The sequence below is a fragment of the Streptomyces sp. NPDC059224 genome, assembly GCF_042754285.1.
Taxonomy (GTDB): Bacteria; Actinomycetota; Actinomycetes; order Streptomycetales; family Streptomycetaceae; genus Streptomyces.
This window is the reverse complement of sequence record NZ_JBHZAN010000004.1, coordinates 115,344-170,254: the sequence shown is the minus strand read 5'-3', so window position 1 is coordinate 170,254 and position 54,911 is coordinate 115,344. Positions and strand designations below refer to the sequence as shown.

The following is a 54,911-nucleotide window of genomic DNA, read 5'->3' as shown; positions in this document are numbered from 1 at the left end:
TACCGCGCACAGGCCCGTGACGTCCAGGCGTCGGCCACGTCTCCCCGCTCGCGACGAAGGGATGCTTCATGACCAACCAGCCGGCCGCGCGGGAACTGCGCGTCGGTGTCGTCGGCACGGGCCAGCGAGCCGGGCTGGCCGTCCTGGCCCAGCGGCCCGGCTCGGCCCGCGTGGTCTCCTGCGCGGATCCGGCCGAACGCGGACGCACGGACGCACGGACGCTTTTCGGGGTCGAAGCCCACGTCCACGAGCGCTACGAGGACATGCTCACGGACGACCTGGACGCCGTCTTCGTCCTCACCCCGGACGACCTCCACACCGCGCCGGCCCTGTACTTCCTCGAAGCGGGCGTCGCCGTGTTCGTCGAGAAGCCGCTGGCCGTCGACCTCGACGACTGCGACAGGGTCCTGGCCGCCGCGGCCCGCACCGGTACCCGGCTCTACGTCGGACACAACCTCCGTCATCTGCCGGTCCTGCGCACCATGCGCGAACTCGTCGACGAAGGGGCGATCGGAACCGTGCGGGCGGTGTGGTGCCGGCACTTCGTCGGCCACGGCGGCGACTACTACTTCAAGGACTGGCATGCCGAACGCGCCCGGACCACCGGCCTGTTGCTGCAGAAGGGCGCGCACGACCTGGACGCGATCCACTGGCTGGCGGGCGGCTACGCCCGTACGGTGACCGCGCTGGGCGACCTGTCCGTCTACGGAGCCGGCCCGCACCGCCGGACCCGGCCCCAGGGCTCGGAGCGGGTGCAGGACTGGTTCGACGAGGGCATCTGGCCGCCGTCGGCGCTCCGTGATCTCAACCCCGTCATCGACGTGGAGGACATCAGCATGGTGCTGGCCCGCCTCGACAACGGAGTGCTCACCAGCTACCAGCAATGCCACTTCACTCCCGACTACTGGCGCAACTACACCGTCATCGGCGACGAGGGCCGTATCGAGAACCTCGGGGACGGCGTCCAGGGCGATGCCCCGTTGATCAAGGTGTGGAACCGGCGCCGTTCCGGCTACCGGCCGGAGGCCGATCTGACCGTGCCCCCCACCGAGGCGGCCGGTGGCGCGCACGGAGGCGCGGACCAGGCCCTCGTCGACGAGTTCCTGCGTTTCGTCGCTGACGGCGGCGCGACCGAGACGTCGCCCGTCGCCGCCCGCGAGGCCGTCGCGACCGGCATCGCGGCCACCGCGTCCCTGCGTTCGGGTGGCACCCCGGTCGAGGTCCCCGCCCTCGCTCCGCACCTGGCCGACTACTTCGCACGCCACCAGCCCGGTTCCCGCGACCCGGTCTCCCGGACCACCTGAACCCTCCTGCGCGTGTGACATCCGGGACATGGTGCGGTGAAGGCGAGTCACCGAGACGGCCTCGACCGCCGGTCGGGGATGCTCTCGACGTGCACGTCGTAGCGGTCCTGTTCGGGGATCAGCGACTCCGCCTCACCACGGCTGATGGCCGCCAACTGCGCGAAGCAGCCGAACCGTTCGATGCCGGGGCTGAGTACGACGACCATGTCGGCCACGGTGTCCTCGGCCGCGCCGAACACGTGGGGGAGGTGGGGCGGTATCACGACGAGACCGCCCTTCCCCACCGTGGTCAGCGTGTCGCCCAGGCGGAAGAGGGCCGGCCCGTCGAGTACGTGGAAGAGCTCGTGGGAGAGCTTGTGGTGGTGCGGTGGTGCTCCGTCCGCGCCGGTCGCCGGTGTCAGCCGGCTGACGCTGACCGCGCCTCCGTCGGCGAGCAGTTCGAACCCGCCGTTCTTGAGCAGCGCCCCGGCCGTGTCGCCGGGTTGCACCGCCGGGGCAGGGCTCGTGGAGTTATCGGTGGCTCCTTCGAACCGGAATCGGGGAGGGGCACGACAGGGCGTTCGTGTTCGGCGGGTCAGCGCGCGGCGGGAAAGCCCAGGTCCGGGCCGGCAGCGGCTTCCGCGGGCTCGGGCCAGCGGCTCGTGATGACCTTGCCGCGGGTGTAGAAGTGCACCGCTTCGCTGCCGTACATGCGGTGGTCGCCGAAGGCCGAGTCCTTCCAGCCACCGAAGGAGTGGTAGCCCACCGGCACCGGCATCGGCACGTTCACGCCGACCATGCCGGTCTCGACCTCCAGCTGGAACCGTCGGGCGGCGCCTCCGTCCCGGGTGAAGACCGAGCTGGCGTTGCCGAACGGTGAGCCGTTGACGATGCGCATGGCCTCCTCGTAGGTCGCGGCGCGGACCACGCACAGCACGGGGCCGAAGATCTCGTTGCGGTAGGCGTCCGAGTCGGTGGCGACCCTGTCGAGCAGCGAGACGCCCATCCAGAACCCGTTCTCGAAGCCCTCGACGGTGAAGTCCCTTCCGTCGAGCACCACATCGGCTCCCTGCGCGGACGCGCTCGCGACGTAGTCCGCGACCTCGTCGCGGTGCGCCCTGGTGACCAGGGGACCCATCTCGGACGCCGGGTCACTGCCCGGGCCGATCGTGACCTTCCTGGCCCGGTCGGCGATCCGCGACACCAGTTCGTCGCCCGCCGACCCGACCGCGACCACCACGGAGACGGCCATGCAGCGCTGCCCCGCGGAGCCGTAGGCCGCCGTGACGGCCGCTTCCGCGGCGGCGTCGAGGTCGGCGTCGGGCAGTACCAGCATGTGGTTCTTGGCCCCGCCCAGCGCCTGAACCCGCTTGCCGGCCGCGGACGCCCTGGTGTAGACGTGACGGGCGACCGGCGTGGAACCCACGAACGACACTGCGGCCACGTCCGGGTGGTCGAGCAGTGCGTTCACCGCGGTCTCGTCGCCGTGCACGATGTTGAGCACGCCGTCGGGCAGACCGGCCTCGGCCGCGAGCTCGGCGAGCAGCATGGACGCGGACGGGGCCTTGCTGCTCGGCTTGTGGACGAACGTGTTCCCACAGGCGATCGCCATCGGGAACATCCACATGCTGATCATCGCGGGAAAGTTGAACGGAGAGACGCCGACGATCACCCCGAGCGGCTGGCGGATGGAGGCCACGTCGACACGGCTCGACGCCTCGGTCGACATGTCGCCCTTGAGGGCCGTGCCGAGTCCACAGGCCAGTTCGACGATCTCCAGCCCACGGGCCACCTCGCCCAGCGCGTCCGCGTGAACCTTGCCCTGCTCGGCGGTGATCAGCGCCGCGAGGTCGTCGCGGCGTGCGTGCAGCAACTCGCGGTAGCGGAAGAGGACGGCGGTCCGCTGAGCGAGCGAGGAGCGGCTCCAGGCCGTGTAGGCCTCCTTCGCCGCGGCGACCGCGGCGTCGACCTCGTCGGCACCGGCAAGCGCGACCTGGGCGGTCACCTCGCCGGTCGCGGGGTCGGTCACCGAGCCCCAGGTGCCGGAGACACGGGCGGCGGCGTCGAAGGGCCTGCCCCCGATCCAATGGGTGACGGTCTTCATCGGCGGAACTCCTCCAAGCTGACGGCGGCTGTTGGTGAGGCCCATGTGCTTCACCTCACGTGCCTCGACCTCGGCCGGGCTGTCCGCGGTCCGGTCACGGACCCACTTCCCACGCCCGGCGGAGCGGGGCTGCTGACGTCGAAGCTACGTCGCGGACCGGCCCGATCCCGCGCTTCGGGGTCCCACGGCCCGAAGTGCCTGTGTCGGGTCCCGAACTGTCGTGGGGCAGGTCACTCGGAGGTCGTTCCAGGGGCGGCTGTGAAGGCCGCGGAGCGCCGGCACCGGTCGGTGGCCGGGACGGCGCCGGTGGCCGTCAGTGCGCCAGCATCGTGAGCGTGGTGTGTACGGTCGCCGCCACGGCGTCCCGGGCCGGACCCAGGTACTTGCGCGGGTCGGTCAGCGCCGGCATCGCGTCCAGCGTGTCACGCACGACCCGGGTCAGGGATATGTTGAGCGCCGTCCCTATGTTGATCTTCACGATGCCGGCGCGGACCGCGGAACGGAGTTCGCCGTCGGGAACCCCGGAGGAGCCGTGCAGCACCAGGGGGACCGGAACCGCTTCCCGGAGTCGTTCGATGAGCGCGTGATCCAGCGTCGCCGACCGCTCGGTCATGGCATGGCTGCTGCCCACCGCGACCGCCAGGGCGTCCACGCCCGTACGTGCCACGTACTCGGCGGCCTCCGACGGGTCCGTGCGTACGCCGGCGGTGTGCGCGCTCGCGGGGGAGTCCGGCTTGCCGCCCACATATCCCAGTTCGGCTTCCAGCCAGAGCCCCGCGTCGTGAGCCCATCGTGCCGCCGAAGCGGTGGCGGAGACGTTCTCGTCGTAGGGCAGGGCCCCGGCGTCGAACATCACGGAGGAGAAACCGCAGTCGGCCGCCTGGTGCAACAGGTCCACGTCGGTCACGTGGTCGAGGTGCAGAGCGATCTCCACCGTGCTCGACCGGGCCATCGAGGCCGCCGCCAGGGCGAGCGGAGGGAGCTGGCCCCTGTGATACCGCACGGCGTTCTCGCTGATCTGCAGGATCACGGGCCGCTCCGCCGCCTCGGCGCCGGTGATGATTCCCTCGGCGTGCTCCAGGGTGATGACGTTGAAAGCGGTGACGCTACGGCGCTCGGTCGCGGCGTGTGCGACCAACTCGCCGGTGGGGGCCAAAGGCATGGGTGTGCTCCTCGCGCGGGGCTGTCTGAGCCTGCGGTGTCCGTGTACGGCGGCAGAGCCGGCTGCCTACGGGCCTGCCAGCGGTGCCGAGGGAACCCGGGGCTCGGGCACCTCTTCGCGCTTCTCGTCGGCGTACACCATCAGAGTGGATCCGCCGAGGGCGAGGACGATGCCGATGGTCCCCCAGATCGTCGGCAGGGTCTGGTAGATGACCAGTGACAGCACGATGGTGAGGACGGGCGCCAGGGCGTTGGTGACCGGTGCGACGACGCTGGCCTTGCCGCGGCTGAGCGCCATGACGAGGAACAACGCGCCCACGGCGTTGAGGACCTGGGTGCCGGCGGTGAGTGCCGGAGCCTGCCACGGTGCGTCGGGCAGCCCACCCATCATGAGGACGGCCACGGGGACGAGCAGCAGACCGCTGATGGTCATCCACCCGAACGTGGTCGCGTCGTTGACGTCCGCGAGGGCGGCCTTGCGCATGAAGAACGCCTGCGCGCCCCAGGCCACGCAGATGAGGATGGACAGCAGCAGCCAGGACCCGGTGTCGGCCGAGCCGTGGTCGCCCGCGGGGATGCTGATGAGCACGATCGCTATCAGCGCGGCGACCACCCCGATGACGGCGAGCTTTCCGATCCGTTCCCTGAGCAGAGCCACGGCCATCAGGACGGTGATCACGGGGGAGAGCGAGACCACCGGGAAGATCAGATAGGCGGGGCCGTCGGACAGCGCCTGGAACAGCAGGAGTTGACCGCCCGCACCGGTGAGTCCCGCCGCGAGCCCGTAGACCGCGGCGATCGGCCGCCGGTCGAACCGCTCCCGGCGCAGCGCGACCACCGCCGGCAGGAGCATGGTGAACGCCCAGATGACGTAGATCATCTCGTTCGGATAGCCGTAACGCTCGGTGGGCTGGCTCGAGAACGCTCCCCAGACGCCCCAGAACAGGACGAGCAGACCGGCGTACAGGATCCAGTTTCGTTGGTCACGCATGGTGGTTCTCCGTAGTGGTCATCCGCGAGGTGGAGCGCAGGGCGGCGAGCGCCGGAGCGTCGAGGGGGGTTCCGGCGAGTTTCGCCGCGTAGATGGCCGCGCCGACCATCGGCTCGAACAGCGGCCGGCGCAGTTCGTAGTGGGCCGTGCCGCTGCGGAGTTCGGTGGTGAACGCGTCGAGTACGGCGGCCGACTGGAAGACGCCGCCCGAATAGGACACGGGGACGGGTTCGGTCTCGGCGAAGCCCAGCCGGCGGCGCGCACTGTCCACCAGCAGGGCCAGTTCCTGTCCGGCCTGGGTGAGGACGGCGGCGGCCTGCGCGTCGCCCAGCCCGGCCGCCTCGACCACGAGGGGACTCAGCGAGGCGATCTCGCTGCGGTGTCCCTGCCACCGGTTGAGTACGACGTCGATCACTTCGAGGTCGGTGGTCAGATCGAGGTGGCGGCGCAGGAGTTCGGCGAGCGGGCCCTCGGGCAGCCGGCCGTCGCTCATCCGGGAGAACACGTTCAGTGCGCGGGCGGCGATCCAGTACGCCGATCCCTCGTCGCTGAACAGTTCGCTCCAGCCTCCGGTGCGTACGCCGCGGCCCTGCCGCTCGCCGTAGGTCATCGAGCCGGTGCCGCTGATGACGTTGATGCCGTCCACCGCGCCCAGCGATCCGGCCCAGCCGCAGATCATGTCGTTGTCGCACGCGTAGCGCCGGTGTCCCAGCACCTGGCCGGGGACGGCGTCCAGCGCGGCGATGTCGCCGGGGACCTCCCCGTACCCGGGCAGGCCCAGGAACGCGTAGGCGATGTCCGCGGGCGTGATGCCCGCGCCCTCCGTCACGGCCCGGATGCCCTCGCGCAGAACCTGCGCGACGTGCTCGACGCCCCCGGTGCCGTTGTCCGCGAAGTAGTAGGCACCATCCGCGACGGCTCGGGCCCTGATGACGCCCGCACCGTCGATGAGGCAGAAGGCCGTCTTGGTGCCTCCGCCGTCCACACCCAGAAACATCGTTGTTCCTCCGCTCGGCTTTGTCTGAACGCTGTCAGGCGACGTCGTCGCGTCGCTGGGGGAGCGGATGCACGGTCACGCCCTGCACCACGCGGTTCACCTCTCCGGAGGGGAACGGGTTGTCGGGCCGGATGCCTTGGTGCAGGGACGCGCGCAGCGCTACCAACTGCGCGCACAGCACCGCGGGAAGGGCGAGTACGGCGTCGTCGGCATCGGCGAGCCCGGGGAGCAGCCAGGTGCCGTCGCCGGACAGTCCGTCGCGTGACGCGGAGACGGCGACGACGCTGCCCTGCGGCAGCCCCGCGCGCAGTTCGGCGAGGATGTCGAGGTCGTAGCGGCGCGTGTAGGGGTCGTTCGACACGTAGACGACGACGGCCGTGCGGTCGTTCAGCACGGACTTGGGGCCGTGGCGGAAGCCGAGTGAGGACTCCGAGGAGGCCACGAGCGCGCCTCCGGTCAGCTCCAGCAGCTTCAGGGCGGACTCCTGGGCCAGCCCCTTGAGCGCGCTGCTGCTGCCCAGGTACACCAGCCGTTCGGGTTCGCGGGCCAGCAGCTCCTCGATCTGCGGGCCGAGGCCGCCCGCGGTGATGTGCTCGGCCGCGGCGGCGGGCGCCTCGATGGCGTCCGGGGTGAGCGCCCCCAGGGCGAGCAGGGACGCCAGGAGCATGCCGGTGAAGCTCGACGTCATGGCGAAGCCCTGGTCGTTCGACGCGGCGGGCATGAGCAGGACGTGGGAGGAGGCGCTCTCGCCGTGGAGGCGTGCCAGCTGCCCGGCGCTGTTGCAGGTGATGACGAGGTGGTGCACGTGTGTCAGGACCTGGTCCGCCAGCCGGGTCGCCGCGACACTCTCGGGGCTGTCCCCGGACCGGGCGAACGAGACGAGCAGTGTGAGGACGTCGTCGGGGAACGACGCGTGGGGGTCGGCGACGATGTCGGTGGTGGAAACGGCATCGGTGCGTCGGCCGGTGGCGCGGGCGACCGCGGCCCGGACGACTTCTCCGGCGAAGGCCGAGGTACCGGCTCCGGTGAGGACGATCCGCAGGCCCTCGTCGGCGAGCAGGGGTGCGAGGAAGGCGTCCAGGGACTCGCGTTCACCGGCGACGATCGCCCCGACCTCGCGCCACACGTCGGGCTGTTGGACGATCTCGGCGGTGGTGTGGTCGGCCCCGCGGTCCTGAGGCGCCAGGTCCTGGGTGGAGGTCTTCACGCGTACTCCTTCTCATGGGTTCGGCATGCACGGTCGTAGTCGCGCAGGACGTCACGGACGCGGTCGACCACGAGGTCCCGCGGTGTCGCGGACAGATCCCCGGTCCGGACGCGCTGGTACTGGTTGGGCAGGTGGGCGCTCAGCAGGGGAAGGGGGATGCCGGGGGCTGAGAGGTTGGTGAACAGCCGCTCCTGGGCGGCGGCGATCTCAGGGTCGGGCCAGTAGTAACGCATGCGGTCGCTGTAGCTGTAGCGCCTGGCCAGCCGCTGATCGTCGGCGTCGCCCCCGTAGTAGCCCTGCCACCAGGAGGGTTCGTCGCGCATGCGCCGGTCGACCACCTCGCTCAGCCGGGACCGGGATGCGGCCGGGATGAGTTCGTCCTCGATCTCGGCCAGCGCGAACAGGGCCTCACGCAGGGCGAACGTCAGTCCGGGGCCCACCTTGAGCACTGCCCAGTGGTCCGCCACCAGGCCGGCCAGTCCGTCCGCCGTCTGGTAGTCCGTCGAGTGGGCCTCGAAGACCATGCCGGGTTCGTCGGCGAGGACCGTGCGCAGCTCGGACGTCCGCTCACGCCGGTAGTCGAACACCTGAAGGTGATCGAACTCCACGCCGGGCTGTACGACCAGGGCCATGACGCGAGGCCATGCCCCGGCCACACCATGCCTGTCGAACGCGCGCCGGTTGTGCTCCAGCGTCAGGCGTGCCGCCTCCGGACTGGTGGCGGCCATGCCTTCCAGCGTCTCGTGCGCACCTCCAGGCACCGGAACCTCGGTTCCGATGACATAGCGGAGGGCGTCCGCGGAGTCGCCCGCGGCGGCCTCGGCCACCCGTACCAGGCGTGCGGTGCGCTCGGCGACCAGCTCGTCGGTCAGCGGAGCGGCGTCGTCGGCGCAGGAGAAACTGCAGTCCAGGTGGATCTTCGTGAAGCCGGCCCGGACGTACGCCGCGACGAGCAGGTCCGCTTCGGCCATCGCTTCCCGCGAGGGCAGCGAACGCCACCGGTTGGGTCCCAGGTGGTCTCCGCCCAGAACGACCCGGTCCAGCGGCAGCCCGTGCTCGGCGGCGATGCCGTGCACCAGTTCGCGGAAGTCGTCGGGCCGCATGCCGGTGTAGCCGCCGTACTGGTCCACCTGGTTGGAGGTCGCCTCGACGAGGACGGTGCCTCCCGACGCGAGGGATTGGCGGACCGCTGCCTCGATGACCAGCGGATGGGCCGAGCAGACGGAGGTGATGCCGTGCGGTTCGCCGGCCTTCTGGCGGCGGACCACTTCATCCAAGGGGTTCCACATGATCGCTCCAGGGTTCACCGAAGGGCGTCAGCCGCATCTGTCGGTGCGCCTTCGGAAACGTGACTGGAACGGTACTGGTCTCGCGGGTGGTCGTCAACGGTCTGCTTTTGGTATTGAACTGGCCTACCTGAAACTGGTATACATCTGGTATGTCTTCTACGGATCGTGGTCTCCCTCAAGGGCTGCTGAGCGGAGACGCTCTGCCGCTGTACACCCAGGTCGCCGGACGCCTCCTGGACGACATCGCCGAGAAAGGTGCCCGACCGGGAGACCGGCTGCCGTCGGAGCGGGCGCTGGCCACCCGGTACGGCGTCTCGCGGGTCACCCTTCGCTCCGCCCTGAACGAGCTCGCGGAGCGCGCGGTCATCGAGTCCTCGCCGGCCCGCGGATGGTTCCTGGCCGAAGGCTACGAACGAGTTGCCCCCGCACCTCTTTCGCCGTCACCGGGTCCGGCGGCGGCCCAGTCGGTGCAGGGCTTCGCCGACTACGCCGAACAGCAGGGACTGCGGCTCCGCGACTCGGTCCTGGAGACCAGGGTCCGGCCCGCCACGGTCCAGGAGTCCGAACAGCTGAGGGTCGGCCCGGGGGCCTCGCTCTTCGAGATGCGCCGACTGCGCTACCTGGACGACATCGTCGTGGTGCTGGAGCACAACCGGCTGCCCCTCGCCCTGTGCCCGAAGCTGGCCGAGACGGACTTCACCAAGGACACGCTCTTCGCCACACTCCGCCGCGCCGATCCGCCTCAACTGCCCAAGGTCGCCGACTACTCCGTGGAGGCCCGGCATCCGACGACGGAGGAACGGCGACTGCTGGAAATCACGGACGCGACTCCGGTGCTCGTCGCCACCCAGCTCGCCTTCAACCAGAACGGGCAGCCCCTTGAACTCACGGCGGCCGCGTACCGCGGTGACCGGTACCACTTCCGGGCCTCCATCACGGGGTGAGCGTGTCGGGAGGGGCGGCCGGTTCGCCGGTCGGAAGTCCGACGACCGGCGGTACGTCCACAGCGGCCACCCGCTCCCTGAAGTTCACGGACGACGGAGGAATCTCGCCGAGTCTCTCGGCCGCTCAGAGCCCGCGCAGCAGGTCGGCCGCCCGCTCGGCGATCGCGTACACGGTGGCGTTGGTGTTGCTGGAGGGAATGGACGGGATCACGGACGCGTCGGCGACGCGCAGCCCGTCCAGCCCGTGCTGGACCCACAGGATCACGAAGTGGCGCCCCGATCCAAGGACTTGGCGAACGACGTGGCCGCCGCCCGTGCCGCCTGCTCCACGAGACCGATGCCGTGCCGCTCCGTGCCGGCGCCGTTCATCAGCACGGCCACGTAGAAGGTCCGGCCGTTCTTCTCTATCCGGCCGATGCTGTTGACGTCCCACAACGAGGTCTGGCTCCTTTGCAGCCAGCCGTTCTTGAGGGCGGCGGACGTGCCGGTGTCCGCCGCCGCCGACACGCCCCAGTCCTGGTCCGTCGCGATGTGGGACATCAGGTGCCGCACGGTGGACCGGGACGCGGCGTCGAGCGGCGAGGCACGCCCGAACACGCTCTGCAGCAGGCGGACCTGGTCAGCGGCGGTGGTCCGGGTCAGGCCCCATACGGTGCCTTCGCCGCCCCGGGTCTGCTTCAGACCGAGACGTTCATTCGCCTTGTCCAGCCCTCCGGCCCGCCCGATGGCGGCCCACAGGGTGGTGGCGGCGTCGTTGTCGCTGTTCTCCACCATGGCGGTGGCCAGCTCGCGTTCGCGTGTGGTCAGTTCCCGCCTGGCGTCCTGCGCCTGGAGCAGGAGTGCGGAGAGTATGTCCACCTTCACGATGCTGGCCGTGTCGAAGAAGTCGTCGCCGTAGGCGGCCCACTTCCGGGTCCGCTCGTCCAGGAGCGCGACCGACATGCTGCCGCCCCCGAGGTGTGACGTGACAGGAGCGAGGGGCCTCGCGAGGTCCAGGGCGCCGACGGGCGGGGGAGCGGAGGGTTCGACCGGCGGGGTGGAGGCTCCCGTGTCGACGAGGTGCAGCCGATGCGCCGCGAACGAGGTGGCGGCGCCGAGCAGGACGGCGCCGACGGCCACCGCCCAGGCCGTACGGCGCCGACCGCGGTGCCGCCGCCGGTCGGCGCGATTCTGACTGCGGCTCACCGGTGGGACGGTCGTGGGTTCCGTGCTGCGCCACGGGTCGGACATGCCTGGGTCTCCTTGCGCGCCGAGCGGCGGCGCCTGTGCTGGTGAAGGGGGTGTGTCACGGCGGCTCGGCACCACGGCAGGCCGGAGCCCGGACGCGGTACGAAGTCGGCGTGGGGGGAAGCGCCTTGTGCGGAAACTGAGAGTGAGTGACAAGGAGGCCGGAGAGCAGCGGGGTGCTCCTTGCCGTGCGGTGCCGCTCCGGCGGCGGAGAAGCCGTCGCACATGACCGGCACGAGTGGTGCCACGGCGGGCCGGGACGCCTCGCCGAAAGGCTCCGCCGGGCGCGGAGTTCGGTACATGAGGTCGGTCCGCCGTGGACAGGCATGGACCCGGTTCGGTCCGGCCTTCCCCCGCGCTGCCCGGCCAGGGAATTACAGCACAGGATGATTGACCGTGCAATGAAAGTGGGATGGATATGCGGATGTTCCCGGGTGACCGTCCGCCGCTCGCACACATCTGCCCGGACCCGCCGGACGGCCGACCGTGCAGGGCGCATAGGATCCGTCCATGCCCGAGCACCCCTCGTTCCCGCTGCCGCCGCAGGTCCGCGTCCTACGTCTGAAGACCCGGCGGGGTGAGTTCGCCGCACTGCGGACCGAACCGGCCGACGGGCCGTACCGCGGCACCGTCCTGCTGCTGCCGGGATACACCGGCAGCAAGGAGGAGTTCGCGCCGCTCCTCGCGCACCTCACGGCGGCGGGCTACCGTGCGGTCGCAGTCGACGCCCGGGGACAGTACGAGACCGACGGCCCGGACGACGAGGAGGCCTACGGGCAGGACGCGTTGAGCAGGGACGTACTGGCCCAGGCGGAGACGCTCGAGGGACCGGTGCACCTGGTGGGGCACTCCATGGGCGGTCACCTCGCCAGGGCGGCGGCGCTGGCGGACGCCCGGCCCTTCGCGTCCCTCACGCTGCTGTCCTCCGGACCGGCACAGGTGGGTGAGGGGCGGCAGGCGCAGCTGAAGCTGCTGCTCGGCGCACTCGAGACGATGACGATGGCCCAGGTGTGGGAGGCGATGCAGAAGCTCCGGCCGGTCGCGGCTCCGCCCGCGGAGGCCGAGCGGCTTCGGGCGCGTTGGCTGCGCACACATGTCTCACACCTGCGAGTGGTGGGACGGCAGCTCCTGGTCGAAGCGGACCGGACGGCGGAACTGGCGGCCCTCACGTCGCTGCCCAAACATGTCATCTACGGCGACGCGGACGACACCTGGACCGCGTGGCAGTTGGAGGACATGGCCAGCCGGCTGCGAGCCCACCGTACGGTGATGGCCGGCACCGGACATTCGCCGAACCTCCAGCGTCCCGCCGAGACGGCCGATGCACTGATCGGGTTCTGGTCGGGCGTGAGCCGGGACGGCGGGGGCGCAGGCACAGCTCCGCACCAGGACGAGCGCGCCGCCGGAGCGTGACCGGACGGCCGGCCGGGACCCGGAACGAGTGCGGCGCGGTGGAACAACCGTCCGAGCAGCCCGGGTGCGGAAGGGCCGTGCCGCCGTCACGGAGGATGCGGTTTGCCGACGCCCGGCCGGGGCGGCCTGCGGGCATGGCGTGATTCACAGCCCCGTGAACGAACCTTTCACCCCCCGGACATCCGTGTCGCTGGCAGAGGCACCACTTCACGACACGGAGCTTTCATGCGAACCCCAGTGGCCCCACCGGATCTTCCGTCAGCCGTCATCGGTCCGCTCGCCCCGGGCGCGCACTCCTTCCGGCTGGGCGGCATCACGCAGCGCTATCACGTGCACGGGACCGGACCGGTGTGCGTCGCCCATCCCGGCGGGCCCGGCCTGTTCTGGGACTACCTGCGGGTCCCGGCGCTGGAAGAGCACCTGACCATGGTCTACGTCGAGCCCATCGGCACCGGCGGATCGGGGTGCCTCCCCTCGCATCCGCACGGCTACACCCGCGACCGCTACAGCCGGTTCCTGCAAGTCCTCATCAACCGTCTGTCCGCGGGGAAGGTCCATCTTCTCGGGCACGCCGAGGGAGCACTGGTGGCCGCCCACCACGCGCTGCACCGGCCGGAACGCCTGGCGGGCGTCATCCTCTACGAAGGAGCGCCGCAGCCCGGTCCCGCACAGGGCCTCCCGGACGGTGGGCGGCGGGCCGCGTACGTCTCGGGGCTGGACGAGGACCTGCGCCCGATGCACACCGGTGTGCCACCGGGGCTGGCGGCGGTGAGGCTGCCGACGCTGGTCGTCACAGGACGGGACACGTCCGGCTCCGCGTGCCGCCGGGCACGGGAGCTGCACGAGGCCGTCCCCGGATCGCGGCTGCGGACCGCCGGGTCCGAAACGGCACACATCGAGGAACCGGGCGCCTTCAGCCGTATGGTGCACGACTTCGTCGTCGAGACGACCGCCCACGTCGTCAGGGCCGACCGCTTCCGGCCGGGAGCCGGAAGGATGTGAACCTTTCGGGTTCCTCGGCGCGTGTGGTGAGTGCGGGCATGCGCAGGCTCACGAGCCTGCGCATCCCTGGCGCGGTGCATGCTCGTCGTTCACCGCGTCGCAGGCACGGCTGTGGTCGGCGCGAGGTCTCTCCGCGCGGGTTCCATCGCGAAGTGCGGGTCCGCCGGGAAGACGGTCCGCACGGTATGGGGCCGAGGCCGTGCGAAGGATCCGCTTGCCGGTCGTGGGGGCCGACAGGCGGGACCCGGGGGCCCGGGCAGGGAGTGCCGGGCCCCCGGTGTGTTCGCGCCCCGGTAGCCGTGCCCACGGGCTCCCCGCTCAATGGCACCGGCTTTCGGACCAAGGGATTCATTTCCTCTATAGTTGTAGGTGCAATTAAATTGGGTCAGCCTGATACTGATGCTGTCTTCCGGGTCGTCGTCGGCAGCAGCTGGCCAGGTTCCGCAGATCGGCCGTTGGCCGGAGCGGCTTGTCGTGACGCCGAGTCTGGAGGCTTTCCGCCGTGCGCGTTCTCTTCTTCAGCAATCCTGTCCGCCGACGGCTCATGCCCCTGTTGCCCCTGGCGCGGGCCCTGCGCCGCCAGGGGCACAAGGTCGCCTTCGCGACCGCGGCGGAGGCTCTGCCCTGGCTGCGGCCGGAGGGTTTCGAGGTGCTGCCCTGCGGCCCGGACACCGACCAGCTCGCCGCCGAAGCCGCTCGCCGCGCCGGGCTGGACATCCTGTTCACCTCGGACCGGGACCTGACCGCAGAGCTGTTCGCCGGCGTGCGTGTGGACCTCATGGCGGACGCGGCACTGGAGGCAGCGGAGTCGTGGGCGCCGAGTCTGATCGTCTGTGAGCACTACGATCTGGTCGGCCCGTTGGTCGCGGGCGCTGTGGACGTGCCGTGTGCGGTGGCGGTGACCACACCCGCTCCGGAGGAGGACGAGCTCGCCGCTCTCGCGGCGACCGTGCGCTCCCGTTATGCCGACCGTGGTCTTCGGCCCCCCTCCCGCGTGCCGTCCGGCCGCTGGCTGCTGGACCTGTGCCCTCCGAGTATGCAGCGCCAAGGGTGGCGGCCGGCTGCCGACCGGGTCGAACTGAGGGCGGGAGCGGCCCCGCGTCGGGGTGAGGGTTCACGGACGCACCGGCCTGCCGGCACCGGCAGACCACGGGTACTGGTCGACCTCGGGACGGAAGCCGAGACGTCGGTCGAACTCGGGCCTGTGCTACGGTCGTTGACCGCGCTGGACGTCGACCTGGTGGTGGCCGCGGGGGATCGGCAGGTCGAGCACGTCGAGTGGGCGCAGGACCGGGTGCGGGTGCATGTCGGGCCTCCGGCCGCCGACGACTGGGAGGCCGTGCGCGCGGTCCTTCATCACGGTGCCCCGGAGATCACCTTCGCCGCCGTGGTTCGTGGCCTTCCTGCCGTGGTCGTCGCCCAGTCGCCCGCACACCGGGAGCAGGCGGAGTGCATCGCCGCCGCCGGGGCGGGTATCGCCCTGCCGGCTTCCGCCGGCGACCCCGCACTGATCAGTGAATCCGTCGGCCGGCTGCTGTCCGAGCCCGGGTTCGCCGCTGCCGCTGCCCAGATCCGCGACGACATCGTTGTCATGCCGACGGCGCCGGAAGTGGCCGGACGGCTCGTCGCATGGGTGTCCGCGGAGAGCGGCGCGGACAACGCGTCAGACGGCGAGATCGCCCCTGAGGGGCACGCTCGGGAGCACCGTGGGCGTGTCGGCGGGCACGCGGGGTCTCGGCGGCGGATCGGTTAGGAGCTGGGAGCTATGCGTTCCAGCACCTTGGCGGCGGCGGCGACGTCGCACCCCTCCAGACGAGAGAACACGTGGCGGCGGACGCTCGCGAGATTGGTGGGCCATGCCTGCTTCAGCTGCGCCCAGCCCGCGCTGGTGAGGACGGTGAGCCACGCCCTTCCGTCGTCCGGTGCCTTCTGCCGGACCACCAGCGACTGCGATTCGAGGCGGGTCACGACCCTGGTCATGCCGCTCAGGGAGAGTCCGCACAGATTGGCGAGCTCGCTCATGCGCATCTGGTTGTGCGGCACCTCGGAGAGGTGCATCAGAACGGTGTACTCGGTGCTGGTGATCGAGTGTTCCTCCAGCATGTCCGCGTCGACGACCCGGGGCAGGAAGGTCATCACCCTGCCGAGAGCCCGCAGGAAGGCTTCCTCGTCGGGGTCGAGGGGATTGATCGTCGCCGCGTCTGCCATGGCCACAGTGTAAATGCCTGGCCGCTGTCGTCCGTCCGGTCTCTGGCTATTTCTCCGCGTCCCACAGCGAAAGAATGAGCGACCGGTCTACTTTTAGTTGCGCGGAAAATTAAAGATGATTGTCCGTGCGGAACACGGCGGAGGCTATGTACCGGAGGGGCCGCTCTCTTCGGGCTCGATGAGGGTGTACATCACCGAGCGCCGCTGCCGGTGTCGCCGGACCCGGCCCTTGGCCACCAGCGACTCGAGCGTGTTCCGTACGACCTGGGGTGTCGGCGTCCGGTCGGGGTGCTTGTGCAGGAGCTCTTCTCGCAGCTCCCGGGCCAGGCAGGGCTCGTCGTGGCTGCCGAGCAGCTCGATCAGGAGATCTCCGAGCAGGGGCTGGTGCGACTTCCCCTTCGGACCGGACGCTGCGCCCGTGACCCGGCTCCTGACGGGGGCTGCGCCGGACGAACGCCGCTGCTTGCGTGGCGCGGACCGGTTCTGCGCCTGCTCGGGCAGGCGCGACGCGTCCGACAGGTTCTCGTAGCGTTCGGCCAGCGTCAGAATGTCCACCAGCAAAGCCTCTTCCTGCTGAAGCCTCGCGATCTCCTCGGTCAGTTCCCGCTGCCGTTGGCGATTTTCCTCAAGATCCGACGCGGCCTGTTCCACATACCGCGATCGGAGCGTGCCGGCTGACTGGGTGGTCACTACCGTTCACTCCCTCTCATCAATGACGCTGCGCATGCTATCCAGATCGGTGCGGATGTGCGCGGCCTCCGCCCTGACAGCCGGCTGATACGGCAGCACATGTGCAGGGGAGAGGTGTGAGCAGCGGGACACGCGACGACGGTCACCCGGTCCCGCACCGGACCGGAGTCGTCCCCCGTGGGTACCTCTCTGCGCCGTCCGCGCCGGACGGTATGCTCCATGCCCTCCGCCGGTGTTGCTCGTCAGACCGGCGGGGCCGTGTCGGTCCGCTGCGCGGATCATGACTCACATGTGTTTCCGCCCGGCGTCCGTCGTGACGCGCGCGCCTGGCCCCGGAGCGCGCCCGCGCACGTATCCGACCGGACCCGCCGCCGCGCGCCCCGTACAGCGCGCGGCGGTTTCCACAGCGCAGACAGGGGAGAGATCCAGTGTTCAGCATCACCGTCCGTGATCACATGATGATCGCGCACAGCTTCCAGGGCGAGGTCTTCGGGCCCGCTCAGCGACTGCACGGGGCGACGTTCCTCGTGGACGCGACGTTCCGCCGCAGTGAGCTGGACGACGACAACATCGTCGTCGACATGGGTCTGGCCGGCACCGAACTCCGGTCGGTGATCGATGACCTCAACTACCGCAATCTCGACGACAAGGAAGAGTTCAAGGGGGTCAACACCTCCACGGAGTACCTCGCGGCACTGATCGCCGACCGTCTGGTGGACCGGATCCACCAGGGTGCGCTCGGGAAGAACGCGCTCGGCATCTCGCAGGTCGCGGTCACCCTGCACGAGTCACACGTCGCCTGGGCCAGCTTCGAACGCTCGGTGTGACGTGCGCCCGGTGTGACGTGGTGCCGTCCCCGACGGGGCTTCCGCGTCACGTCGGCGTCACAGGAGCGGCAGTTTTCGGGAACCCCTGTCTGTCTACAGTGCGCGGGCCGAGGTTGCATCTCGCCTCGTACCACCGTGGATGACAGAGAACCAGGACGGCTCGGAGAACGATGGCTACGCCCCCCACGACAACAACCTGTTCGGACCTTCTCGGCGTCATCATGAGGGAGCATCGGGACGGGTTGGTCTCGTATGCGGAGAGGATGCTGGGGGACCACGGGCTCGCCGAGGACATCGTGCAGGAGACGATCATCCGGGCATGGCGGAACATGGACCGCCTGCTCGGGATGGAGGGTTCGGTGAAGGGCTGGCTCTTCACCGTCACCCGTCACCTGGTGGTCGACTGGGTACGCAAACCGCACCGGCGCAAGGAGGTTGTGGGAGGCACGTACCACGATCCGCCTTCGGGGACCGAGCACACGGAGGCGGTGCACCACATCATGGTGGCCAAGCCCGCGCTGAACAGGCTGTCGCCGGAGCACCGGGCGGTTCTCGTCCATCTCTACCTCTGTGACCGCACGATCAAGGAGACGGCCGACATCCTCGGCGTACCGGCGGGCACGGTGAAGTCGCGTCAGCACAACGCACTTCGCAAGCTCCGTGGCACGTTCCCCGCCGAGGCGCTCGCCTAGAGAGTGATGCACAGGGCTCTGAGCCGGGCATCTTCCTTACATGGCTGGGGTGTCAAGGGCTGAGTGGCTGAGGTGGAGACGTTCACCGGGCTGCGGGTGGCACCGTTCGCGGGTTTGTTGAAGGTGGTGCGGGAGCGGGGTGGCAACGGCACGCTGCGGACCCGGCAATGATCGCTGCCGTCGGCCGAGCGGGTGCTGATGGTCGCGGTGTACCACCGCACGAATCTCACGATGCGGCGGCTGGGCTTTCTGCCCGCACTCGAACCCATGGGCCGCCCGTCGGATGCCGGGGACCGGTTGTGGATCGTGGACGGCACGCCGGTCCCGGTGCGGGACCGCAGTGTGGCGGCCTGCGGCCGCAACTGCCGGTTCTCGGCGAACGTGCAGGTCATCGTGGACCCCGATATCCGGCTGGTGATCGCGGCCCCCCGTCCGGTGCCGGGCACGAGCGCGGACACCCGTGCCTGGCGGGCGTCCGGGCCGAGCCGGCACCGCGAGAGCGTGACCGTGCGGGCGACGGTGCCCACCTCAACTGCGGAATGGCGGTGCGACACGCAAACGCCCCGGGCCGCCTCTGCCCAGGCGCGGGAGGACGACGACGCCGAGCACCGCAGAGTCCGTCCCCGGGTGGAACACGTCATCGGCCGCCTGAGGAACAACACGGTCCTCCGTGACTGCCGCCGGCGGGGCGACGGTCTCCATCACGCGGTCCAGGCTCTCGCCGGCATGCACAACCTCGCCCTCGCCTCATGACCCGGGGAGCCCACCACCCGCTCTGACCTGCCCGCACTCAGCCTTGTGCAACACCCTTCAGTCGCCGTACGGCTGCGGGGACATCTCCAGTGCCGACGTCAGCTGCTGCCGGAGCGTCTCGCCGTACAAGTCGTGCCGCCGGTCCTGGGCCAGGACCGGCAGCAGGTTCCGCTCGGCGGTGATCCACGCGAGGGCGTCGGCGCGTCCGCTGAACTGAGACGGGCCCTGGTGAGCGCAGCAGCAGGAGGGCGAGCAGAGCCAGCCGTTTCGGCGGACCCAGGTCGAGTTCGGTGTCACCCCGCAGTGCGCGCACGGTGCCGAGGATGGAGTAGTGCACTGTCGCGTCCATGGTGCCGCTCCCGTTCCTCACGTGTCACCGCGCTGTCTTCCGGGGGAGTGCCGCCCGGACGAGGGCTCCCGACGTCTTCGGCGGCGGCGGTTCGACGGGGCGTGGGACGCCGGCCGATGCGGGCCTTCGTCGACGCTGACGGACGCGTCGAGGTGGGACCGGGAGGCTGCCGAGAGGTGCGGGGTCTGGTCGATCATCCACTGGCTTCTCGCGTGCGATGATGGCGACGAGTCCGATCGTGCCGCCTGGTGACGGAGAGCAGCATAATTGCCGCGTCAAGTAAGCTGTCGAGCCGGTTCGCCTGTCGAGACGCCGCCCGGCGGCACGCCGCTCGGGACGCGGCCGGGGGCGCGGTCCGATTCACGGGCGCAGAGAGACCCAGGAGCCGTGCGGCGCGACCCGCAGGATCGACGACAGTCCTGCTTCGTCGAAGGCCAGCCGGACTTCGTCGAGTCCCTCGGAGAAGTGCGTCCAACCGTCGTAGTGCGCGGGCACGACGATCCCGGCGCCCAGGACGGCGGCGGCCGCAGCCGCCCGCCGGCTGTCCATGGACAACGGCCGCCCGCCGAACTTCGCCGGGACCCGGGCCGCTCCGGCGTGCAGCAGCGCGACGCCGATGTCCGGCACCCGGCGGGACACCTCCGCCACCGTGCGGACGGACGCGTTGTCCCCGCTGACGTACACGGTGGGCAGCCCCTCTCCGGACAGCACGAACCCCGTGACCTCGCAGTTGACGTTGCCGTCGGCGTCGCGCTCCCCGTCCTCGGGACCGTGGACCGCGGGGACCGCGAGAACGGTCAGTTCGCCGCCCTCCGGCCGCGGCACCCGGTGACAGCTCCACGGGGGCAGGCCGACCGCCCGCTCGCCGAGACGGCCCGCGGCGAGGGGGCCGGTGACCACCAGCGGCGCGGCCTCGGCGAACGTCCGTCCGCGCGCGTCGAGGTTGTCGGGATGCTGGTCGTGGCTGACCAGTACCACGTCGACGGGACCCAGCGCGCTCTCCTCGGCGGCAGGCCCGGCCGTCTTCGTCAGGTAGCCGTGCGGACCGGGCCGGTCGAAGGTCGGATCGCTGACGATCCGCAGTCCGCCCAGATCGAACACGGCCGTGGGACCGCCCAGTACGGTGACCGCGTATTGCTGGCGGGACAGCTCCGTGCTCGTCATTGCCACTCTCACAAACGTATGCCGACGGTGCGGACACCACCACGCTAGTCACCCTCGTGGTCCGCGAGAAATGTCCGTGGTACGTCGTCCATGCCCGCCCGGCATCGTCGCAGTTCAGCCGCTGGTCGGAGCGGTAGCGGAGCTGAGCGCGGCCACGGCTGCCTCGACGAACCGCCGGATGAGCTTCTGCGGTCCGTCCGGCAGGTGCGCGAGCCCGACCGGGACCGGCGGGGCGTTGGTGAGGTCGATGAAGCACAGAGCCGGGTGCGGGGTGCGCCGTCGCGCCACGTCGGGGACGATGCCGATACCCCGGTCGGCCGCGATGGTCTCCACCCACTCGTCGTAGTTCGTGGTGGTGATGACTCTCGTCGGTCGCTGCGCCTCCGGCCAGGACCAGGGGCCGGTGGTGCCGCTCACCGCGTTGACGACCAGGGGCCACTGCCGGACTTCCGACCAGTCGAGCCGGCCGCGTTCGGCCAGGGGGCACCGCCGGGCGCACACGGCGATCCGCGCCTCGTCGCAGAGATGAACGGTCCGCACCGGCCGGGAGACGGCAAGGTCGCCGCGGATCACGGCGATGTCGACGGTCCGTCGATGCAGGGCCTGTACCGGATCGTCGGTGCGCAGCAGGGTGACCGAGGCACCGGTGGCGGCCTGGAAGGCGTCCACGGCATCCTGTGCCCATGGAGCCGGCAGCAGCCAGCTGAAGCCGAGCCGGAGCGTGACCATGCGGCGGGCGGCGGCCAGGGCCTGGTCGACGGTGGCCAGGACACGGTCCACGTGCAGCAGGAACTCCCCGCCGGCGTCGGTCACCTCCACCTGCCGTGAGGAGCGGTCGAGCAGGCGGACGTTCAGTACGGCCTCCAGCTGGGCGATGGTGCGGCTGAGGGCGGGCTGGGTGATGGACAGCTGCACGGCGGCCTTGGAGAAGGAGTGGAGACGTGCCACAGCGGTGAAGGCCCGCAGGTGTCGCAGTTCGACCTCCATGGGCGTCAACACCTCTCGGCATGTCGATGCCTGCCGTGCATGGGCCCAGCCTATTCGGCATTTCCCGGGCCCACCCGCCTTGGCTAGCGTGACACCTGTGCCGGGTGCGCGGTACAGGTGCGGCGCCGGTACGGCACGCGCCGTTCCCGGTCCGAGCGGAGGAGGAACCCGGTATGAGCCGACTGCTGTCCGACGCGGGCGTCCAGCTGCCCGTGCTGGCCGCGCCGATGGCGGGCGGGGCCGGCACGACCGCCCTGGTCGCCGCTGCGGCCCGGGTGGGCAGCCTGGGCTTTCTGGCAGGCGGGTACAGGACCGCGGAGGCGCTGGGCGGTCAGATGGACGCGCTGCGCACACGGAACGTGCCCTTCGGGGTCAATCTGTTCGCGGGTGGCCCGATGCCCATCTCGGACGCGGACCATCGCCGCTACGCGCACACGCTGCAGCCCGAGGCCGACCGGTACGGACTGAGGCTGAACCACGGCACGCCGGTCGCGGACGACGACGGCTGGGCGGAGAAGATCGATCTGGTCATGGGCAGCGATGTCGCGTGGGTGTCCTTCACCTTCGGCATCCCCGGCCAGGCGGTCGTCAGGGCCCTGCGGCGTTCCGGTACGACGGTCCTGCAGAACGTCACCTCGCCGGCCGAGGCACGTCGGGCAGCGGAGGCCGGGGTCGATGCGCTGGTCGTGCAGGCGTCCGCGGCCGGCGGACACTCGGCCAGGCTCAGTCCGCACCGACCGCTGGACCCGGTCCCGCTGGCGGACCTGGTGGCGAGAGTGCGCCGGACCACCGCGCTGCCGCTCGTCGCGGCCGGAGGCATCGCCACCTCCGCAGACGCGGCGGCCGCGCTGCGTGCCGGGGCCGACGCCACCATGATCGGCACCCTGTTGCTGCGCACGGAGGAGAGCGGCGCGTCGCCCGCGCACCAGCAGGCCCTGGCGGATCCGGCGTTCGCCACCACCGTCCTGACGCGCGCCTTCACCGGCCGGCCGGCCCGGGCCCTGCGCAACCATTTCACGGACCGCTACGACCCTCTGGCGCCGGCCGGCTATCCGGCCGTGCACCACCTCACCGCCCCGTTGCGCAAGGCCGCCGCCGAAGCGGGGGACACGCGGCTGATCCACCTGTGGGCGGGCACCGGGTACCGCGAGGCGAAGCAGGAGGGTGCTGCCCGGACACTGGAGCGGATCGCGGCGCGGCTCTGAACCGCGCCGCGGGCACGGCGTCAGTGGCCGGCGCTCTGGCCGCCGTCCACGTGGAGGATCTCACCGGTGACGAAGGGCGCGTTCTCCAGATAGACGACCGCCTCGACGACATCGCTCACCTCGCCCACCCTGCCGACCGGGTGCAGGCCGGCGAGTGTCTCGTGGTCGTCCTCTCCGTGCATCGGAGTCCTGATGACCCCCAGTGCGACCGCGTTGCTGCGGATGCCGCGGGACGCGTACTCGATGGCCAGGCCCTTGGTGGCGGACTGCAGGCCGCCCTTCGTCAGTGAGGCCAGCACCGAGGGGACGGCGGAGTTGGCGTGGTCCACCAGGCTGGTGGTGACCTGCACGAGGTGGCCGCCGCGCTGTGCGAGCATCCGCTCGACGGCGAGTTGGGTGATGCGGAAGAAGCCGCCGAGGTTCACGCCGGTGACGGCCTCGTAGTCGGCCCGGGTGTACTCGTGGAAGGGCTTGGCCACGAAGATCCCGGCGTTGTTGACCAGGGTGTCGATGCGGCCGAAGCGCTCGACCGCGAGGCTCGTCACGTGCTCCGCGGTCGCGGGGTCGCAGATGTCGCCCTGGACGGTGAGGACGTCGGGATCCTGCGAGGCCGCGATGGTGCGGGAGGTGGCGACGACGGCGTACCCGAGCTTGCGGTAGCCGACGACCAGACCGGCGCCGATGCCCTGGGAAGCACCGGTGACCACCGCGACCTTCTTGGCTGGTGTGTTCATGATGGATCTCCGGAAGGGACTCGAGTGCGGCGTTCGCGCCGATGGCCCGGAACCTCAAAGTAGAGCGAATCCGGTCGGCGGGCCTCCCGGCGAAGGAGCGGCTTCCGGCCCAGGGGGCTGACCGGCAGGCCGCTCACCCCGGGACGGGGACCGTCAGGACCTCGTTCCGCAGCTCCTGCCCATGAGCGAAGCGGTGCAACTGGGCGGAGAGCAGTTGCCTGACGCGCGGCAGCATGGCCGAGGTGAAGGCGCCCGCGTGCGGGCTGATGAGGACGCCCGGTGCGGTCCACAGCGGATGGCCCGGGGGCAGCGGTTCGGGATCGGCCAGTCCAGGGCCGCGCGCAGCCGTCCCCGTTCCACTTCGGCGAGCAGCGCCCTGGTGTCCACCACGGCGCCGCGCGCCACGTTGACCAGCAGGGCGCCGTCCTTCATCGACGCCAGGAAGCCGGCACCCGCCAGATGCCGCGTCCCCGCGTTCAGCGGCACCGAGAGGATCACCACGTCGGCCGACGGCAGCAGCCTGGCCAGGGCGGAGGGGGAGTGGACCGCGCCCAGCGGGGCCCATCGCGGCCTGCTGGCCACCCGCTTCACCTCGCAGCCGAAGGGACGCAGACGTTCGTCGATGGCCGTGCCGATCGAGCCGTAGCCGACGATGAGGACCGTGGCGCCGGACAGCGAGGGACGGATGCCCTCCGGCCAACGGCCCACGGCCTGGTTGCGGACGAAGTCGGGGACCCCGCGCAGCGCCGCCAGTGTCAGGGTGAGCGCCATCTCCGCGGTGCCGGCGTCATGGATGCCGCGGGCGTTGCACAGCGTGACCTCCGGGCTGAGGTGCGGCAGCAGGTAGTCCACTCCGGCGCTGAGCGCCTGGACCACCCGAAGGCCCGTCATCTGTGCCGGGGGGGCGCACGATCACGCCGATGTCCTTGGTCAGCGGCGGCGCGTAGAAGTCGACGCGGGCCGGGTCCGTGGGACAGGCGCCGTGACCGTCCCACTGGACACAGGTCAGGTCTGCCGGCAGGTCACCGATCTCCTCGGCGGGCACCGGAAGCCATGCGAGCCTCCGCGCGCCTCCGTCGCGTTGTACGGCGGAGGGACTCAAGGGCGTGACTCGACTCACGGTTGTCTTCACTCCTGGGAAGCTGGGTGTCTGGCGGACGTGTCGCAGCACGCCCGCATCGTCCGTGCGGCGGACGGGGGATCTGCGTTCCGTACGTGGGTGCGCACTGCCGCGCTCGCGTGTGCCCGCTCGCCGGCTCCGCGCCGGCGCCGTCCTCAGGACGGGCGCGCTGTCACGGCACACGTATGACGGCGTGTGACATCTCACAACTGCCCGCGACTTCCCGCCCTGATCAGGACGGACTCCGATCGGACGTTTGACACGGTCCGACCTGTGACCTAATTTAGACGACCGGTCGTCTAGTAGCGATTCGAACAGACCTTCCCCCCTGTGGGAACAAAGCCCCTCCCCGTGAACGGAGCACTCCCGTGTCCACTCCCGTCAAGCTCGCGGTCATCCACTACTCGTCGACCGGCACGATCACGGAGATCGCCAAGGAACTCCACGACGCCGGCGTGAAGGCCGGCGCCGAGGTCCGACTGCTCAAGGTGGCGGAACTGGCGCCGCGGGCGGCGATCGAGTCCAACCCGGCCTGGGTCGCCCACCACGCGGCGATCGCGGACCTTCCGGAGGCCACCGCCGAGGACGTCGCCTGGGCCGACGCCGTGCTGTTCGGCACGCCGACCCGGTTCGGCAACGTCTCCGCGCAGCTCAAGCAGTTCATCGACACCCTGGGCGGACTGTGGGCCGCGGGCCGGCTCGTGGACAAGGTCTACAGCGGCTTCGTCTCCAGCGCGACGGCGCACGCCGGCCAGGAGGCGACCCTGCTCTCGCTGTACACCTCCATCCACCACTTCGGCGGCGTCACCGTCACCCCCGGCTTCACCGACCCGCACAAGTTCGTGGACGGCAACCCCTACGGCACCTCCCACGTGGACGGCCAGGGCGCCAATCCGGTGGACGACGTGACCCGCACCGCCGCCGCCGTCCAGGCCGAGCGGGTCGTCCGCATCGCGAAGGCCCTGAAGGCCGCCGCCTGAGCGACGGCCGGGCCCGGCCGGGCCCGGCCGAGGTTTCCGGGGGGAGAGGGCACGGCCTTCGTCCCCGGAATGATCCGAAAGAGAGAACCGTGAGGGAATTCCTGGTCGAGCTGACGACGGTCGTACCGGAGGGTACCGATCCCGCGGAGGTGGACCGGATCCGTGCCGCCGAGGCGGTGCGGGCGCGGGAACTGGCCTCCCGAGGCCATCTGTTGCGGCTGTGGCGTCCGGTGGGAGAGCTGCGCAGCATCGGTGTGTGGTGCGCGGACGACGAGAGGGAACTGCGCGAGAAGGTGCTCGGCAGTCTGCCTCTGTGGCCGTGGATGACAGCGGTGGTCACCCCCCTGCAGCAGCACCCCAACGACCCGGGCCAGGCACGCTGAGCTGCCGGCGTCGGGCCGGCCGTTCCGGTCGCCCCGACGGCGGTACTCCCCAGGCCTCCCGCCGCACATGTGGCTGCACCCACGATGGGTGTCGCCGAGTCGGCAGACGACGGTGAGGCCCGCCCGGGAGTCTCCGTGGCGCGGCCGGTGTTCCGCCCTGATCTGGTGTGTTCGCGCGTGCCACGTACCGCCACCGGCCGCGTCCGACCCTTGAGACGAGCACACCCGGGTCCGCTCCGCCGGGAAGGCATCGCCCATACTGCAGTGCATGAGGTTCGCCGGGCAGCCCACGGCGTACGCCTGCGACATTCCAACGCGGAAGGCTCAGACACGGTGACGACCGTCGCTTACCAGGGTGAACCCGGGTCCAACTCCTCGACCGTGGCGCGCCGGTTGTATCCGGCGGGCCGGGAGCTGCCCTTCACCGGTTTCGAACAGGCCCTCGAGGCCGTCACCCTGGACGCCGCCGACGTCGCTGTGATCCCCGTGGACAACTCCGCGGCCGGACGGGTCGCGGACGTTCACCATCTCCTCCCCGAGTCGGGGCTGTTCATCGTCGCCGAGTACTTCCTGGCGATCCGGTTCGACTTGATGGGGGTGCCCGGCACCACACCCGATCAGGTGGAGTTCGTCCGCAGCCACGTGCATGCGCTCGGGCAGTGCCGGAAGGTGCTGCGGGAGGGCGGCTGGCGCACCCTGGTGTGCGACGACACGGCCGGGGCGGCTCGCGAGGTGGCGGAGCTGAACGACCCCCGGCACGCGGCTCTCGCCCCGCCCGCCGCCGCGGAGCTGTTCGGCCTCGATGTGCTCCGGTCCGGAGTGGAGGACGACCCCGACAACACGACCCGGTTCGTCGTGCTCTCCCGGGAGGCCGCACCGCTGCCGCTCACGGCGGAACCGACGATGACGAGCCTGTTCTTCAACGTGCGCAACATCCCCAGCGCGCTGTACAAGGCACTCGGCGGATTCGCCAGCGGTGCCGTCAACCTCACCAAGATCGAGAGCTACCAGATCGGCGCCGGGCTGAACGCCAGCCGGTTCTACGCCGAGATCGAAGGACACCCCGACGAGCCCCGGGTCGAACTCGCCCTCCAGGAACTGCGCTTCTTCTCGGACGAGGTACGCATCCTCGGGGTGTACCCCGCGCACGCCCACCGGTTGAGCGAACGCCAGGGCTGACGGGCGAGGCCGGACGTCCCGAGGGCCTCGGGTGCGTCAGGTCAGGTCAGGACTGTGCCTGCAAGTGCTGGTCCCGCACGCCGAGCAGGGCGCTGCAGCTGGGCCAGAGCGTGCTGAGCTGGGCCGGGTCGTTGTGCAGCTTGGCGAACAGCACCTGGCCCTCGACCTGCGCAACCATGGCACGGGCGACACCGCCCGGGTCGGGCGCGGTCACCTCGCCCCGCTGCTGTGCCTCGGTGACGACCGCGGTGACCAGGCCCACCTGCGTCTCGAAGATGTTCTGCAGGCGCCGGCGCACGGTGTCGACCTGGGTGCTCATCTCCAGGGAGAGGTTTCCGAACATGCATCCCAGGACCCAGCCGCAGCCCTCCTGGCCGGCCTGCTGACGTGTCTGCATGCCTTCGAACAACCGCCGCAGCCGCTGCAGGGGCTCGGCGTCGTCGTTCAGGACGGCTTCCCATTCGGGCCGTTCCGCAGCCCACTGCTCGTCGATCACGGCGAGGGCGAGCGTTTCCTTGGACTCGAAGAAGTAGTAGAAGCTGCCCTTCGGGACGCCTGCCGCCTTGCAGATCTCGGCCACGCCGAGAGCCGAGTAACCACGCTGCTCGATCAGCGTCCGAGCCGCGGTGAGGATCTTGTTCTTGGCGTCGCTCGTCCGTCCCATGTCAAAAGTATACGACCGACTGACTAGTGGCCTCGAGCCCTCGCATCGCGCTCACCGAGGCCTGGCGCGGGCGGGGCGCGACCGGGACCGGAGTGACCGCCGGCATCTGAAGTGAACCCCGGGGGCGGCCGCACACGTCTCCTCTGCGACGGTGCCGCACCTCCCGCGTCGTCCCCGGGCCACTCGGGGCAGGGGAGGATCGGTCCGCTGCCGGGAGCGGCTTCGAACCGGCCGTTCGTCATCGTGCCCGAGGCGGAAAACGGATCCGCCGAGGTGCCGGACGTGGGGTTCCACCGTCGGAAGGTCCGCGTTGAACAGCACCGGCCCAGTGCTCTTGAGCCGTGTGTTCGAGCGCCAGGGAGGCCGCAAGACGGCGGCCGGGCCCCAGCAGGCCGAGGCCGTCGTCGTACGGTACGGGATCTGCGGCCGCCAGGACGGCGGCTGCGGTGGCCGGCCGGGATCGGTGCCCTTGCCGGAACTCGTCGCCGACCTGATGACCCTGAACGGCGTCGTCGCGCGCACCGGCGCGGCGTTCGCGCTGACGGCTCTCATGGCCGTGCTGTCCTGGACGGTGCCACCTGTTCCGCCCACGAGCCTGGGCCGGTCCTATGGCATCGCGGGCGGCGCGGGCTCGGTCGTAAGCCTCCTGGTCCTGGTCCAGTGCCGCAGAGCCGTCCCGTCGCGTGCCCTGACCCTGACGCCTGCGGTGGCCCTGGGCGTTCTTCTCGGAGTGCTGTCCAACACGGTGTCGGCGCGCGCCTCCACCGGTGTGTTCGTCCAGTTCGTCCTGGGCACGATGACCGCGTTCGCCGGTGTGCTGCCGGCCTACGCGCTGCGGTGGATACGGGTGGCCCGGCGGCGGTACGGCTTCCTCTGCGCGGCAGCCACGGCGCTGCTGCTGCCGACCGTGGCCGACGTGCTGCTCTCCCCGTCCCTGGGTGCCGAGGGGCTGGGATTCCACAACGTGGCCGGAGGTGTCCTCGCCGGGGTCGCGGGCGTCGCGGTGGCGGTGCCTTCGCTCGCACTGCATTTCGGCCGGATCGAGGACGGGCTCAACCGCGGAGCCCCCCGGCGGCAGGCGTGGGCGGCGGCCCTGGGCCTGATGACGCTGGCGTGGCTCTACGTGGAGACCGTGCTGGTGATCTCCTTCGCTCCGGCGCGCGAGCTCTGACCGGCGGTCATCTTGGTAGACGTCCGGTCGTCTATTATGTATCAGCCGTCCGTCCGATGAAAGAGGTTGCACATGCGCGTGGAGATCTGGGCCGACATCGCCTGCCCCTGGTGTTACGTCGCCAAGGCTCGCTTCGACGAAGGCCTCGCGGCCTTCCCCCACCGGGAGCAGGTGGAGGTCGTCCACCGGTCGTTCGAACTGAATCCCCGGGCGGAGAACGGCAGTGTGCCGATCATCGACGCGGTCGCGGCACAGTACGGGCGCACCCGTGAGCAGCAGGTCGAGAGGGAGCAGCAGGCCGCGGCCATGGCACACGCGGTGGGCCTCGGTTTCCGGATCGGCGGGCGTGTCTTCGGGAACACCTTCGACCTGCACCGGCTCATACATTTCGCCAAGTCCAAGGGCCTGCAGGCCGAGTTGCTGGATCTCGCCTTCAAGGCGAACTTCGCGGAAGAGCGCTCGGTGTACGACCGGCGGACGCAGCTCGGTCTCGCGGTGGAGGCCGGCCTGGACGAGGAAGAGGCGCGCGCGGTGCTCGACGATCCGGCCGCGTTCGCCGAGGACGTCCGGGCCGACGAGCGGGCGGCGGCCGACCTGGGCGTCACCGGGGTGCCCTTCTTCGTGCTGAACCGGCGGTACGGCGTGAACGGTGCGCAGTCGTCGGAGACGTTCACCCGGGCGCTCGAACAGGCCTGGCAGGACCGAGCAGCCGCATAGGGCTCCGATACGGCCGTCTCACCGGCCGGCCGTCCCCCGGCCGCGGTCGGCCGCCCCCGGCGACAGGCTGAGCGCGGCAGCCACCAGGACGAGGAAGGCGGCCGTCAGGAGGCTGGTCCGCAATCCCTCGTAGAAGCTGCTCGCGTGCGTGACCAGGGCACCGAAGGCGGCGATGGCCAGGGCGCCGCCCAGTTGCCGGGAGGTGTTCAGCACACCGCTCGCCGTGCCCGCACGGTCGGCCGGGACCCGGTCGAGCGGCACGGCGGTCACCGAGGGCAGGGTGAGCGAGCCCCCGCCGCCGACCGGAACCACCGGTGCCTCCAGCGCCCACACGGGCAGGGTGGCCGGGCCAAGAGCCAGCACCAGCAGCCCCGTCGACATGACGAGCAGCCCGGTGACGATGGGGACACGCGGCCCGGACCGCACCGCGAGCCATGCCGAAACCCGGCTGATGAACGCCGTCAGCACGGTCATGGGTACGAAGGCCAGGCCTGCGGCCAGAGAGGACAGCCCCCGGTCCCGCTGCAGGTGGAGACCGAACAGGAAGATCATGCCGTAGAAGGCTGAGTTGACGGCGAAGCCCGCGGTGGCGGCCACGCTCATGGTGCGCGAGCGCAGCGACGTGGGCGGCACCATGGGGTGCGCGCCGGGAGTCTGCGCCACGACGCTCCCCCGCCGGCGCGGCCAAGACGAAAGCGGCGGGCACGCGCGCGCTGTCGAAACCGGTGGCACCGGCCTCGACGGCACCGTAGGTCAGGGCACCCGTCGCGACCACGGCCGCGAAATTGCCGGCCCAGCCGAAGGGCACCGCACGACGGGGACAGGGACCGTGCGGGCGGGCAGCGCCAGCGCCGCCAGCCCCACCGGAATGTTGACGAAAAAGATCATCCGCCAGCTCACCTGGCTGAGCAGCCCGCCCGCCACCGGACCGGCGGCCGCCCCCGACGAACCGGCCATCGCCCAGACCGAGACCGCCCGGGTCCGGCGGAACGCGTCCCGGTCAGTGCCAGCGAGGCCGGCACGATCACCGTGGCTCCCGCCCCCTGGATCAGCCGGGCGGAGACCAGCACCGCGAGACCCGGCCTCAGGCCACAGAGCGCAGACACGGCGATGAACACGGCCAGCCCCGCGCCGAACGCCCGGCGTGCTCCGACCTTGTCGGCCACCGATCCGGCCGACAGCAACAGCGCGGCGAACAGCAGGGTGTCACCGTCCACCGCCCACTGCAGACCGCTCACGCCGCCGAGCCCACGACCGACGGCCGGGAGAGCGACGTGGACGATCAGAGCGTCGATGGTCATGACGAACGTGTCCAGCAGTGCGGCCGCCACGGCTGCTCGTGAGCTTCCCGCGGCGGCGGGGGACCCGTCCGGAGTCACAGCGGATGTGACCGGGCTTGATGTCGGTGCAGAGGTCTCCTGGCTGTCGAAGCGATCATCGCGCGCCCAGTCCGTGCGGGTGATCGTCCGGTCGGCAGGCCGTGCCGTGCAGGAGAGCACCAGGACCCCTCACGCACTCTCCCAAATATTGCACAATCAAGTATATTGACCGGCGAAACGGCCGCGGACCGGTGGGACGTCCTGCCGGGGCCACCCGGATCGCCGCGCACCGAAGGACGCCGGGAGGAGGCGCCCGGAATGCGCCGCGAGGGCTGCCGCAAGGACAGCCGCAAGCACAAAGGAGGACCCGGGGTGCCGGGCAAGAATCACAATCCCTACGACGTCTGGTACCGCCTGGCGGCCGCCATCGTGAGACCGGTGCTGTTCGTGCTCGTCAGGCGCCGGTGGCGCGGGCACGAACACATGCCCGCCGAGGGCGGGTTCGTCACCGCCGTGAACCACATCTCCTATCTCGACCCGCTCACCTATGGCTACTTCCAGTACAGCAGCGGACGCCCGCCCCGGCTGCTGGCGAAGGCCTCCCTGTTCCGCATCCCCTTCGTCGGCATGATGCTGCGCAGGACCGGGCAGATCCCGGTCCACCGAGGGACCGCCGACGCGGCGACGGCGCTGCGGGCGGCGGTGGACGCCGTGAACAGGGGGGAGTGCGTGGCCGTCTACCCCGAGGGCACCGTCACCAGGGACCCGGAGATGTGGCCGATGGCCGCCAAGACAGGTGCCGCACGCATAGCGTTGACGACGGGCGCGCCCGTCATCCCGGTTGCGCAGTGGGGCGCCCACCGGATCGTGCCGCCCTACGCGCGCGGCGGCCGTGGCGACCGGCGGGTCCGGCTGATACCTCGGCAGCCCGTGCACGTGGTCGCCGGACCGCCCGTCGACCTGAGCCGGCACGCCGGCAAGCCCCTCACCCCGGACGTGCTCAAGGAAGCCACCGAGGACATCATGCGCGCCATCACGGTTCTCCTCGCGGAGATACGTGACGAGGAACCCCCCGCGGCCCCCCGCACGGTGAGCCGTACGGCACCCGAGCGGACACGGTGATCTCCCGGCCGGCCGGTACGGCATCGGCCGTACACCTCACTGAGTAGGTCCGGACACGCGACGGCGAGGGCGATCACGCTGCCCTCGCCGTCGGTCGGACCCCGGCCGGCCGCGTGCCGGCCCGGTTCAGCTGGCGCGAAGCGGAGCCAGGGCCTTGGACCACGCCACGACCTGGTCCAGGGTCGTCGCCAGCGTGTCGCGCTGGTTGTCGGCCGGCTTGAAGGCGGTGAAGTTCTCGAAGTCGGTGAACAGGGAGAGGGCCACGTGAGCGCGCACGTCGGCCATCTGCATCTCGCCCGCGATGCCACGGAGGTGCTCGACGGCCCGGGCGCCGCCGACCGAGCCGTAGCTGACGAAGCCCACGGCCTTGTTGTTCCACTCGGCGTAGATGAAGTCGATGGCGTTCTTGAGCGCCCCCGGCACCGAGCGGTTGTACTCGCCGGTGACGATGACGAAGCCGTCGAGGGAGGCGATCTTCGCGGCCCAGGCCTGGGTGTGCGGCTGGGTGTAGTTTCCGAAGGACGCCGGGTAGGCCTCGTCGAGAAGCGGCAGCTTGTAGTCCAGCAGGTCGACGATCTCGAACTCCGCGTCGGTGCGCTGGGAGGCGATGTCGTACACCCAGCGGGCGACGGCCTCGGCGTTGCGGCCGGGCCTGGTGCTGCCGACGATGATTCCGATCTTGGTCATTTCTTGATCCTTCGTATGAGGAGCGATGGCGTGGAGACACGCCCGCTGCGGCAGGAATGTGCCGGTGAAGTCCACATGATATGTGCTTGACGCGTCAAGTAATAGTCATGAGTGGCCGAACACGTGAGTTCGTGCTGTGACTCACATCGCCTCTGTTCAGCGCCGGCCGGTGCGGGAGGATGCGCGCGAGTCGCGGCCGGTTGCGCCGATCAGCTCAACCCCGGCCGATCCGGGCCGTCCTTGACGGCGCTGTGGTCGTCGGCGCGGGAGGCCTGCGAGGTGCTGAGCATGTCGAGGAGCACCATGGCGTCGTGGTCGGGGGTGGTGGGGTCGGCGTAGTACGCGACGAGGCGGTGGCCGGAAGTGTCAGTGCACTGAGTACGCCTCCGTCGAACGGCAGGGCGGCGAAGTTCGCCCGATCGTTCCTGGACCGATGGTCCGAGCGGCAGTTGAGCGACGTGGCGGCCGACACCGACGTGCCGGCTACCGCCATTTCGGTCCTGCACGGACACACCCACGGTCTCCGTCTGAAGTCGGTGTCCTTCGGTCAGGTGACCGCCGTGGGCCCGTCGTCGGTGACCCGGGGCGCGACCAAGGTCACTTTCGACGACACCGCCCGGGCGGCGGGCGGTACGTGGACCTGCCCGAGTGCGGTGGCTGACGGGGAACTGGCCCGTGGACGGAGTCCGCGGTGGTCGCACACTTTATGAATCACTTACTTGACCAGTGATGAATGTAACTCTGCTCGACGGGGCGGACATGTTCGCGGAAGGTCATGGCCGCCCGGCGCCCCGGCGGGGGCGAACCCGGCATCGCAGGTCTTCCGTACCTGATGAAGGTGGAGATGGGGCATCGTGGAGCCTGGGGATGTCATGGCGTCATCCTCCCGCTTCCCGGCGTCGAGATGGCCGTTGGGTGATGTGTCACGTAGCGCACGAGAGTGCTCGTCACTTGTTTGACTGGTGATGCACGTCGTGAGAGAGTCACGCTCACCCGCACCGCAGCACCCGCCCCCGTGGGCCTGCTGAGAGCGCCGACAGGCCGGCGCATGTGCCCCGCATCCGTATGACGGAGGGTTTTCCCATGATCGACAGGCGTACCTTCAACAAGGCCCTCGGTATCGGTACCGGCGCGGCCGCGGTTTCGATGGCGGGGTTCCAGCTCGACGCGAGTGCGGCACCCGGGCGCCATGGCCGGGGTGGTACGCCGGCGCCGACGGTGCCTGCCGTGACATCGGGTACGCACACGTCGTTCGCCCGGCTGAAGCAGGTCAGGGCGGGCCTGCTGGACGTCGGCTATGCCGAGGACGGCCCGAGGCGCGGGCCGGTCGTCATCTGCCTGCACGGCTGGCCCTACGACATCCACAGTTACGTCGACGTCGCTCCGCTGCTGGCCGCGCAGGGCTACCGGGTCATCGTGCCGTTCCTGCGGGGGCACGGCACGACGACGTTCCTGTCCTCGCGGACGGTCCGTAACGCGCAGCAGTCGGCCGTGGCCCTGGACATCATCGCCCTGATGGACGCCCTGAAGATCGACAAGGCTCTGCTGGCCGGTTTCGACTGGGGCTCGCGCACCGCGGACGTCATCGCGGCGCTGTGGCCCGAGCGGGTGCAGGGGCTGGTGTCCGTGAGCGGATATCTCGTCACCAACGTCGCGGCGCAGCAGAAGCCGCTGGCGCCGAAGGCCGAGTACTCCTGGTGGTACCAGTACTACTTCGCCACCGAGCGTGGCCGACTGGCCATGCAGGACAAGACCGACCGGCACGATCTGTGCCGCCTCGTGTGGGACACCGTCTCCCCGACGTGGGACTTCGACGACGCCACCTTCGAGCGAACGGCCGCCGCGTTCGAGAACCCCGACTACGCGGCCATCGTGATCCACAACTACCGCTGGCGGCTGGGTCTCGCGGAGGGTGAGCGCCGCTACGACCGCTACGAGAGGGTCCTCGCCACCCGCCCCGTGATCACCGTGCCCACCATCACGCTCGACCCGGAGCGCGATCCCTTCACCGCCCCCGGCGACGGCGCCTCCTACCGTGACCGGTTCTCCGGCAAGTACGCCCACCGCACTCTCACCGGTATAGGCCACAACCTCCCGCAGGAAGCACCCACCGCCTTCGCTCAGGCCGTCGTGGACGTCGACCACTTCTGAGGCGCCGCCGGACGGAGGGAACGACGTCCCTGCGGTTACACCCGATGTCGAGGTGGTGCAGCGGTCATCGGCATCAGATGCCCTCTTCGGCGGGTCCGCCACCCCTGTGGTGGCGGACCCGCCCGTCTTTGTCATGGGCCGGACACGGATACGCGGCAGCCACGTGATCGACCGGGCAGGTCCTGGTCACACCTCGCGGATGTGCACGAGCGCTGACGCGGGACACGGCAGCAGATCGCCCGGTGGCATGACGTAGGTCACAGCCCCGGGTTTTGGCGTTCTCCCGTGTAAGAAACGGGCCGCTTCCCGCATTGCTTGGTGAGAGAGCCGAGACGAAGGGAGGGCGCGTGACACCTGTTGAGCGCTTTCGGGGTGTCTACGAGGAGTGTTATCCGCGTGTCCTCGCCTATGCCACGAGCCTGGTCGGACGTGAGGTGGGGGAGGACATCACCAGTGAGACGTTCACGGTCGCCTGGCGGCGGATGCGCGACATGCCTCACCCGGCGCTGCCGTGGCTGCTCGGCGTGGCCCGCAACCTGGTGCGCGAACTGCGCCGCCGGGACGCGCACCAGTACCTCCTCGCCACCGAGGAAGCACAGCGCATCAGCAGCGGGGCCGAGGCCCACGTCAGTGACATCGCGGCGGTGGTCACCGACCGGCACATCGCGCTGCAGGCACTCGCGAGCCTGCCGGAGGCCGACCGGGAGCTGCTGACACTGCTCGCCTGGCACGGTCTGAGCGCCAAGGAGGCCGCCCGGGTTCTGGGCTGCACCACCGCGACGCTGACCGTCCGCCTGTACCGGGCCCGCCGCCGTCTGGAAAAGGCCCTGGAGACGGGGCAGGCATCAGAGGCGGCGTCGGCGGCTTCCTCGGAGACCGCGTTTCCCACCCACCACCAAGGAGCCCCCGCATGAAGAACACCACCAAGCGGTCCCAGCGGCCCGACGTCATCAAGGTGCTCGCGGAGGCGCGGCCCGACGACCTGAATCCGGCCCTGCTGGCGGACTCGGCGCGGCAGCGGCGGGACTTCGCGCGCATCGTCACCGAGTCGACGGACATCCACGCGGCGAACCACGCCGAAACGCGCCGCAGGAGCGGCTTCCGCCCGCTGGGCGCGGTGGCCTTGACCGCCGTGGCGGCATGCGCGGTGGTGACCGTGGGCGCGATCGACTGGCGGGGGTCGGCCGACCGGCCGGCCGCACAGGCGCGATCGTCGGCCCCGTCGCAGACGCCCGGCCCCGGGGCGGACATCCGCGTCGACGGCCACATCGAACTGCTCAGCGCGGCCACGCACGCGGAATCGTCGCCCGCCGAGGGGACGTACTGGCAGACCACCACGCAGTCGCGGCACGTGGACGTCGCCGATGCGAACGGGCAGCTCATCGCCGTGAGCAGCACAGGGACCGCTCACTGGTCGGTCGGCGTGCGGCCCGGAACGAAGAGCCTGTTGGTCTCCGGGGAGAACTCCGTGACCGAGCCCATGACGGCGGCGGACAGGGATCGCTGGAAGGCCGCCGGCTCGCCCCACACGGTGGTGGCCGAGGTCGGGATCAAGTCCGGTACCGCCAAGATCGCCTACACCGTCGGATCCGGGCACCCGACCCTCATGCGGACGAGCGTCGACGACAAGATCTACGCCGTGGGCCCGAACAACGTCTCCTACCAGGACCTGCGCGCACTGCCCGCCACCACCGCCGGACTGCGCCGTTACCTGGAAGCGCTGTACGCACAGGACAACGGCGCCGACGGCGGCACGTCGGGCCGCAGTTCCTGGATGCTGCGCCAGGCGGCCAACCTCATCACGATGCCCGTGAAGCCCGGCGTCCGGGCGGCGGCCTACCGTGTGATGGCCGGCCTGCCCGGGGTCCGGGTGGTCGGGCACGTCACCGACCCGCTGGGCCGTGAAGGTGTCGGAGTCGAGTTCCCCGACGCCTACCCGACACCGCTCGGGACCACCAGGGAGCGGCTGGTCGTCGACCCGTCCACCGGCTCGATGCTCAGCGACCAGACGCTGCTGCTCGAACCCTCCGCCCGGGCCGAGAAGGCAGGTCTCAAGGCCGGCACGACGGTCAGCAACGAGGCGACGACCCGGATGGGCTGGGGCGAGCAGCAGATCACCGTGCCGAAGAACGCCCGCAGCTGAGCCGGAACCGGACCGAACAGCGCTAACAGGAGTACGCCGTGGGCAGGCCGGCCCGCCCACGGCGCATCCCGCACCACTGACGCGCGGACCGGCCGCCTGCGCGACGCGGCTGATCTGCGGCGGCACAGCCATGCCCCCGGCCGGTCCCCTGTCCCGCGATGCACGGTCTCGGCGCGGCCGCGGGCGGCCCGGAGCGCCGTGCGCACCGCGCCGAGTCAGCCGGGCCGTCCGGCTGCCGAACCCACGCCGCGGCCGAGAGCCTGCGGCTCGTTCCCGTCCTCTTGAGGAAGCCCGTACCCATGCACCTGCCCAAAACGTCCCTCTCGGTGACCGCAGCGGTCATCGCCTCCACGCTGGGTATCGCCGCGTATCAGTACCTACCTGATGAAAGCCCAGGCCCGGACTCCGGCAGGGCCGCGGTCGCCCAGGACACCGCCGGAGGCGCCGCGGCCGAGCTCTCGGTGTCCGCTCCCGCCACACCGCGGGAGACGGTCCAGTCGCGGCCGGAGTTCCCCGCCCGGCTACCCGGACTCGGCCCCAAGACGTCGGCGCAAGTCCCGCCGAGCGCCCGGCAGGTCCTTCTCGTCACGGGAGCGGGGAAGGCCTCGGCGTCCGCGAAGGCCGTTCTCTGGCAGCGTGTCGACGGCGGCTGGCGTCCCGGGGCGGTGTGGGCCGCGCACAACGGCTACAAGGGCTGGACCGACGAACACCACGCGGGTGACCTGCACAGCCCCATAGGGGTGTTCGGTCTCACCGATGCCGGCGGCCTCCTCGCCGACCCCGGCGGCGAACTGCCGTATCACCAGTCGGGCGCCTTCTACACCAACGACGTCGGCCTGGAGGGCGAGTCGCTCCAGGGAGTCTTCGACTACGTCATCGCCATCAACTACAACCGCCTGCCCGGTACATCACCGATGGACGGCACCAAGCCCCTGGGCGAGAACCGGGGCGGGGGCATATGGATCCACGTCGACCACGGCGGCCCCACACACGCCTGCGTCAGCATCTCCAAGGCGCACATGAAGGAGCTGCTGCGCACGCTGGATCCCGCCGATCACCCCGTCGTGGTCATGGGCGACGCGGCATCCCTAGCACGATGACGGTCCCCGGGTCCCCCGGAGCAAGCGTGTCCTCAGGTTCCCGCCCCACCGTGATCGCCTATGCGGCAGCCGGCGTGCCGGTCGTCGACGCCTGCACGGTCCCGGCCTCCGGTACCGCGTCCTCCGCGCCGGGGACAGCGCATTCCGAGCAGCCGGCCGCAACCGCCTTCCGGCTCACCACCGGCGCCGCCGACGGCGAGTGGCACCCCGGCGCGTAATGCCATCGAACAGGTCGCGTCAATGGCCTGTCGGGCCGCCACCTGCCCGCTCCAGACGACCGATCTCACAATGCCTCCGCAGTGCAGGCGCGCACGTGGGGGGACGCCGTGTAGGGCATTGCCCGGGAGCGGCAGGGCACGGGCAAGCCGTCCGGCGAAGCCGTGGGCGGCTGGCGGCGGGCGGTGCGCGCGTCTTCCGCCTACCCGCACCGGCAGCGGTCGGAGGTGGTCGTGCGCTGGAGGGAGAGCCGCGAGGGTAAGGGCGGATCCGCCGGTTCTGGGCACTGTTGCACGGCCTGACCGGGGCGGACGACGCGCAGTGTCCGTATGGCGGTGACACCGCCGGCAGACTGCGGGAACGGAACCCGCGGCGCTGTCCGGAGTTGATGAGTCTCATCGGCCCCCGGATGCTTCTCATCGGTGAGGCTCCCGGTTACCGCGGTCATGACGCGACAGGACTTCCGTTCAGGAGCGTGGCCCCTCTGCGGGCCAGGCCCGGCTGATCACAGGTGCCCGGTAGGGGGAAGGTTTCGAAGTTCCGACGGATCCCCTGCCCGGTCGGAGGTTTCCTCGGCCCTGGTGCGGCGTGCTGTGGCAGCGCCGCGCGGGCCGGTGCCGATGTTCTGGCCGGTGTACCCGAACCATCCGCTCGAGCCGGGCCGGCCCGGCACCAACCGCCCACCACGGGCCGCTGAGGTCGCGCGGCGGACACCCATCGCTCTCGCCCCGATGGCGGCCTTCCGGATCGAGGTGACCGTGGCGGTCGGTCGCAAGGCTCAGGGTGCACTCGCCCGCAACAGGGTGGAAGCGATCCCGATACGTCGTCCAGCGCAGGGAGCTGCCCGCAGCTTCGCCGCTCAGGTACCGGAGGGCGGTGGAAGACCCGTCGTGCCGGGGTGGTGAGTGCTGCGTCACCCCTCCTTGCAACCGGAACCGGCTCCGTTTATGGTCGACACGTAAGCGGAACCGACTCCGGTTATGGCTCGATCCCGGGCGGGCGTTCTGGCTCCGCCCACTCTCATGGAAGTGGTGCACACCGGCCCCGCCGGGCTGCGTCCACCGGAAACAGGGAAGAACGCATGACTCAGATCACCACACCCTTCGGCGCACAGTCGACCGCGGCAGATGTCATCGCCGGCATGGACCTCACCGGCCGGCGGGCCGTCGTGACCGGCGCCACCGGCGGCCTGGGCCGGGAGACCGCCCGCGCGCTGGCCTCGGCAGGCGCCGAGGTGACCGTGGCGGGACGGACCCTGAAGGCTGCCACCGACATCGCACAGGACATCGTTGCCGAGACCGGCAACCCCCTGACGCGGGCCGGGCACCTGGACCTCGCCGATCCGGCATCGGTCGCCGCCTTCGCCGCCGAGTGGCGCGGACCGCTCCACATCCTGGTGAACAACGCCGGGATCATGGCCACACCCGAGCGACACACCCCTGCCGGCCGGGAGCTGCAGTTCGCCACCAACCACCTCGGCCACTTCGCCCTAGCCGTGGGCCTGCACGACGCTCTCACGGCGGCCGGCGACGCCCGTGTGGTCGTCGTCAGCTCGGTCGGGCACGTCAACGGCCCGGTCCGCTTCGACGACTTCGACTTCACCCGAGAGCCGTACGACCCGTGGTTGGCGTACGCGCAGTCCAAGACGGCGAACGTCCTGTTCGCCGTGGAGGCGGCGAAGCGCTGGGCCGCCGACGGCATCGTCGTCAACGCGCTGAATCCGGGGCGCATCTGGGAGACCGGCCTCGGCCGCCACATGGACACGCCACCTGCCTCCTTCGACCCGTCGGGCGCGTCCGGTGTCACCGAGAAGAACATCGCCCAGGGTGCCGCGACGTCGGTGCTGCTGGCGGCCTCCGACCTGGTCGAGGGAGTCACGGGCCGCTACTTCGAGGACTGCCAGGAAGCCGGCCCCCACGCACCGGGCGTGCGCCGAGGCGTCGCCGCCCACGCCGTCGACCCCGACAACGCCCGCAGGCTCTGGGACCTGTCGGTGCGACTGACCGCCGGCGGTCAGTAGCGCCGGACGGTCACTTTCCGGGAGCAGCCGCTGCGCCGGAGCCTGCCGGCCGGTGGTCGGGTTCCGCCCCTGTTGCGTTCCAGCTGCTCAGGATGCGCAGGGACTCGGCTGTGGCGGAGCCCGGCTCGGGCATGTGGACGCACAGCGTCTGGTTCTCGTCGCCCGGGAGTTGCATGGACTCGTAGGAGAAGTGCAGGTCGCCGACGAGAGGATGCCGGTAGTCCATCGCACCGTGGGTGCGGCGCAGCACACGATGGTCGTTCCACCACGTGCTGAACTCTGTTGAATTGAGGGTGAGTTCGCCGATCAGGTCGGCCAGTCGGCGGTCTCCCGGGCAGCGGCCCGCCTCCATGCGCAGCATGGCCACCGTTTCGCACGCCACGCGCTCCCAGTCGACGGTGCGCTCGCGGGCCTGCGGGTCGAGCAGGTAGTAGCGGGCGAGGTTCCGGCGCAGGACAGGCAGCGATTCGAAGTCGGTGAGGATGGCGCGGGCCAAGCGGTTGGAAGCCAGGACGTCGGTGCGCCGTCCGATGATGTACGCGGGTACGTGTTCCAGGGTCTGCAGCATCAGGTGCAGCCCCTGACGGACCCGCTGCGGGTTCACCGGTGCCCGCCGCCCGCCCGGGCGGGCCAGGAGATCGGTGAGGTACTCGTGCTCGGCGGCATCCAGGCGCAGCGCACGTGCCAGAGCGTCGATGACCTCGGGGGAGGGGTGGGCGGCGCGTCCCTGCTCGAGCCGGGTGTAGTACTCGGTGCTGACGCCCGCGAGGCGTGCGGCCTCCTCACGGCGCAGCCCCGGCACGCGGCGGGATCGTCCGTCGGCCGGCAGCCCCGCCACCTCGGGGGTGATCCGCGCGCGCCTGGTGCGGAGGAAGCCGGCGATCTCGCTGTTGCGGTCCATACGTCCAGTCTGGCCGTCGCTCATACGGTCCGCCTCCGCGCTGGGTGGCCCCGTCAGTACCTGTCAGGGCAGGGCCATCTCCGAGCCTTCCGGGCCGGTCGCACGGTGGTGTGCTTGATGCCAGAGGGGCCCCGACGGACATCGCGGCCCACATCGAACCACCGGAAGGTGTCACCTCATGACCACCGAGATTCCCGCACCGGCCTCCACCGAGCCGTTGGACGGCCGGGTGGCGGTCATCACCGGCGCTTCCAGTGGTATCGGCGAGGCGTCGGCCGAGCACCTGGCGGCACTGGGCGCGAAGGTCGCCGTGCTGGCGCGGCGCGCGGACCGGCTCGACGAGCTGGCCGCCCGGATCGCCAAGAACGGCGGCACCGCCGCGGCGATCGCCGTCGACGTGACCGACGCCGCCGCGGTCCAGGCCGCCGCCGACCGCGTGGAGGCCGAACTGGGCGCCGCGGACCTCCTCCTCAACAACGCCGGCGTCATGCTGCCCGCGCCCGTCGAGGAGCTGCGCGCCGACCAGTGGCAGCGCCAGATCGACCTGAACATCTCCGGGCTGATGAACGTCATCGGCGCCTTCACACCGCAGCTCGTGCGGGCCGCCGGCGAACGCGGTCTGGCCGACCTGATCAACACCTCGTCGAGCGCCGCGCAGAACCTCTACCCGACGTTCGCCGTCTACGCCGGCACCAAGGCGTTCGTCTCGCACCTGTCGAAACACCTCCGGGTCGAGCTGGGTCCCAAGAAGGTGCGCGTCTGCGCGATCGAGCCCGGGATCGTGGGCACGGAACTCCAGGACCATGTCACGGACGCCGGTGCCAATGCGTGGCTGGAGGGTTCGAAGGACACCGTCGACTGGCTCAGGTCCGACGACATCGCGCAGATCGTCGGCTTCATCGCCTCCCGTCCGCTGAGGGTCAACCTCCCGCAGGTCTTCATCATGCCGACGGCCCAGGCCAGCTGATCCCCGGCCACCGGCGCAAGGCCGTCGACGCCCCCGGCGACCGGCCGGGACCACCCCTTTGGGGACATGGGGTGTCAGCGATGCGAGCGGCTCTTGTGCCGGGTGCCGGTGACGTCCGCGTCGAAGGCGTCCCCGACTCCGTCGTCAAGTACCCGACCGACGCTCTCGTCCGGATCACCGCATCCTGCGTCTGCGGCACCCGCCTGTGGCCGTAGGCCTCGATGAAACCGGAGGACGGTCCTGCCCGGATGGGCCGCGGGTTCACCGGCATCGTCGAGGAAGCCGGTTCGGAGGTCAGGGCCGCTGTCGAGCGGCCCGCGAGGTCACCGGTGGCCATGGCGCACACGTGGTCGTGGAGGCCGTCGGCACCGAGCCCGCCTACCCCCAGGCCCTGGGCACCGTCCGGCCGGGCGGGTCATCAGCCGGGTCGGCCCACGCAGTACGAGGAGGCCCTCATCGGATCAGCCGGCCTCTTCCGCCACGGCATCCGCCTGGCCGGCGGTCCCTCGCCGGCCCGCACCTGCATCGAGCACCTGATGCCCGACATCCCCGACGGCACGATCGAGCCCGGAAAGGTCTTCGGCGTCGCCACCGGCCTCGACGGCGTCCCGGCCGGCGCAGCCATCCACCCTGCGAGTCGAACCAACGTTCCCTTTATGGGAGCCGCGGGTTAAAGTCACGTTCTGTGGATCTTGTACGGAGGTGCCCGGCATGAACAACAGCACGCCCTCGCGCCGAGGCCGGCCCCCCGGCCCTCGGGCCGCCGAAGGGGAGCTGACGGACCGGCAGGCGGCCATCGTCGGCTATATCGAGCAGACGGTGGCCCGGCAGGGCTACCCGCCATCGATGCGGGAGATCGGCCAGGCCGTTCAGCTCGCCAGCACGTCCTCCGTCGCCCACCAGCTGATGACGCTGGAGAACAAGGGCGTCATCTACCGCGACCCGCACACCCCGAGGGCCTACCGGGTCCGCCCCTCGTGGGCCCCCGACCTCAGCACCAGAGCCGACGCGGCCGTCGAGGTCCCGCTCGTCGGAACCATTGCCGCCGGCATCCCGCTGCTCGCGGACGAGGTGGTCGAGGACGTGTACACGCTGCCCCGGCAGATCGTCGGCGACGGTGAGGTCTTCGCCCTGACGGTGTCCGGCGACTCCATGATCGACGCCGCCATCTGCGACGGCGACATCGTCACCGTCAAGCGGCAGGACAGCGCAGACCACGGCGACATCGTCGCCGCGCTCCTGGGCGACGAGGCAACGGTGAAAGTCCTCCGTCGGCACGACGGCCAGGTGTGGCTCATGCCCCGCAACTCGGCGTACGACCCGATCCCCGGTGACGACGCGCGGATCCTCGGCAAGGTCGTCGGCGTCCTGCGCGTGCTGTGAGCACCGGACGGGGACGGCGGTATCGCCCGGCGGCACGTGCTGATCACGAGTGTGGTCAAGGCCGTGCTTCGCGGTACTCGACCAAGCAGAAGACGAATGTTGCCACCAGCCCCCAGCCGGTGAGGACCAGGAACGGCAGGCTGTGGAGGTGGCCGGGAAAGTACACATCGGTATGGATCGCACCGATCGCGGCACCCGACGGGAGCCACGGTCCGACGAGACGCAGGAACGGGGGCAGCAGGGGCCAGGAGACCGCGCCGCCTGACGCTGGATTGCCGATCAGCACGATGATCGCCCATGTGGGCAGGATCGCCCAGCGTCCGATCAGGACGAAGAACATGAGGAACAGTGTGCTCGCGACGTACATCGCCAGCGCCAGGGTCGGCCACACCTGAAGGAACGGCAACGACAGGGCACCGAGCAGCCAGCCCACGGCAGCCGCGATGGCGAAGGCGCCCAGCAGGCAGTACGCGCAGATGAAACCGATCCGCGAGGCGGGGCGCAGCGCGCTCGCGTGCACGGTGAGCTGGATGGCGCCCACGAACCCCACGACCACGGATGCCAGCGTGACGTAGAAGATCGCCAGGCCTCTGGGATCGCCCTTCTGGCTCGGCTTGATGTCGCGGATCACGACGTCCACGCCGACGGCCCTGCCGACTTTCGGCCCCGTGGTCTCCAGCAGTTCGGCGACAGAGGCGCCGGAAGCGGACGAGACGTCCATCACGACGGCCCTGCCCGGCTGCTCATCGAAGACCGCGAAGACCGTCTGCTCGTCGACGGCGTTCCTCGCCTGCGCGTACGTGGCGAAACGGTGGGGGACGAACGACATGTCCAGCGCCTCGTCCATGCCGGCCAGGAACACTCCGCGGTCCGCGTCCTCCGTGCCGACCACCGCGATCGGCACGTCGTGCGGGTAGGGGTTGGCGAATGCGTAGGTGTAGGACCAGGCGAAGACACCGGCGGCCGCGGAGACGAGAAGCACGATCACCGAAGCGGGCAGAACGGGTGACCGTCGCAGGGCGTCCCGGAATCCTGGGCCCAGGAGAGGCCGTCGGGCCGCCGCGTCGTTCGCACGGCCCCGTGCGCTCCGCTCCACCATGCCGACGACGCTAGGCCGCCCCTTCTTGACGTGCCACGTGGAATGCCCCACTTGGCGGCCGGACGGAAGACGGGCGGGCGACACCGTTCAGGGCGGCGGGCCCGCGGACAGCCGAGCCCAGACCGTCTTTCCGTCGGGGCTGTAGCGGGTGCCCCAGTTGTCGGCGAGGGTGGCGACGATGAAGAGGCCGCGTCCGTCCTCGTCGACGGTGCGGGCGTGCTTGAGGTGCGGGGCACATGGCGTGCCGTCGTGGACCTCGCAGGTCAGGTGGCGGTCCAGGACGAGGCGCAGCTCGAGCGGTGGGTCTCCGTAGCGCACCGCGTTCCCCACCAGTTCGCTGACGACGATCTCGGCGGTGAAGGCCTCCTCCTCCTCGATGTTCCATGCGGCGAGCTGGCGTCGGGCCGCGGCGCGCGCGAGCGGGGCGGCCTCGTTGCCGGGGGGCAGGGAAAGGACCACGACCCGGTCGGCGGGGAACGCTCTGATGCGGGCCAGCAGCAGGAGCTTCTCCGTTTCGTCACGGCCTCGCAGCGCGTATGCGACGGTGTCGCACACGTCGTCCAGGGAGTCCTCGGCTCCTGCGGCGAGCAGTGGCACCACGTGGCCGTTCGGTATCAGCAGGTTCTCGTTGCAGAGAGCGAGGGTGCTGCCCCCGGGCAGCTCGACCGTGATGGCGGGGAACGGGGCGTGGCCGTGGCCGGCGAGCACCGGGCCCTCCGGAACGGGAATCGCGGCCGCTGTGCCGTCCGGGTGGACCACGCAGGGGTCCGACAGGCCCGCACGCACGATCGTGCAGTGTTGTTCGACCGCGTCGTACACCGCGATCAGGCACCCGGCGGTGAGCGGCTCGGTCTGGAGACTGTCGCCGGGCGGCAGCGCCGCACGTTCACCCGCCAGGCGGGCGGCGGTGTCGCTGAGCTGGGCCATCAGTTCGTCCGGTTCCAGGTCGAGCGCGGCCAAGGAGTGGATGACGGTCCGCAGCTGCCCCATGGTGGTGGCGGTGGCGACGCCCCGGCCGGCGACGTCTCCCAGGACCAGGGCGGTCCGGGCGCCGGAGAGCTCGATGACATCGAACCAGGCACCGCCTCCGCCGGGTCCGGGCAGGTGCAGACGCGCGATGTCGACCGCCGAGGTGGCGGCGGGCCGTTGCGGCAGCAGCCGGCGTTTCAGAGTGGCGGCTATCGTGCTTTCGCGCGTGAACCGGCGGGCGTTGTCGATGGACAGCGCGGCGTGGGCGCACACGTCGGCGGTCAGATCGAGGTCCTCTTCCTCGAACGGCTCCTCGCTGCCGCTCCGGTAGAAGCTGACGATCCCCATGGCCCGGCCACGAAGGGCGAGCGGAGCGACGATCAGGGAATGAGCCTCCGACCGCGCGATCGAGGCCGCCCGGGCCGGGTCGGCGGTCAGCCAGAGAGCATCGGGTGTCACCTCGACGCGCCTCGGGCGCAGGTCGGTCAGTACCCGTGAGAACGGCGTGGCATCGGGCAGTCGGCTCACCTCGCCCACGGGATGAGCCGAGACCACCCCCCGGAACGCGGCGCGCAGCAGCTGTACGGCCCCGTCGACCGGCGCCAGCGGCGGATCCTCACCTCGTACGACCCCGTCGATCACCTCCACCACGGCGATGCCGCAGAATCCAGGCACGACCGCACCGGTCAGGGCCCGGCAGACGGCGATGACGTCGAGCTGTTCATCCACGCGGTCGCGTACCGCTTGCAGGATCGTCAGGCGCTGCGTGGCCCGTACCCGGTCGGAGACGTCGAGGGCCAGGACGACGAGTCCCGCTGCGTCGTGGTGCAGGTTCTCCATCCGGATGTACGAGAGGGAGTAGTGCCTGGTCCTAGGATCACCGGGCAGGCGCGCCCGCACGACGTGGTCCAGCACCGGCTTGCCGGTGCTGAGAACACCCCGCGCGACCTTCTCCTCCGCGGCGGGCGCGGCAAGTCCGTAGACGTCGCGGAACGCTCCACCGATCACGGAAACCGGATATGACGGTTTCCGCGCGCAGACACCGCTGACCTGGACGATGCGCAGTTCGGCATCCAGAACGTGGAAGATCATCGGCGAGCAGGCCGAGAGTGCCTCCACGATGGCGGAGGTCCAGCGGCACTCGACGCTGATCACGCTCGCCACGAGCTCACCGATGTGTCTTCCGACGGCCTCCTGCGCAGACCACCCGAAGACCTTCTCTGCCGAGACGGACCACCCGATCACCCGTCCGTCCGGCGCAACCTGCATGAATGATCCGTCACCGGGCACGGCACACACCTCCAGGGCGGTCACTGTCCCGAAGCCACACCGAACGGCCATCCAGTCATTTGACGTTTTTCACCCTATAGCGCTCTTCGGGGTGCGGTCTCGGCGTCCCGGAACCGCACGGGTCGCCAGGACCGTGCGCGGGGGCAGGAGCGGGACACATGCTCCCGACAGGTGGAATCTGCCCGCGTTCGGCACTGGTCCCGGGGTCGGAGAAGCGATCAGCCTCGTGCATCCGAAGGGCTTGTTGTGACTACTGTCAGTGACGACTTCCATGGCGTTCTCCGTCACCACGGCGTGAAGGCGGTGTTCGGAAACCCCGGGTCGGACGAGCTCTCCTTCCTCACCGGCCTTCCGGACGACATCCCGTACTGCCTGGTGCTGCCGGAGGGCGCCGCGATCGCCATCGCCGACGGTTTCGCCCAGGCGTCGGGCACGATCGGACTCCTCGATCTGCACGCGGCCTCCGGTACCGGCAACGCCATGGGCTGTATGACCAACACGGCGGACTGTCACACGCCCATGGTCGTCATGGCGGGTCAGCAGGCGCGGCGGTAGGTGCCGGTCGGCGCGATGCTCACCAACGTCGGCCCGGTCGAGCTCGCCGAGCGGCTGGTGACATGGTCGGGGGAGCCGCCGCGCCCACAGGACGGACCGGCCCTGGTGTCCAAGGGGCTGATGCTCGCCGACTCTCGCGCCCCGCGGTGTGGTCCATCCGCCCGTTCCGCTGGACGATGGGACCGAACCCGCCGAGGTGAGCGCACTGGAGCAGTTGCCGGACCGTGACGTGGACGGCGCCCCGGTCGGTCCCGCAGAAGGCGCTCGACACCCTCGTCCAGGCCCTCGATCGTGCGTCGGCGTCGGCGCCGACGCCGACGCCGGCGCCGACGCACGTGCTCGAACGACGGCGTGGCGTGCATGGGGGCTCCCGTGTTCCGCTACCACGCACCCAGCACGGACGACTTCCCGCGACGGGGCGTCAGCGTGTACGCGGTCACCGACGACCCGGACGAGGCGGCACGTGCTCCTTTCGGGCGCATCTCGGTCGGTGACCCGTCCGACGCCCTGGTACGGATCACCGGACTGCGGCTCGGAAACCCGGACCGTCCCGTGGTGGCACTGATCGGGGACGGCGCGATGCGGTACACCCGGGCCGCCCTGTGGACTGCGGCACGCTATCAGGTGGCCGTCACGTTCGTCGTCTGCACCACCACGTACCGCGCGCTGCAGGAGTTCTCCGAGGTCCTGCACGTCCCCGAGGGCGACTACCTCGACATCTGCGGCCTCAACGTGCTGGACATCGCCCGCGGTTACGGCGTGGAGACCCACCGGGCCGGATCCCTTGACGACCTCACCGACTACATCCGCAAGGGAACGTCGGCCACCGGCCCCCGCCTGGTCGAGATCCTCCAGCGCTGACGGACACGCCCATCCCGAAAGGAGCCGATGAACTGTGACTTCGACGCACTCGCTGTCAACGAACACCGGTGGAGAGCGAGCGGCGGTGCCGTCGTCGCCGTCGTGGCCGCCGGTGGGGTACTCGGTGGGGAGGCACGCTACGCCGCACTGCGTCTGTGGCCCCGGAGTCCCGACGGCTTTCCGCTCACGACGTTCGCGGTGAACGTGGCCGGCTGCGCGGTGATCGGCGTGGTCCTGGTGGTGCTCAGCGAGATGCGCGCCACCGGTCGTCCGCTGAGACCCTTCCTCGCCACCGGAGTGCTCGGCGGATTCACGACGTTCTCGACCTTCGCACTCGACAGCCGGCAGCTGATCCAGGACGGGACGCCGGGGCGGCGCTCGTCAGCATCGTCGGCACCCTCGCGGCGGCACCGGCGGCCGTGACGTGCGCCGCGGTCGGCACGCGCAGACTGCAGGGACTGTGGAAGTCCGTCTTCCCGTGGGGGACGTTGAGCGTCAACGTGCTCGCCAGTCCGGTCCTGGGAGCGGTGGCGGTGGCCGGTCACGATGGCGCCGTGCAGCAGGCCGTCGCGGTCGGCCCGTGCGGCGCGCTCTCCACGTACTCCACCTTCTCGCACAGCTGCCTGCGTCTCGTCGAGGACGGGTTCGGCTTCTTCGCCGCCGCCAACGTTGCCCCGGAGCAGCGGATCAACTGACACGGAGCGGTCAGGGGCGCAGCAGGGTACCTGCGGCCTCCTCCAGGAGGGCTACGGCCAGGAGTTCGCCATCGACGGGTCCGAAGCGCTCCAGAGCCAGCCGGTGGATGCGCAATACGGTGTCGGCCATCTCGTGTGGGGTGCCGAGGTCCCGGGCCTCGCCGGTGATGACCTCGAGTTGGTCGTGGATGCGGTCGAGACCGTAGGAGCGAAGGTAGTCACCGGCGAACAGGGCCGACAGGTCCCGGCGGATGAAGTCGCTCCCCGCCGCGCTGTCGGCCAGCGTGTCGCGCAGGGCAGAGAGGTCGATGCCCGCTCGGCGTCCGAGCAGCAGGGCTTCGGCGGTGGCCGTGGCCTGCCCGAACCAGAGGAGGTTGACGAGGAGTTTCGTCGTATAGCCGGTTCCGGGGCCGCCCATGTGGTGGATCCGGTCCGACGTCGTCACGGCCTCCAGCAGTGGCCTGCACCGGTCGAGGAGTTCGGCGGAACCGCCCACGAAAAACCGCAGGTGCCCGCTTTCGGCGTCGTCCGGGCTCCCGCCCATGGGCGCTTCGAGAACGTCGACGCCGTGGGCACCGGCTCGTTCCCGCAGCTTTCGCGCGGTCGCCGGGGCGTTGCTCGTCATGTCGATCCACACGGCACCCGGGGCAAGGGCTGCGAAGACGGCATCCGGAAGAGCAGCCGCCGCCTCATCGGGTCCGGGAACCACGGTGACCAGTACGTCAGCCCCGGCCGCGGAGGTCGTGACGGAGGGCGTCCAGTCCGCGCCCAGCGAGCGCACCGCTTCCTCCCGTTCGGAACGCAGATCGGAAACGGTCACCGTGTGGCCCGCCGAAACAAGGCGTCCACACAGCGGTGTCCCCATGCGACCGGCACCGACGAGGGCTATGCGTGAGGGCAAGGAGTCACCGCCATGTCAGTTGTCGCGTCTGCCGTTTCCGTCCGGTGGACCCGAAAGGCCCGCACCGTCCGGTCCCTTGAGGACACTATGGATCACCCGGGAATACCGTGGTCATCCTATGAGCTCGTCACGTGATCACGATCCGGCCTTCTAGGGGCCTCACCAGCAGACGAGGTCGAAGCTCCATGGCTTCGGCCGCCGCTGACAGGTGTCGGGCCACCCCGGCTGCTGCCCTTCTCGCCCCGGATACGGGAACTGGCGCACCCCGTGGGTGTGGTGGTGGGTCGCGGGCAGTTGGCCGGGACGGCCCTGGTCGGCCCGTCGGGTGAGGGCCGTCGTCACGACGGACCCCTCGTCGTCAGGCCGGGAGAACTCCCCAGGGCCGGCCGAAAACGCCTGGTGCTGCTCGCACTTGGCGAGCGGTGTCAGGGCTCGATGACGAGGGTCTCGATGCGGCCGTCGCTGAGGGCGAAGCGGTAATGGAGGTCTACCGTCCCGCCCGGGAAGTCGCCTTCGAGGTGCTGGGTGGCGACATAGCGGTCCGGGGCGGTCTTCCACGCCGCCGTCAGTTCGGTCGTGTACGTGTACTCGCCGGCGGCGCGCGTCAGCCAGGTCTCGATCGCCGGTGCCCCCCGATGGGTCCTGCCGTCGTCGGTCACGGTGGCCTCGGGGTGGAAGGCGCCGAGCGCGGTGGCGGTGTCGCGGGCACGGTGGGCGTCGAGATAGCGCGTGATCACCTCGGGGAGGGCGTCGGGAGCGATGGTCTGAGGCTGTTCGTTGGGCATGTCGCTGTCCTGGGTCGGTGGGTTCACACGGTGGGGAGGGTGCCGCCGTCGATGACGTGCTCGGCGCCGACGATGGCGGAGGCGCGGTCCGAGGCGAGGAAGGTGACGAGTTCTGCGACTTCCTCCGGGCGGTTGGGGCGGCCGAGCGGGATTCCGCCCAGGGAGTTCATGAGCTGTTCCAGGGCCGCTTCCTGGGTGGTGCCGGCGTTCTGGGCGATACGGGCGACCAGGTGGTCGGCGGCGGTGGTCTGGACGAAGCCCGGGGCGACGGTGTTGACGCGGATGCCGTGCGGGGCGACCTCGTTGGCGAGACCTTTGCTGTAGGTGGTCAGCGCGGATTTGGCGGCCGCGTAGGCGAGGGTGCCGTTCCACAGCGGCATACGACGCTGGATCGAGGAGACGTGGATGATGACTCCCCGCCCGGCCTCGATCATCGCGGGCAGCAGACCGCGGTCCAGGCGGACGGCGGCGAGGAGGTTGACGTTCAGCTCCCTGGCCCAGTCGTCCTCGTCGAGGGCCGCGTATCCGCCCGAGGGCGCGTCCGAGCCACCCAGGTTGTTGACCAGGATGTCGATGCCGCCAAGGCGCCGTCGGGCTTCCTCGACCACGGTCGCGGCGCCCTCGGGGGTGGTCAGGTCCGCGGCGATCATGTCGGAGGCCGCGACCTCGTCCGGTCGGCTGCGTGCGGTCACGAGGACGGTGGCGCCGGCCTGGGCCAGCCGTCGGGCGACGGCCGCACCGACTCCTTTCGTGCCGCCGGTGACCAGGGCGCGCCTGCCTTCCAGCGAGTCGCCGAATGGGCCGGTCGAGGGGACGGGGGTGGTCATGGTGAGTGCCGTTCTGGGGTGGGGGCGTGGGGTGCGGGCGGGCATACAAGAGCCCGCTCCTGTCGTTACTGCTAAAATAGAAGCCAGTAACTTCGACTTTAGCAGTAACTCTCTGGGAGTGGTCAACCTTGACAAGCCGCATCAGGGCAGAGGACCTCGAATGCCCGCTGTCCACGACCGCGCAGCACGTCGGCGAGTGGTGGACCCTCCTGCTCCTCCACGACGCCTTCGACGGGTACACCCGCTTCGACCAGTTCCAGGAGAACCTCGGCATCTCGACCAGCATGCTCACCGCGCGCCTGAAGCAGCTCGTCGCCGACGGCCTGCTGGAACGCCGCCCCTATCAGACCAATCCGACCCGCCATGAATACGTCCTGACCGAGCTGGGCCGCTCCCTGCGTCCGGTGATCGTCGCGCTCGCCGCCTGGGGCAACGCGCGCCTCGCACCCGAACAGCGGAGCATGATCCTGGTCGACGCGGACAGCGGTGAAGAGGTCGAGCCCGTGGTCGTCGACGCCAGGACGGGCCGCCGTCTCGACGACAGCCACTCCTACGTATTCACCGCAGGACCCGCCGCCAGCCCCACCATGCGCGCCCGCTACACACCTCGCACCCAGCCCGCACCCGATGGTGCGGGCGCTACCTGACACCGGATTTCGCCGAGATGGACTCCGCGCCGACTGGTTCCGGGTGCCGTCGGCAGCGGCCTGTACGGCCCCCGGGGGTGGTTGTACGACCGAGGAGGTCGGGCCGACCGCACGCGGCGACGGCCGAGCGGGACCTACGCGGCTGACCTGGTCGGTGTCCCGTCTGGCCTAACCCCGATGGTGTACGCCATTTGGGCCAGCCAGGCTTACGGAGGGGGACGACTCGATCACGTAGGGAATCCGCAGACATGAGAGCAACAGACATCGGCGCGATACGCACCGTGCCCGGAGCCCGCCGCCTGCGCCGGCTCGCCGTGGCAGCATTCCTGACGGCGACGGCGACCACGATGAGCGCCTGCGGCACCGTCCGGGACGGCGCCGCCCCCGGAACCGGCCAGGGCTTGGCGGCGGTAGCCGAAGGCGCCAAGTACGTGCCGTGCGGCAACCCGCCGCAGAAGCTCGAGAAGATCGACCAGGACTTCCTGGACCAGCTCGCGGCCGCCGGCGGAAAGCCGCTGTACGACCTGTCGTACCCGGCCGCCCGCGATGTGCTGAACAAGCTCCAGGCGGGACCCGTCCCGATGCTGCCCGCGCAGATCACCGAGCGCACCGTGCCGGGCGGCCCGACGGGTCCGGTCAAGGTCCACATCGTGCGCCCCGCCGGCGTCAAGGGGACGCTGCCCGGCATCGTCTACATCCACGGCGGCGGCTGGGTCCTCGGCAACTTCAAGACCCACGAGCGCCTCGTCCGCGAACTCGCGAACGGCGCCCGCGCCGAGGTCGTCTTCGTCGACTACACGCCCTCTCCCGAGGCCCAGTTCCCCGTCCCCATCGAGCAGGCGTATGCCGTCGCCAAGTGGGTCGGCGTCCACGGCACCGAGATCAGCCTGGACCCCTCCCGGCTGGCCGTCGCCGGTGACTCCGTCGGCGGCGACATGACTGCCGCGGTCACGATGATGGCCAAGCAGCGCGGGGGCCCGCACTTCCGCCAGCAGGTCATGCTCTACCCGGTCACCGACGCCGACTTCGAGACGGCGTCGTACACCCGCTACGCCGAGAACTGCTGGCTGACCCGGCCGGCCATGAAGTGGTTCTGGAACGCCTACGCCCCGAAGACCGCCGACCGCGCCAACCCGCTGGCCTCGCCGCTGAGGGCGACCGTCCAGCAACTGCGCGGCCTGCCACCGGCCCTGGTCATCACCGACTCCGACGTGCTGCTGGACGCGGCCGACGCCTACGCCGCGAAGCTCAGGTCGGCGGGCGTGCAGGTGACCTCGACGCACTACAGCGGAGTCACCCACGACTTCATGATGCTCAACGCGCTGCGTGACACACAGGGCAACAAGGCGGCGGTCGCCCAGACGACGGCGACCCTGCGCGAGGCGCTGTACGCCTCGACGGACCCGGTCGGCGGCAAGTAGCCGGGACAGGTGCTCGACTCGCCAACGGGGCCTGACCGCTTCCTCCGTCAGACGATGTCGATCACGATCTAGCCCTGAGCGGTGCCGTTCTCCGTGCCGGGGGCCGGGCAGGGGCCTGAGTGCCCCTGCGTCGGCGAGGGCGGCCGCCTCACGCCTCAGCTCTCCAGGCCAGTGGCGGCGCAGACGCCGGCGCCGCGGGCACGGGCGATCTGAACGGCCCCTCGGGAGACCTGCCATGCGCCTGGGCGCATGCCTGTCGCCTTCCGGAAGAAGACCGAGAAGGTGGATGCGTCGGGAAAACCGAGCACGGTGGCGCAGCGAGCCGCACTGAAGTGGTCGTGCGCGAGGAGCCGTTTGGCTTCCAGGACGATCCGGTCGACGACGTACGCCTTCGCGGTGCGGCCGGTGGCCCGCTGCACCGCTCGCGAAAGGGTGCGGGGAGCGAATCCCAGAGCACGGGCGTAGTAGCCGGCGTCGTGGTGTTCCCGGAAGTGCGCTTCGACGCTGGAGCGGAACATCAGGAACAGCGGAGGAAGGGGCCCTGCCTCGGAGTCGGGTGGGTGCAGCCGGGCAACGAGCGCGGACAGCAGGATCTGGGGCAGCTCCGTCGAGAAGTCCTCGGGTGCAGCGGACTCCTCGATGAGGAGATGGTTGCGCGCCGTGTCGACGTAGGGCCAGTCGGCGTCGGGGATGCTCCAGGACGCGACGAGGTCCGGTGAGGTGACGAGCTCCCGGGTGGCGTGGGTGACCGGCGCGGTCGGCACGAACAGCACGAGGTGCCCCGCCACACCGGCGATGTCGTCCCACCGGTGCACCGCGCCGGGTGGAATCCACACCGCGGACCGCTCCGCGAGCGGATGGTGGAGGAAATCCACCGTGACCGAGCCGTGTCCGGCGTCGACGATGGCGAGGACATGGAAGTCGGCGCGCTGCGTGCCGCCGTCGTTCAGCTCGCGGAGGCGGTCGAACGTCATCGTCTCGACCGCGGCGGCAGTGTGTCCTGCGGCCTGGTAGGTCATCTGCCGGATCGTGCTCACGTGTCCAGTTTTCACCATCGGGCGACCCATCTCGCCGATGACCCGTCCTGGTGCAGAAGTTTCAATGAATACACGGGGCATTCGCCCAGCACACCGATCGAAAGAGACTTCGTGAACACGATGCACCAGAAGCTTCTGCCCGTTTACGACCACCGGCCGGGGACCGGACCGACCCTGGTGTTCCTGCACTACTGGGGTGGTTCCGCCCGTACCTGGGACCTCGTCGTCGACCGCCTGGCGGGCCGTGACGTACTCACGGTCGACTTCCGCGGTTGGAGCCGGTCGCGCGATCTGCCCGGCCCCTACACGCTCGGTCAGCTCACCGACGACACCCTCGCCGTGCTCGCCGACGCGGGGGTCACCGACCACGTCCT

At 70.5% G+C, this 54,911-nt stretch carries 56 protein-coding genes and 3 pseudogenes (1 of these 59 only partly in view); 31 read left to right on the top strand and 28 right to left on the bottom strand.

Annotation, left to right across the window (positions count from 1 at the left end):
• The first annotated feature begins 68 nt into the window (after nt 1-68).
• The gene (locus tag ACFXI4_RS06015; protein ID WP_384988503.1) at nt 69-1,304 is read left to right on the top strand and encodes a Gfo/Idh/MocA family protein; all 1,236 of its coding nucleotides are present in this window, start codon (nt 69-71) and stop codon (nt 1,302-1,304) included.
• Nucleotides 1,305-1,351: 47 nt separating this feature from the next.
• Here the strand turns inward: ACFXI4_RS06015 and ACFXI4_RS06010 are convergent, their stop codons facing one another.
• The 7 genes from ACFXI4_RS06010 to ACFXI4_RS05980 all read right to left on the bottom strand — a co-directional run bounded on the left by ACFXI4_RS06010 (nt 1,352) and on the right by ACFXI4_RS05980 (nt 9,032).
• The gene (locus ACFXI4_RS06010) at nt 1,352-1,792 is read right to left on the bottom strand and encodes a cupin domain-containing protein (RefSeq protein ID WP_384988502.1); all 441 of its coding nucleotides are present in this window, start codon (nt 1,790-1,792) and stop codon (nt 1,352-1,354) included.
• Between the two features lie 86 nt (nt 1,793-1,878).
• Entirely contained in the window at nt 1,879-3,387 is a 1,509-nt protein-coding gene (locus ACFXI4_RS06005) for a CoA-acylating methylmalonate-semialdehyde dehydrogenase (protein ID WP_384988500.1), read from the bottom strand.
• Between the two features lie 313 nt (nt 3,388-3,700).
• A complete protein-coding gene (locus ACFXI4_RS06000) occupies nt 3,701-4,549 on the bottom strand; it encodes a ketose-bisphosphate aldolase (protein WP_384988499.1) in 849 nt (282 codons plus the stop codon).
• Nucleotides 4,550-4,615: 66 nt separating this feature from the next.
• Nucleotides 4,616-5,539, bottom strand: a complete 924-nt coding sequence (locus ACFXI4_RS05995) for a DMT family transporter (RefSeq protein ID WP_362716955.1) — start codon at nt 5,537-5,539, stop codon at nt 4,616-4,618.
• A complete protein-coding gene (locus tag ACFXI4_RS05990) occupies nt 5,532-6,536 on the bottom strand; it encodes an N-acetylglucosamine kinase (protein ID WP_384988497.1) in 1,005 nt (334 codons plus the stop codon). The genes ACFXI4_RS05995 and ACFXI4_RS05990 overlap by 8 nt, the downstream gene beginning before the upstream one ends.
• A 34-nt stretch (nt 6,537-6,570) precedes the next feature.
• On the bottom strand, nt 6,571-7,743 hold the full coding sequence (locus tag ACFXI4_RS05985; protein ID WP_384988495.1) for an SIS domain-containing protein: 1,173 nt from the start codon (nt 7,741-7,743) through the stop codon (nt 6,571-6,573).
• Nucleotides 7,740-9,032, bottom strand: a complete 1,293-nt coding sequence (locus tag ACFXI4_RS05980) for a D-tagatose-bisphosphate aldolase, class II, non-catalytic subunit (RefSeq protein WP_384988493.1) — start codon at nt 9,030-9,032, stop codon at nt 7,740-7,742. The genes ACFXI4_RS05985 and ACFXI4_RS05980 overlap by 4 nt, the downstream gene beginning before the upstream one ends.
• 149 nt (nt 9,033-9,181) lie before the next feature.
• Here ACFXI4_RS05980 and ACFXI4_RS05975 point away from each other — a divergent pair, with 149 nt between their 5' ends.
• Nucleotides 9,182-9,976, top strand: coding sequence for a GntR family transcriptional regulator (locus ACFXI4_RS05975; protein WP_384988492.1), 795 nt, complete (start codon nt 9,182-9,184; stop codon nt 9,974-9,976).
• Between the two features lie 124 nt (nt 9,977-10,100).
• Here ACFXI4_RS05975 and ACFXI4_RS05970 read toward each other — a convergent pair.
• Both ACFXI4_RS05970 and ACFXI4_RS05965 read right to left on the bottom strand, forming a co-directional pair.
• Nucleotides 10,101-10,223, bottom strand: a pseudogene (locus tag ACFXI4_RS05970) (GMC oxidoreductase); the annotation flags it as partial.
• Between the two features lie 14 nt (nt 10,224-10,237).
• On the bottom strand, nt 10,238-11,206 hold the full coding sequence (locus ACFXI4_RS05965) for a serine hydrolase (protein WP_384988491.1): 969 nt from the start codon (nt 11,204-11,206) through the stop codon (nt 10,238-10,240).
• 507 nt (nt 11,207-11,713) lie between these two features.
• Between ACFXI4_RS05965 and ACFXI4_RS05960 the strand changes: the two genes are divergently transcribed.
• From ACFXI4_RS05960 to ACFXI4_RS05950, 3 genes are all read left to right on the top strand, one after another.
• Nucleotides 11,714-12,616 (top strand): alpha/beta fold hydrolase, encoded by a 903-nt coding sequence (locus tag ACFXI4_RS05960; RefSeq protein ID WP_384988490.1) that lies wholly within the window; start codon nt 11,714-11,716, stop codon nt 12,614-12,616.
• Between the two features lie 225 nt (nt 12,617-12,841).
• The gene (locus ACFXI4_RS05955) at nt 12,842-13,618 is read left to right on the top strand and encodes an alpha/beta fold hydrolase (protein WP_384988488.1); all 777 of its coding nucleotides are present in this window, start codon (nt 12,842-12,844) and stop codon (nt 13,616-13,618) included.
• A 544-nt stretch (nt 13,619-14,162) separates the two neighbouring features.
• The gene (locus ACFXI4_RS05950; RefSeq protein ID WP_384988486.1) at nt 14,163-15,371 is read left to right on the top strand and encodes a glycosyltransferase; all 1,209 of its coding nucleotides are present in this window, start codon (nt 14,163-14,165) and stop codon (nt 15,369-15,371) included.
• Here ACFXI4_RS05950 and ACFXI4_RS05945 read toward each other — a convergent pair.
• Together ACFXI4_RS05945 and ACFXI4_RS05940 are read right to left on the bottom strand one after the other, a co-directional pair.
• Entirely contained in the window at nt 15,368-15,826 is a 459-nt protein-coding gene (locus ACFXI4_RS05945; protein WP_362718585.1) for a MarR family winged helix-turn-helix transcriptional regulator, read from the bottom strand. The two genes, ACFXI4_RS05950 and ACFXI4_RS05945, sit on opposite strands and share 4 nt — an antisense overlap.
• Nucleotides 15,827-15,970: 144 nt before the next feature.
• Nucleotides 15,971-16,516 (bottom strand): hypothetical protein, encoded by a 546-nt coding sequence (locus tag ACFXI4_RS05940; protein WP_384988484.1) that lies wholly within the window; start codon nt 16,514-16,516, stop codon nt 15,971-15,973.
• Nucleotides 16,517-16,944: 428 nt separating this feature from the next.
• Between ACFXI4_RS05940 and ACFXI4_RS05935 the strand changes: the two genes are divergently transcribed.
• From ACFXI4_RS05935 to ACFXI4_RS05925, 3 genes are all read left to right on the top strand, one after another.
• Nucleotides 16,945-17,343, top strand: coding sequence for a 6-carboxytetrahydropterin synthase (locus tag ACFXI4_RS05935; protein ID WP_362718579.1), 399 nt, complete (start codon nt 16,945-16,947; stop codon nt 17,341-17,343).
• A gap of 170 nt (nt 17,344-17,513) precedes the next feature.
• A complete protein-coding gene (locus ACFXI4_RS05930) occupies nt 17,514-18,035 on the top strand; it encodes a sigma-70 family RNA polymerase sigma factor (protein ID WP_384988482.1) in 522 nt (173 codons plus the stop codon).
• A 207-nt stretch (nt 18,036-18,242) separates the two neighbouring features.
• Nucleotides 18,243-18,788 carry a transposase family protein gene (locus ACFXI4_RS05925; protein WP_384988481.1) on the top strand — a complete coding sequence of 182 codons (546 nt, stop codon included), beginning with the start codon at nt 18,243-18,245 and terminating at the stop codon, nt 18,786-18,788.
• A gap of 57 nt (nt 18,789-18,845) precedes the next feature.
• On the opposite strand, the gene ACFXI4_RS05920 is transcribed toward ACFXI4_RS05925, so the two are convergent.
• From ACFXI4_RS05920 to ACFXI4_RS05910, 3 genes are all read right to left on the bottom strand, one after another.
• Complete coding sequence (locus ACFXI4_RS05920) at nt 18,846-19,085, bottom strand: hypothetical protein (protein WP_384988480.1); 240 nt, start codon at nt 19,083-19,085, stop codon at nt 18,846-18,848.
• A gap of 412 nt (nt 19,086-19,497) precedes the next feature.
• On the bottom strand, nt 19,498-20,301 hold the full coding sequence (locus ACFXI4_RS05915) for an MBL fold metallo-hydrolase (protein WP_384988643.1): 804 nt from the start codon (nt 20,299-20,301) through the stop codon (nt 19,498-19,500).
• Between the two features lie 114 nt (nt 20,302-20,415).
• Nucleotides 20,416-21,288, bottom strand: a complete 873-nt coding sequence (locus ACFXI4_RS05910) for a LysR family transcriptional regulator (protein WP_384988478.1) — start codon at nt 21,286-21,288, stop codon at nt 20,416-20,418.
• Nucleotides 21,289-21,461: 173 nt separating this feature from the next.
• On the opposite strand from ACFXI4_RS05910, the gene ACFXI4_RS05905 reads away from it, so the two are divergent.
• Complete coding sequence (locus ACFXI4_RS05905; RefSeq protein ID WP_384988477.1) at nt 21,462-22,493, top strand: nitronate monooxygenase; 1,032 nt, start codon at nt 21,462-21,464, stop codon at nt 22,491-22,493.
• A gap of 20 nt (nt 22,494-22,513) precedes the next feature.
• On the opposite strand, the gene ACFXI4_RS05900 is transcribed toward ACFXI4_RS05905, so the two are convergent.
• Together ACFXI4_RS05900 and ACFXI4_RS05895 are read right to left on the bottom strand one after the other, a co-directional pair.
• Nucleotides 22,514-23,227, bottom strand: a complete 714-nt coding sequence (locus ACFXI4_RS05900; RefSeq protein WP_384988475.1) for an SDR family NAD(P)-dependent oxidoreductase — start codon at nt 23,225-23,227, stop codon at nt 22,514-22,516.
• A 133-nt stretch (nt 23,228-23,360) separates the two neighbouring features.
• Nucleotides 23,361-24,329: pseudogene (locus ACFXI4_RS05895) on the bottom strand (2-hydroxyacid dehydrogenase).
• Nucleotides 24,330-24,715: 386 nt separating this feature from the next.
• Here ACFXI4_RS05895 and wrbA point away from each other — a divergent pair.
• The 3 genes from wrbA (at nt 24,716) to ACFXI4_RS05880 (ending at nt 26,889) form a co-directional block, all read left to right on the top strand.
• The gene (gene wrbA, locus ACFXI4_RS05890) at nt 24,716-25,327 is read left to right on the top strand and encodes an NAD(P)H:quinone oxidoreductase (RefSeq protein ID WP_384988474.1); all 612 of its coding nucleotides are present in this window, start codon (nt 24,716-24,718) and stop codon (nt 25,325-25,327) included.
• A gap of 89 nt (nt 25,328-25,416) precedes the next feature.
• Entirely contained in the window at nt 25,417-25,710 is a 294-nt protein-coding gene (locus ACFXI4_RS05885; RefSeq protein ID WP_384988472.1) for a muconolactone Delta-isomerase family protein, read from the top strand.
• 333 nt (nt 25,711-26,043) lie between these two features.
• Nucleotides 26,044-26,889: a prephenate dehydratase gene (locus ACFXI4_RS05880; protein ID WP_362715067.1), complete on the top strand. Its 846-nt coding sequence runs from the start codon at nt 26,044-26,046 to the stop codon at nt 26,887-26,889.
• Nucleotides 26,890-26,935: 46 nt separating this feature from the next.
• On the opposite strand, the gene ACFXI4_RS05875 is transcribed toward ACFXI4_RS05880, so the two are convergent.
• Complete coding sequence (locus ACFXI4_RS05875; RefSeq protein WP_384988471.1) at nt 26,936-27,553, bottom strand: TetR/AcrR family transcriptional regulator; 618 nt, start codon at nt 27,551-27,553, stop codon at nt 26,936-26,938.
• Between the two features lie 343 nt (nt 27,554-27,896).
• On the opposite strand from ACFXI4_RS05875, the gene ACFXI4_RS05870 reads away from it, so the two are divergent.
• Nucleotides 27,897-28,724 (top strand): Bax inhibitor-1/YccA family protein, encoded by an 828-nt coding sequence (locus ACFXI4_RS05870; RefSeq protein WP_384988470.1) that lies wholly within the window; start codon nt 27,897-27,899, stop codon nt 28,722-28,724.
• Nucleotides 28,725-28,796: 72 nt separating this feature from the next.
• A complete protein-coding gene (locus tag ACFXI4_RS05865) occupies nt 28,797-29,441 on the top strand; it encodes a DsbA family oxidoreductase (RefSeq protein WP_384988468.1) in 645 nt (214 codons plus the stop codon).
• An 18-nt stretch (nt 29,442-29,459) separates the two neighbouring features.
• Here ACFXI4_RS05865 and ACFXI4_RS05860 read toward each other — a convergent pair.
• Nucleotides 29,460-30,742: pseudogene (locus ACFXI4_RS05860) on the bottom strand (MFS transporter).
• Between the two features lie 390 nt (nt 30,743-31,132).
• On the opposite strand from ACFXI4_RS05860, the gene ACFXI4_RS05855 reads away from it, so the two are divergent.
• Complete coding sequence (locus tag ACFXI4_RS05855; RefSeq protein ID WP_384988466.1) at nt 31,133-31,882, top strand: lysophospholipid acyltransferase family protein; 750 nt, start codon at nt 31,133-31,135, stop codon at nt 31,880-31,882.
• A 126-nt stretch (nt 31,883-32,008) separates the two neighbouring features.
• Here ACFXI4_RS05855 and ACFXI4_RS05850 read toward each other — a convergent pair whose 3' ends face one another.
• Together ACFXI4_RS05850 and ACFXI4_RS05845 are read right to left on the bottom strand one after the other, a co-directional pair.
• Nucleotides 32,009-32,569, bottom strand: a complete 561-nt coding sequence (locus ACFXI4_RS05850; protein WP_384988465.1) for an NADPH-dependent FMN reductase — start codon at nt 32,567-32,569, stop codon at nt 32,009-32,011.
• Between the two features lie 209 nt (nt 32,570-32,778).
• Nucleotides 32,779-33,081 (bottom strand): hypothetical protein, encoded by a 303-nt coding sequence (locus ACFXI4_RS05845; protein WP_384988463.1) that lies wholly within the window; start codon nt 33,079-33,081, stop codon nt 32,779-32,781.
• A 571-nt stretch (nt 33,082-33,652) separates the two neighbouring features.
• Here ACFXI4_RS05845 and ACFXI4_RS05840 point away from each other — a divergent pair.
• The 6 genes from ACFXI4_RS05840 to ACFXI4_RS05815 all read left to right on the top strand — a co-directional run bounded on the left by ACFXI4_RS05840 (nt 33,653) and on the right by ACFXI4_RS05815 (nt 40,199).
• A complete protein-coding gene (locus tag ACFXI4_RS05840; protein WP_384988462.1) occupies nt 33,653-34,720 on the top strand; it encodes an alpha/beta fold hydrolase in 1,068 nt (355 codons plus the stop codon).
• A gap of 347 nt (nt 34,721-35,067) precedes the next feature.
• On the top strand, nt 35,068-35,634 hold the full coding sequence (locus ACFXI4_RS05835) for an RNA polymerase sigma factor (protein ID WP_384988461.1): 567 nt from the start codon (nt 35,068-35,070) through the stop codon (nt 35,632-35,634).
• Nucleotides 35,631-36,863, top strand: a complete 1,233-nt coding sequence (locus ACFXI4_RS05830) for a CU044_5270 family protein (protein WP_384988459.1) — start codon at nt 35,631-35,633, stop codon at nt 36,861-36,863. The genes ACFXI4_RS05835 and ACFXI4_RS05830 overlap by 4 nt, the downstream gene beginning before the upstream one ends.
• Before the next feature lie 299 nt (nt 36,864-37,162).
• Nucleotides 37,163-37,963: a L,D-transpeptidase family protein gene (locus tag ACFXI4_RS05825; RefSeq protein ID WP_384988458.1), complete on the top strand. Its 801-nt coding sequence runs from the start codon at nt 37,163-37,165 to the stop codon at nt 37,961-37,963.
• A gap of 26 nt (nt 37,964-37,989) precedes the next feature.
• A complete protein-coding gene (locus ACFXI4_RS05820; RefSeq protein ID WP_384988456.1) occupies nt 37,990-38,181 on the top strand; it encodes a hypothetical protein in 192 nt (63 codons plus the stop codon).
• Nucleotides 38,182-39,260: 1,079 nt separating this feature from the next.
• Nucleotides 39,261-40,199: an SDR family NAD(P)-dependent oxidoreductase gene (locus tag ACFXI4_RS05815; protein WP_384988455.1), complete on the top strand. Its 939-nt coding sequence runs from the start codon at nt 39,261-39,263 to the stop codon at nt 40,197-40,199.
• A 10-nt stretch (nt 40,200-40,209) separates the two neighbouring features.
• On the opposite strand, the gene ACFXI4_RS05810 is transcribed toward ACFXI4_RS05815, so the two are convergent.
• Entirely contained in the window at nt 40,210-41,100 is an 891-nt protein-coding gene (locus ACFXI4_RS05810; protein ID WP_384988454.1) for a helix-turn-helix transcriptional regulator, read from the bottom strand.
• Nucleotides 41,101-41,278: 178 nt separating this feature from the next.
• Here ACFXI4_RS05810 and ACFXI4_RS05805 point away from each other — a divergent pair, with 178 nt between their 5' ends.
• The 3 genes from ACFXI4_RS05805 to lexA all read left to right on the top strand — a co-directional run bounded on the left by ACFXI4_RS05805 (nt 41,279) and on the right by lexA (nt 43,450).
• Nucleotides 41,279-42,067 carry an SDR family oxidoreductase gene (locus ACFXI4_RS05805; protein WP_384988453.1) on the top strand — a complete coding sequence of 263 codons (789 nt, stop codon included), beginning with the start codon at nt 41,279-41,281 and terminating at the stop codon, nt 42,065-42,067.
• A gap of 80 nt (nt 42,068-42,147) precedes the next feature.
• Entirely contained in the window at nt 42,148-42,282 is a 135-nt protein-coding gene (locus ACFXI4_RS05800; RefSeq protein ID WP_384988451.1) for a hypothetical protein, read from the top strand.
• Between the two features lie 496 nt (nt 42,283-42,778).
• Nucleotides 42,779-43,450, top strand: a complete 672-nt coding sequence (gene lexA / locus ACFXI4_RS05795) for a transcriptional repressor LexA (RefSeq protein ID WP_384988450.1) — start codon at nt 42,779-42,781, stop codon at nt 43,448-43,450.
• A 55-nt stretch (nt 43,451-43,505) separates the two neighbouring features.
• On the opposite strand, the gene ACFXI4_RS05790 is transcribed toward lexA, so the two are convergent.
• Together ACFXI4_RS05790 and ACFXI4_RS05785 are read right to left on the bottom strand one after the other, a co-directional pair.
• Entirely contained in the window at nt 43,506-44,549 is a 1,044-nt protein-coding gene (locus ACFXI4_RS05790) for an ABC transporter permease (RefSeq protein WP_384988448.1), read from the bottom strand.
• A gap of 87 nt (nt 44,550-44,636) precedes the next feature.
• Entirely contained in the window at nt 44,637-46,787 is a 2,151-nt protein-coding gene (locus ACFXI4_RS05785) for a SpoIIE family protein phosphatase (protein WP_384988447.1), read from the bottom strand.
• 267 nt (nt 46,788-47,054) lie between these two features.
• On the opposite strand from ACFXI4_RS05785, the gene ACFXI4_RS05780 reads away from it, so the two are divergent.
• The 4 genes from ACFXI4_RS05780 to ACFXI4_RS05765 all read left to right on the top strand — a co-directional run bounded on the left by ACFXI4_RS05780 (nt 47,055) and on the right by ACFXI4_RS05765 (nt 48,919).
• Nucleotides 47,055-47,363: a thiamine pyrophosphate-binding protein gene (locus ACFXI4_RS05780; RefSeq protein WP_384988445.1), complete on the top strand. Its 309-nt coding sequence runs from the start codon at nt 47,055-47,057 to the stop codon at nt 47,361-47,363.
• Nucleotides 47,364-47,723: 360 nt separating this feature from the next.
• The gene (locus ACFXI4_RS05775; RefSeq protein WP_384988444.1) at nt 47,724-48,224 is read left to right on the top strand and encodes a thiamine pyrophosphate-dependent enzyme; all 501 of its coding nucleotides are present in this window, start codon (nt 47,724-47,726) and stop codon (nt 48,222-48,224) included.
• Between the two features lie 27 nt (nt 48,225-48,251).
• The gene (locus tag ACFXI4_RS05770) at nt 48,252-48,647 is read left to right on the top strand and encodes a fluoride efflux transporter FluC (RefSeq protein WP_384988442.1); all 396 of its coding nucleotides are present in this window, start codon (nt 48,252-48,254) and stop codon (nt 48,645-48,647) included.
• A gap of 65 nt (nt 48,648-48,712) precedes the next feature.
• Nucleotides 48,713-48,919 carry a CrcB family protein gene (locus ACFXI4_RS05765; RefSeq protein WP_384988441.1) on the top strand — a complete coding sequence of 69 codons (207 nt, stop codon included), beginning with the start codon at nt 48,713-48,715 and terminating at the stop codon, nt 48,917-48,919.
• Between the two features lie 10 nt (nt 48,920-48,929).
• On the opposite strand, the gene ACFXI4_RS05760 is transcribed toward ACFXI4_RS05765, so the two are convergent.
• The 4 genes from ACFXI4_RS05760 to ACFXI4_RS05745 form a co-directional block, all read right to left on the bottom strand.
• Entirely contained in the window at nt 48,930-49,820 is an 891-nt protein-coding gene (locus ACFXI4_RS05760; RefSeq protein WP_384988440.1) for an NAD(P)-dependent oxidoreductase, read from the bottom strand.
• A 159-nt stretch (nt 49,821-49,979) separates the two neighbouring features.
• Nucleotides 49,980-50,162, bottom strand: a complete 183-nt coding sequence (locus ACFXI4_RS05755) for a hypothetical protein (protein ID WP_384988438.1) — start codon at nt 50,160-50,162, stop codon at nt 49,980-49,982.
• Between the two features lie 83 nt (nt 50,163-50,245).
• Nucleotides 50,246-50,605: a nuclear transport factor 2 family protein gene (locus tag ACFXI4_RS05750; protein ID WP_384988437.1), complete on the bottom strand. Its 360-nt coding sequence runs from the start codon at nt 50,603-50,605 to the stop codon at nt 50,246-50,248.
• Nucleotides 50,606-50,628: 23 nt separating this feature from the next.
• Nucleotides 50,629-51,432 carry an SDR family oxidoreductase gene (locus ACFXI4_RS05745; RefSeq protein ID WP_384988436.1) on the bottom strand — a complete coding sequence of 268 codons (804 nt, stop codon included), beginning with the start codon at nt 51,430-51,432 and terminating at the stop codon, nt 50,629-50,631.
• A gap of 128 nt (nt 51,433-51,560) precedes the next feature.
• On the opposite strand from ACFXI4_RS05745, the gene ACFXI4_RS05740 reads away from it, so the two are divergent.
• The gene (locus ACFXI4_RS05740; protein WP_384988434.1) at nt 51,561-52,079 is read left to right on the top strand and encodes a winged helix-turn-helix transcriptional regulator; all 519 of its coding nucleotides are present in this window, start codon (nt 51,561-51,563) and stop codon (nt 52,077-52,079) included.
• A 248-nt stretch (nt 52,080-52,327) separates the two neighbouring features.
• The gene (locus tag ACFXI4_RS05735; protein WP_384988432.1) at nt 52,328-53,500 is read left to right on the top strand and encodes an alpha/beta hydrolase; all 1,173 of its coding nucleotides are present in this window, start codon (nt 52,328-52,330) and stop codon (nt 53,498-53,500) included.
• 155 nt (nt 53,501-53,655) lie between these two features.
• Here the strand turns inward: ACFXI4_RS05735 and ACFXI4_RS05730 are convergent, their stop codons facing one another.
• Nucleotides 53,656-54,537 carry a helix-turn-helix domain-containing protein gene (locus ACFXI4_RS05730; RefSeq protein WP_384988431.1) on the bottom strand — a complete coding sequence of 294 codons (882 nt, stop codon included), beginning with the start codon at nt 54,535-54,537 and terminating at the stop codon, nt 53,656-53,658.
• A 120-nt stretch (nt 54,538-54,657) separates the two neighbouring features.
• Here ACFXI4_RS05730 and ACFXI4_RS05725 point away from each other — a divergent pair, with 120 nt between their 5' ends.
• Nucleotides 54,658-54,911 carry the 5' portion of an alpha/beta fold hydrolase gene (locus ACFXI4_RS05725; RefSeq protein WP_384988642.1) on the top strand. The gene runs 514 nt beyond the window's last position, so the window shows 254 of its 768 coding nt (coding positions 1-254); its start codon is at nt 54,658-54,660; its stop codon lies off the right edge, out of view.

Excerpts from the sequence above, each read along its gene's own strand:
- ACFXI4_RS05930 (WP_384988482.1), top strand. The coding sequence starts at position 17,514 with ATGGCTACGCCCCCCACGACAACAACCTGTTCGGACCTTCTCGGCGTC.
- ACFXI4_RS05950 (WP_384988486.1), top strand. The coding sequence starts at position 14,163 with ATGCCCCTGTTGCCCCTGGCGCGGGCCCTGCGCCGCCAGGGGCACAAG.
- ACFXI4_RS06000 (WP_384988499.1), bottom strand. The coding sequence starts at position 4,549 with ATGCCTTTGGCCCCCACCGGCGAGTTGGTCGCACACGCCGCGACCGAG.
- ACFXI4_RS05865 (WP_384988468.1), top strand. The coding sequence starts at position 28,797 with ATGCGCGTGGAGATCTGGGCCGACATCGCCTGCCCCTGGTGTTACGTC.
- ACFXI4_RS06015 (WP_384988503.1), top strand. The coding sequence starts at position 69 with ATGACCAACCAGCCGGCCGCGCGGGAACTGCGCGTCGGTGTCGTCGGC.
- ACFXI4_RS05735 (WP_384988432.1), top strand. The coding sequence starts at position 52,328 with ATGAGAGCAACAGACATCGGCGCGATACGCACCGTGCCCGGAGCCCGC.
- ACFXI4_RS05915 (WP_384988643.1), bottom strand. The coding sequence starts at position 20,301 with ATGACGAGCACGGAGCTGTCCCGCCAGCAATACGCGGTCACCGTACTG.
- ACFXI4_RS05830 (WP_384988459.1), top strand. The coding sequence starts at position 35,631 with ATGAAGAACACCACCAAGCGGTCCCAGCGGCCCGACGTCATCAAGGTG.
- ACFXI4_RS05815 (WP_384988455.1), top strand. The coding sequence starts at position 39,261 with ATGACTCAGATCACCACACCCTTCGGCGCACAGTCGACCGCGGCAGAT.
- ACFXI4_RS05980 (WP_384988493.1), bottom strand. The coding sequence starts at position 9,032 with ATGTGGAACCCCTTGGATGAAGTGGTCCGCCGCCAGAAGGCCGGCGAA.
- ACFXI4_RS05750 (WP_384988437.1), bottom strand. The coding sequence starts at position 50,605 with ATGCCCAACGAACAGCCTCAGACCATCGCTCCCGACGCCCTCCCCGAG.
- ACFXI4_RS05825 (WP_384988458.1), top strand. The coding sequence starts at position 37,163 with ATGCACCTGCCCAAAACGTCCCTCTCGGTGACCGCAGCGGTCATCGCC.
- ACFXI4_RS06005 (WP_384988500.1), bottom strand. The coding sequence starts at position 3,387 with ATGAAGACCGTCACCCATTGGATCGGGGGCAGGCCCTTCGACGCCGCC.
- ACFXI4_RS05900 (WP_384988475.1), bottom strand. The coding sequence starts at position 23,227 with ATGAACACACCAGCCAAGAAGGTCGCGGTGGTCACCGGTGCTTCCCAG.
- ACFXI4_RS05785 (WP_384988447.1), bottom strand. The coding sequence starts at position 46,787 with ATGCAGGTTGCGCCGGACGGACGGGTGATCGGGTGGTCCGTCTCGGCA.
- ACFXI4_RS05775 (WP_384988444.1), top strand. The coding sequence starts at position 47,724 with ATGGGGGCTCCCGTGTTCCGCTACCACGCACCCAGCACGGACGACTTC.
- ACFXI4_RS05770 (WP_384988442.1), top strand. The coding sequence starts at position 48,252 with ATGAACTGTGACTTCGACGCACTCGCTGTCAACGAACACCGGTGGAGA.
- lexA (WP_384988450.1), top strand. The coding sequence starts at position 42,779 with ATGAACAACAGCACGCCCTCGCGCCGAGGCCGGCCCCCCGGCCCTCGG.
- ACFXI4_RS05965 (WP_384988491.1), bottom strand. The coding sequence starts at position 11,206 with ATGTCCGACCCGTGGCGCAGCACGGAACCCACGACCGTCCCACCGGTG.
- ACFXI4_RS05905 (WP_384988477.1), top strand. The coding sequence starts at position 21,462 with ATGAGCCGACTGCTGTCCGACGCGGGCGTCCAGCTGCCCGTGCTGGCC.
- ACFXI4_RS05945 (WP_362718585.1), bottom strand. The coding sequence starts at position 15,826 with ATGGCAGACGCGGCGACGATCAATCCCCTCGACCCCGACGAGGAAGCC.
- ACFXI4_RS05990 (WP_384988497.1), bottom strand. The coding sequence starts at position 6,536 with ATGTTTCTGGGTGTGGACGGCGGAGGCACCAAGACGGCCTTCTGCCTC.
- ACFXI4_RS05995 (WP_362716955.1), bottom strand. The coding sequence starts at position 5,539 with ATGCGTGACCAACGAAACTGGATCCTGTACGCCGGTCTGCTCGTCCTG.
- ACFXI4_RS05910 (WP_384988478.1), bottom strand. The coding sequence starts at position 21,288 with ATGGAGGTCGAACTGCGACACCTGCGGGCCTTCACCGCTGTGGCACGT.
- ACFXI4_RS05805 (WP_384988453.1), top strand. The coding sequence starts at position 41,279 with ATGACCACCGAGATTCCCGCACCGGCCTCCACCGAGCCGTTGGACGGC.
- ACFXI4_RS05875 (WP_384988471.1), bottom strand. The coding sequence starts at position 27,553 with ATGGGACGGACGAGCGACGCCAAGAACAAGATCCTCACCGCGGCTCGG.
- ACFXI4_RS05840 (WP_384988462.1), top strand. The coding sequence starts at position 33,653 with ATGATCGACAGGCGTACCTTCAACAAGGCCCTCGGTATCGGTACCGGC.
- ACFXI4_RS05800 (WP_384988451.1), top strand. The coding sequence starts at position 42,148 with ATGCGAGCGGCTCTTGTGCCGGGTGCCGGTGACGTCCGCGTCGAAGGC.
- ACFXI4_RS05960 (WP_384988490.1), top strand. The coding sequence starts at position 11,714 with ATGCCCGAGCACCCCTCGTTCCCGCTGCCGCCGCAGGTCCGCGTCCTA.
- ACFXI4_RS05850 (WP_384988465.1), bottom strand. The coding sequence starts at position 32,569 with ATGACCAAGATCGGAATCATCGTCGGCAGCACCAGGCCCGGCCGCAAC.
- ACFXI4_RS05975 (WP_384988492.1), top strand. The coding sequence starts at position 9,182 with ATGTCTTCTACGGATCGTGGTCTCCCTCAAGGGCTGCTGAGCGGAGAC.
- ACFXI4_RS05810 (WP_384988454.1), bottom strand. The coding sequence starts at position 41,100 with ATGGACCGCAACAGCGAGATCGCCGGCTTCCTCCGCACCAGGCGCGCG.
- ACFXI4_RS05745 (WP_384988436.1), bottom strand. The coding sequence starts at position 51,432 with ATGACCACCCCCGTCCCCTCGACCGGCCCATTCGGCGACTCGCTGGAA.
- ACFXI4_RS05955 (WP_384988488.1), top strand. The coding sequence starts at position 12,842 with ATGCGAACCCCAGTGGCCCCACCGGATCTTCCGTCAGCCGTCATCGGT.
- ACFXI4_RS05790 (WP_384988448.1), bottom strand. The coding sequence starts at position 44,549 with ATGGTGGAGCGGAGCGCACGGGGCCGTGCGAACGACGCGGCGGCCCGA.